Source organism: Verrucomicrobium sp. BvORR034 (assembly GCF_000739635.1).
Lineage (GTDB): Bacteria > Verrucomicrobiota > Verrucomicrobiia > Verrucomicrobiales > Verrucomicrobiaceae > Verrucomicrobium.
This window is the reverse complement of sequence record NZ_BATQ01000012.1, coordinates 1-57671: the sequence shown is the minus strand read 5'-3', so window position 1 is coordinate 57671 and position 57671 is coordinate 1. Positions and strand designations below refer to the sequence as shown.

The 57671-nt window shown below is 61.6% G+C and carries 47 protein-coding genes (1 of these 47 running past the window's edge); 22 read left to right on the top strand and 25 right to left on the bottom strand.

Annotated features, from left to right (window positions below):
- The 4 genes from BV034_RS02615 to BV034_RS02595 all read left to right on the top strand — a co-directional run.
- On the top strand, positions 1-228 hold the 3' portion of the coding sequence (locus tag BV034_RS02615) for a DUF2721 domain-containing protein (RefSeq protein ID WP_050023846.1). It extends 168 nt beyond the left edge of the window; 228 of the gene's 396 nt are visible here — the last part of the coding sequence; its start codon lies beyond the left edge, outside the window; the stop codon is at positions 226-228.
- Between the two features lie 585 nt (positions 229-813).
- Positions 814-1077, top strand: coding sequence for a hypothetical protein (locus BV034_RS02605; protein WP_050023842.1), 264 nt, complete (start codon positions 814-816; stop codon positions 1075-1077).
- Between the two features lie 99 nt (positions 1078-1176).
- Positions 1177-1782, top strand: coding sequence for an NAD(P)H-dependent oxidoreductase (locus BV034_RS02600; RefSeq protein WP_050023840.1), 606 nt, complete (start codon positions 1177-1179; stop codon positions 1780-1782).
- A gap of 15 nt (positions 1783-1797) precedes the next feature.
- The gene (locus BV034_RS02595) at positions 1798-3687 is read left to right on the top strand and encodes a monovalent cation:proton antiporter-2 (CPA2) family protein (RefSeq protein WP_050023838.1); all 1890 of its coding nucleotides are present in this window, start codon (positions 1798-1800) and stop codon (positions 3685-3687) included.
- A gap of 33 nt (positions 3688-3720) precedes the next feature.
- On the opposite strand, the gene BV034_RS02590 is transcribed toward BV034_RS02595, so the two are convergent.
- Both BV034_RS02590 and BV034_RS02585 read right to left on the bottom strand, forming a co-directional pair.
- Positions 3721-4320 carry a Maf family protein gene (locus BV034_RS02590; protein ID WP_050023836.1) on the bottom strand — a complete coding sequence of 200 codons (600 nt, stop codon included), beginning with the start codon at positions 4318-4320 and terminating at the stop codon, positions 3721-3723.
- Between the two features lie 16 nt (positions 4321-4336).
- Positions 4337-4558: a YgdI/YgdR family lipoprotein gene (locus tag BV034_RS02585; RefSeq protein ID WP_063767912.1), complete on the bottom strand. Its 222-nt coding sequence runs from the start codon at positions 4556-4558 to the stop codon at positions 4337-4339.
- 63 nt (positions 4559-4621) lie between these two features.
- On the opposite strand from BV034_RS02585, the gene BV034_RS02580 reads away from it, so the two are divergent.
- The gene (locus tag BV034_RS02580; RefSeq protein ID WP_050023832.1) at positions 4622-5230 is read left to right on the top strand and encodes a methyltransferase domain-containing protein; all 609 of its coding nucleotides are present in this window, start codon (positions 4622-4624) and stop codon (positions 5228-5230) included.
- A gap of 1 nt (position 5231) precedes the next feature.
- On the opposite strand, the gene BV034_RS02575 is transcribed toward BV034_RS02580, so the two are convergent.
- Both BV034_RS02575 and rnhC read right to left on the bottom strand, forming a co-directional pair.
- Positions 5232-5546: an HU family DNA-binding protein gene (locus BV034_RS02575; RefSeq protein ID WP_009958361.1), complete on the bottom strand. Its 315-nt coding sequence runs from the start codon at positions 5544-5546 to the stop codon at positions 5232-5234.
- Positions 5547-5658: 112 nt separating this feature from the next.
- A complete protein-coding gene (rnhC, locus tag BV034_RS02570; RefSeq protein WP_050023830.1) occupies positions 5659-6576 on the bottom strand; it encodes a ribonuclease HIII in 918 nt (305 codons plus the stop codon).
- Between the two features lie 91 nt (positions 6577-6667).
- Between rnhC and BV034_RS02565 the strand changes: the two genes are divergently transcribed.
- The 3 genes from BV034_RS02565 (at position 6668) to BV034_RS02555 (ending at position 9628) form a co-directional block, all read left to right on the top strand.
- Positions 6668-7699, top strand: a complete 1032-nt coding sequence (locus BV034_RS02565) for an A/G-specific adenine glycosylase (protein ID WP_050023828.1) — start codon at positions 6668-6670, stop codon at positions 7697-7699.
- 66 nt (positions 7700-7765) lie between these two features.
- Positions 7766-8992, top strand: a complete 1227-nt coding sequence (gene trpB / locus BV034_RS02560; RefSeq protein WP_050023826.1) for a tryptophan synthase subunit beta — start codon at positions 7766-7768, stop codon at positions 8990-8992.
- 36 nt (positions 8993-9028) lie between these two features.
- Entirely contained in the window at positions 9029-9628 is a 600-nt protein-coding gene (locus BV034_RS02555) for a hypothetical protein (protein WP_050023824.1), read from the top strand.
- 162 nt (positions 9629-9790) lie between these two features.
- Here BV034_RS02555 and BV034_RS02550 read toward each other — a convergent pair whose 3' ends face one another.
- The 3 genes from BV034_RS02550 to BV034_RS02535 all read right to left on the bottom strand — a co-directional run bounded on the left by BV034_RS02550 (position 9791) and on the right by BV034_RS02535 (position 17153).
- The gene (locus BV034_RS02550) at positions 9791-10699 is read right to left on the bottom strand and encodes a TraB/GumN family protein (protein ID WP_050023822.1); all 909 of its coding nucleotides are present in this window, start codon (positions 10697-10699) and stop codon (positions 9791-9793) included.
- 985 nt (positions 10700-11684) lie between these two features.
- Positions 11685-12185, bottom strand: coding sequence for a DUF3592 domain-containing protein (locus BV034_RS02540; protein ID WP_265592546.1), 501 nt, complete (start codon positions 12183-12185; stop codon positions 11685-11687).
- 444 nt (positions 12186-12629) lie between these two features.
- The gene (locus BV034_RS02535) at positions 12630-17153 is read right to left on the bottom strand and encodes a PVC-type heme-binding CxxCH protein (RefSeq protein ID WP_050023816.1); all 4524 of its coding nucleotides are present in this window, start codon (positions 17151-17153) and stop codon (positions 12630-12632) included.
- Between the two features lie 209 nt (positions 17154-17362).
- Between BV034_RS02535 and BV034_RS02530 the strand changes: the two genes are divergently transcribed.
- The gene (locus BV034_RS02530) at positions 17363-18058 is read left to right on the top strand and encodes a hypothetical protein (RefSeq protein ID WP_050023814.1); all 696 of its coding nucleotides are present in this window, start codon (positions 17363-17365) and stop codon (positions 18056-18058) included.
- Positions 18059-18504: 446 nt separating this feature from the next.
- Here the strand turns inward: BV034_RS02530 and BV034_RS02525 are convergent, their stop codons facing one another.
- From BV034_RS02525 to BV034_RS02495, 7 genes are all read right to left on the bottom strand, one after another.
- Complete coding sequence (locus BV034_RS02525; protein ID WP_050023812.1) at positions 18505-19275, bottom strand: SH3 domain-containing protein; 771 nt, start codon at positions 19273-19275, stop codon at positions 18505-18507.
- A 51-nt stretch (positions 19276-19326) separates the two neighbouring features.
- On the bottom strand, positions 19327-20211 hold the full coding sequence (locus tag BV034_RS02520; protein WP_050023811.1) for an SWIM zinc finger family protein: 885 nt from the start codon (positions 20209-20211) through the stop codon (positions 19327-19329).
- Positions 20212-20238: 27 nt separating this feature from the next.
- The gene (locus BV034_RS02515) at positions 20239-22989 is read right to left on the bottom strand and encodes a DEAD/DEAH box helicase (protein ID WP_050023809.1); all 2751 of its coding nucleotides are present in this window, start codon (positions 22987-22989) and stop codon (positions 20239-20241) included.
- Positions 22990-23092: 103 nt separating this feature from the next.
- Positions 23093-23830: a DUF1080 domain-containing protein gene (locus BV034_RS02510; protein WP_050023806.1), complete on the bottom strand. Its 738-nt coding sequence runs from the start codon at positions 23828-23830 to the stop codon at positions 23093-23095.
- A gap of 393 nt (positions 23831-24223) precedes the next feature.
- Positions 24224-24964 carry a Bax inhibitor-1/YccA family protein gene (locus BV034_RS02505; protein WP_050023804.1) on the bottom strand — a complete coding sequence of 247 codons (741 nt, stop codon included), beginning with the start codon at positions 24962-24964 and terminating at the stop codon, positions 24224-24226.
- Positions 24965-25043: 79 nt separating this feature from the next.
- Positions 25044-25679, bottom strand: a complete 636-nt coding sequence (locus tag BV034_RS02500) for a flavin reductase family protein (RefSeq protein ID WP_050023802.1) — start codon at positions 25677-25679, stop codon at positions 25044-25046.
- 27 nt (positions 25680-25706) lie between these two features.
- Entirely contained in the window at positions 25707-26798 is a 1092-nt protein-coding gene (locus BV034_RS02495) for a substrate-binding domain-containing protein (protein ID WP_081887532.1), read from the bottom strand.
- 124 nt (positions 26799-26922) lie between these two features.
- On the opposite strand from BV034_RS02495, the gene BV034_RS02490 reads away from it, so the two are divergent.
- From BV034_RS02490 to BV034_RS02480, 3 genes are read left to right on the top strand one after another with little or no spacing between them, the layout of a single operon-like run.
- Complete coding sequence (locus tag BV034_RS02490; RefSeq protein ID WP_050023798.1) at positions 26923-27705, top strand: SDR family oxidoreductase; 783 nt, start codon at positions 26923-26925, stop codon at positions 27703-27705.
- A gap of 24 nt (positions 27706-27729) precedes the next feature.
- Entirely contained in the window at positions 27730-28704 is a 975-nt protein-coding gene (locus BV034_RS02485; RefSeq protein ID WP_050023796.1) for an amidohydrolase family protein, read from the top strand.
- Positions 28682-29443, top strand: coding sequence for an SDR family NAD(P)-dependent oxidoreductase (locus tag BV034_RS02480; protein WP_050023794.1), 762 nt, complete (start codon positions 28682-28684; stop codon positions 29441-29443). The genes BV034_RS02485 and BV034_RS02480 overlap by 23 nt, the downstream gene beginning before the upstream one ends.
- Here the strand turns inward: BV034_RS02480 and BV034_RS02475 are convergent.
- Complete coding sequence (locus tag BV034_RS02475; protein ID WP_265592545.1) at positions 29415-30893, bottom strand: sodium/solute symporter; 1479 nt, start codon at positions 30891-30893, stop codon at positions 29415-29417. The genes BV034_RS02480 and BV034_RS02475 overlap by 29 nt on opposite strands.
- A gap of 110 nt (positions 30894-31003) precedes the next feature.
- Between BV034_RS02475 and BV034_RS02470 the strand changes: the two genes are divergently transcribed.
- The 4 genes from BV034_RS02470 to BV034_RS02455 are packed head-to-tail and all read left to right on the top strand — an operon-like array spanning position 31004 to position 33862.
- On the top strand, positions 31004-31795 hold the full coding sequence (locus BV034_RS02470) for an aldolase/citrate lyase family protein (RefSeq protein WP_050023791.1): 792 nt from the start codon (positions 31004-31006) through the stop codon (positions 31793-31795).
- Positions 31792-32307 carry a hypothetical protein gene (locus tag BV034_RS02465; RefSeq protein ID WP_050023789.1) on the top strand — a complete coding sequence of 172 codons (516 nt, stop codon included), beginning with the start codon at positions 31792-31794 and terminating at the stop codon, positions 32305-32307. The genes BV034_RS02470 and BV034_RS02465 overlap by 4 nt, the downstream gene beginning before the upstream one ends.
- Positions 32304-32876 carry a hypothetical protein gene (locus BV034_RS02460; protein WP_050023784.1) on the top strand — a complete coding sequence of 191 codons (573 nt, stop codon included), beginning with the start codon at positions 32304-32306 and terminating at the stop codon, positions 32874-32876. The genes BV034_RS02465 and BV034_RS02460 overlap by 4 nt, the downstream gene beginning before the upstream one ends.
- Positions 32873-33862, top strand: a complete 990-nt coding sequence (locus tag BV034_RS02455; RefSeq protein ID WP_050023782.1) for a kelch repeat-containing protein — start codon at positions 32873-32875, stop codon at positions 33860-33862. Before BV034_RS02460 ends, BV034_RS02455 begins: the two co-directional genes overlap by 4 nt.
- A 344-nt stretch (positions 33863-34206) precedes the next feature.
- Here BV034_RS02455 and BV034_RS02450 read toward each other — a convergent pair whose 3' ends face one another.
- Genes BV034_RS02450 through BV034_RS02435 form a run of 4 tightly spaced genes read right to left on the bottom strand, consistent with a single transcriptional unit; the run spans position 34207 to position 37791 of the window.
- Positions 34207-34986 (bottom strand): SDR family oxidoreductase, encoded by a 780-nt coding sequence (locus BV034_RS02450; protein WP_265592544.1) that lies wholly within the window; start codon positions 34984-34986, stop codon positions 34207-34209.
- A gap of 8 nt (positions 34987-34994) precedes the next feature.
- Positions 34995-35807: an aldolase/citrate lyase family protein gene (locus tag BV034_RS02445; protein ID WP_050023778.1), complete on the bottom strand. Its 813-nt coding sequence runs from the start codon at positions 35805-35807 to the stop codon at positions 34995-34997.
- A 26-nt stretch (positions 35808-35833) separates the two neighbouring features.
- Complete coding sequence (locus BV034_RS02440; protein ID WP_050023776.1) at positions 35834-36796, bottom strand: Gfo/Idh/MocA family oxidoreductase; 963 nt, start codon at positions 36794-36796, stop codon at positions 35834-35836.
- Positions 36793-37791 carry a Gfo/Idh/MocA family oxidoreductase gene (locus BV034_RS02435; RefSeq protein ID WP_050023774.1) on the bottom strand — a complete coding sequence of 333 codons (999 nt, stop codon included), beginning with the start codon at positions 37789-37791 and terminating at the stop codon, positions 36793-36795. The genes BV034_RS02440 and BV034_RS02435 overlap by 4 nt, the downstream gene beginning before the upstream one ends.
- Positions 37792-37993: 202 nt before the next feature.
- On the opposite strand from BV034_RS02435, the gene BV034_RS02430 reads away from it, so the two are divergent.
- The 4 genes from BV034_RS02430 (at position 37994) to BV034_RS02415 (ending at position 44283) form a co-directional block, all read left to right on the top strand.
- On the top strand, positions 37994-39151 hold the full coding sequence (locus BV034_RS02430; RefSeq protein ID WP_050023772.1) for a sialidase family protein: 1158 nt from the start codon (positions 37994-37996) through the stop codon (positions 39149-39151).
- A gap of 27 nt (positions 39152-39178) precedes the next feature.
- The gene (locus tag BV034_RS02425) at positions 39179-40366 is read left to right on the top strand and encodes a sialidase family protein (protein ID WP_265592543.1); all 1188 of its coding nucleotides are present in this window, start codon (positions 39179-39181) and stop codon (positions 40364-40366) included.
- 25 nt (positions 40367-40391) lie between these two features.
- On the top strand, positions 40392-41870 hold the full coding sequence (locus BV034_RS02420; protein ID WP_050023768.1) for a hypothetical protein: 1479 nt from the start codon (positions 40392-40394) through the stop codon (positions 41868-41870).
- A 100-nt stretch (positions 41871-41970) separates the two neighbouring features.
- Positions 41971-44283, top strand: coding sequence for a VCBS domain-containing protein (locus BV034_RS02415; RefSeq protein ID WP_050023766.1), 2313 nt, complete (start codon positions 41971-41973; stop codon positions 44281-44283).
- Between the two features lie 96 nt (positions 44284-44379).
- Here BV034_RS02415 and BV034_RS02410 read toward each other — a convergent pair whose 3' ends face one another.
- The 6 genes from BV034_RS02410 to BV034_RS02385 form a co-directional block, all read right to left on the bottom strand.
- Positions 44380-47004 (bottom strand): autotransporter-associated beta strand repeat-containing protein, encoded by a 2625-nt coding sequence (locus tag BV034_RS02410; protein ID WP_050023764.1) that lies wholly within the window; start codon positions 47002-47004, stop codon positions 44380-44382.
- 206 nt (positions 47005-47210) lie between these two features.
- Positions 47211-47858: a Verru_Chthon cassette protein D gene (vccD, locus tag BV034_RS02405; protein ID WP_265592542.1), complete on the bottom strand. Its 648-nt coding sequence runs from the start codon at positions 47856-47858 to the stop codon at positions 47211-47213.
- Between the two features lie 2 nt (positions 47859-47860).
- Complete coding sequence (gene vccC, locus BV034_RS02400) at positions 47861-48958, bottom strand: Verru_Chthon cassette protein C (protein WP_050023760.1); 1098 nt, start codon at positions 48956-48958, stop codon at positions 47861-47863.
- Between the two features lie 9 nt (positions 48959-48967).
- Positions 48968-49483: a Verru_Chthon cassette protein B gene (gene vccB, locus BV034_RS02395; RefSeq protein ID WP_265592541.1), complete on the bottom strand. Its 516-nt coding sequence runs from the start codon at positions 49481-49483 to the stop codon at positions 48968-48970.
- Positions 49484-49548: 65 nt separating this feature from the next.
- A complete protein-coding gene (gene vccA, locus BV034_RS02390; RefSeq protein WP_265592540.1) occupies positions 49549-53373 on the bottom strand; it encodes a Verru_Chthon cassette protein A in 3825 nt (1274 codons plus the stop codon).
- A gap of 37 nt (positions 53374-53410) precedes the next feature.
- The gene (locus tag BV034_RS02385) at positions 53411-54310 is read right to left on the bottom strand and encodes a glycoside hydrolase family 16 protein (RefSeq protein WP_050023754.1); all 900 of its coding nucleotides are present in this window, start codon (positions 54308-54310) and stop codon (positions 53411-53413) included.
- Between the two features lie 142 nt (positions 54311-54452).
- Between BV034_RS02385 and BV034_RS02380 the strand changes: the two genes are divergently transcribed.
- On the top strand, positions 54453-56573 hold the full coding sequence (locus BV034_RS02380; protein WP_265592539.1) for a histidine kinase: 2121 nt from the start codon (positions 54453-54455) through the stop codon (positions 56571-56573).
- Positions 56574-56585: 12 nt separating this feature from the next.
- Positions 56586-57233: a response regulator transcription factor gene (locus tag BV034_RS02375; RefSeq protein ID WP_050023750.1), complete on the top strand. Its 648-nt coding sequence runs from the start codon at positions 56586-56588 to the stop codon at positions 57231-57233.
- Positions 57234-57671 lie beyond the last annotated feature (438 nt).

Sequence of the window (57671 nt, the reverse complement as noted above, 5' to 3'; positions counted from 1 at the left end):
ATCAAGCTCATCCGCGACATGCAGTTCTTCGGAGTCCTCAGCATCCTGATTTGCACGGTGTGCATGCTCGTCCTCTTCTTCGGCTGGGACACCGCCGGCAAGATCCTCTTTGGGCTCAGTCTGTTGACCATGATCACCTCCCTTGTCCTCTCTTTGATTGAAATCCAGATGTCCGTGGGCGCACTGGATCACCAGTTGAAAGACCTGGAGAAGGGATGTGAGGAATAAGTTGTAGTTGACTCCACTTTAAATCTCTTTGCGCCATTCGCGAATTGCGAATAAACATGAGGTGTGACGCTTAAACCCCCAAGACGTGCTCGTCTCACTTAAGGTGGCTTCGTTGTCTGCAAACGTGACGTACGCGGCACTTGCCAGCTCTCTGGGCATGAGCGCGTCCGAAACACATGCAGCCGTCCGAAGAGCGCAGCAATGTCGTCTCCTCACCCGGGACAGTCATCCTGGACCAGTCTGGAGAAATTTGCATGACCTAATCGTTTACGCACTCCCGCTGGTCCTGCCGCTCGAACCCGGCCCCCCTGCCACGGGTATGCCAACTTCCTACGCGGCGGCACCGATTGCTGACCAGATTCTGATGGAGGATCAAGGGATGCCGCCCGTTTGGCCCTCACCTTACGGCACGGTCCGGGGAATCTCGATCATACCCCTCTACCCCTCTGCACCTCATGCAGCGACGATGGATCTCTGCTTGTATGAATGGCTCGCGATCACCGATGCTTTGCGGTCTCAGGAGCCCCGGGTCCATGAGCTGGCACGGAACCAGGTGGAACATAAAATTCGTGCCGCGTCGATCCGATGAAACTCACTCACGAAACCATTGCTGCGGCACTATCCCTAACCGCCCGGCTGTTTGAGCAGGTCGCGAAAACTCAAGGTGCCAAATTTGTGTTTTTGGGTGGAGCAGCAGTGCCGCTGTATCAAGATGTCATCTCCTTTGCAGGCTTTGCCATGACCAAAGACGTCGACATCCTGGCGTCAGTGATAAGCCCTAATAGCAAAGCAGAACTAGAAAAAGCCCTTTCCCAAGTGGGGTTGGCCACTTCTCTGCACACTCTCTGAGCTCTCCGTCTCATTGCAAGTCCCACCGGATCTGCTGAAATCGCGAGTGTCCCAGTTGATCCGGCTGGCGTAGCCTCCCTTCCTGCTGTCGCTCCCGTTATGAAACGCATCCTCCTCGTCCACGCGCATCCTGCCATTCGGAGGTCTCGCATCAACAAGGCGCTGCTGGCGGCGGCGCAGGGGGTGGAGGGCGTCACGGTGCATGATCTCTACGAAGAGTATCCGGACTTTCACATCCAGGTGGCGAGGGAGCAGGAACTGCTGCGGCAACATGACGGTGTGGTGTTTCAGCATCCCTTTTACTGGTACTCGACCCCCGCGATCTTGAAGCAGTGGGCGGATCTGGTGTTGCAGCACGGTTTTGCCTACGGGGAAAACGGCCGGGAACTGGAGGGCAAGTTCTGGATCCAGGCCATCTCCACCGGAGGCATGGCGGAGGCTTACTGTGCGGTGGGCTACAACCGCTTCTCCATCCGCCAATTGCTGGCTCCTCTAGAACAAACGGCCAGCCTCTGCCGCATGCAGTTTCTGCCGCCGTTTGTGGTTCACGGGACTTTTCAGCTCACAGAAGCTGAACTTCAACAGCACGCGGATCACTACCGTCACGTGCTGACCCATCTGTGCAGCGATGCCTTTGAACCTGGCAAGGTGCTGGCTCATGATTCGCTCAATCTTGCGGTCCCTCTTCCCCAGACGCGCTCCTGACTCCCGCCCACTGCCATGCATCTTGACTCCTTCCTGGCTCAGGCCTTCATCTATTTATGTGCGGCCGTCATCTCGGTGCCGATCGCCAAACGACTCGGGCTGGGCTCGGTGCTGGGCTACCTGCTGGCCGGGGTCTTGATCGGCCCGTTTGTGCTGAAGTTTGTGGGCCGGGAGGGGGGCGACGTGATGCACTTTGCCGAGTTCGGCGTGGTGATGATGCTCTTCGTCATCGGGCTCGAATTGAAGCCGCGCCTGCTCTGGCGATTGCGCGGGCCGATTTTGGGAATGGGCGGCGTGCAGGTGGCAGCCACGGCGTTGTTGATCGGGGCGGCGGCAATGGCTCTGGGCCTGCCGTGGAAACAGGGTCTGGCCCTCGGCATGATCCTGGCCATGTCTTCCACAGCCATCGTTCTGCAATCCCTGGCGGAGAAGGGCCAGATGAAGAGCGAGGCGGGTCGGGCCAGCTTTGCCGTGCTGCTTTTTCAGGACATCGCGGTCATCCCCATCCTGGCCATTCTCCCCTTGTTGGCCGTGGGTGGTGCGCCAGTGGCCATTGACCCCCACCATGGGGCTGCTGCGGACGTGGTCCCGGGCTGGCACCAGGCCTTGCTCACCGTCGGGGCCGTCGCCTTGATCGTCGGCGGCGGGCGCTTCCTCATCGGACCGCTCTTCCGTTTCGTGGCCAGCACGAAGCTGCGGGAGATCTTCACCGCCACGGCGCTGCTTTTGGTCATCGGCATCGCGCTGCTCATGCAGAGCGTGGGGTTGAGTCCGGCCCTGGGCACCTTTCTGGCGGGAGTGGTGCTGGCAGAAAGCGAGTTCCGCCATGAGCTGGAGTCCGACATCGAACCCTTCAAAGGACTGTTGTTGGGTATCTTCTTCATCGCGGTGGGTGCGGGAGTGGATTTCAGCCTCATCGCTTCTCAGCCGCTGATCATGATCCAGGCCGTGGCGGGTCTGCTGGGGTTGAAGATGCTCGTGCTCTTCATCGTGGCGCGGTTCTCCCGCATGCCGGGCACGGACACCAGTCTCTTCACGCTGGCACTCGCGCAGGGGGGTGAGTTCTGCTTCGTGCTGCTCTCCATGGCGGATGCCGGTCACATCCTGCCGACCTCCATCACGAAGCCGACAGTGGCCGTGGTGGCACTCTCCATGGCGATGACGCCGCTGATGTTGTTGCTGCATGAGAAGGTGCTCCTGCCGTGGTTGCTGAAAACCCAGCAGCAACGACCGATGGACGAGATCCCAGATGAGGAGAACGCGGTGCTGATCGCGGGATACGGCCGGTTCGGTCACATCGTGGGCCGTCTGCTGCGCGCGTACGGCATCGGGGCCACGGTGCTGGACATGGACTCTGACCAGGTGGACTTCCTCCGGCGCATGGGGCTGAAGCTCTTCTACGGCGACGCCTCCCGCCCCGACCTGCTGGAAAGCGCGGGCGCTGCCCGGGCCAAGCTGATCGTCATCGCCATCGATGACGAGGCCAAGGCGCTGCAGATCATCGACACCGTGCAGCATCACTATCCGCATCTGGCGATTCTGGCGCGCGCCTCGGGCCGCCTGCATGCCTATGAGATGGTGAAGCGCGGGATCGAGCACATCTACCGTGAGACACTGGGCAGCTCCCTGGACATGGCGGCGCAGACGCTGCGCACACTGGGCTATCCTGCCCATGAAGCGCTTCGGGCCACGCGCCTTTTCAAAGAGCTGGACGAACGCAGCCTGCGGTCCATGGCGGACGTCTGGTACGAGCACAAACTGGGGGCCGCCTATGTCAACGCCGCCCGCGACCAGATCGAGGAAATGGAGAAGCTCTTCTCAGCGGACATGAAGGGCCTCAGCAAACCGGACGGAGGCTGGGACACAGACTCCCTTCGTCGCGAAAACGAAAGGCCGGGAAGCTGACGTTGACGTTGGCTCCTCGTGGCCCCGCGTCACTCAATCAACAGAGGGATTCAGGAAACTGGCCAGCTCATCCTGCAAGCGCTCCATGGGAAGGCCTTTGACATTGGACCAGGAGCCTTCGACCCGCTCGATGATCATGGCGCTCTCGTCCTGTACGGCGTAGGCACCGGCCTTGTCGAGCGGCTGAATCTTCGAGTGATACTCGCGAATGACCTCCTCCGTGAGAAGCTTGAAGGTGACCTCGCTGATCACCGGGAAGGCATGCTCTACGGTGCCCCCTTTGGCCAGGACGGCCACGCCGGTGCAGACGCGATGCGTGCGCCCGCTGAGACGTCGCAGCATGGCGGCGGCGTCCTCCATGTCGCGCGGCTTGCCCAGAGGTTTGTCATCCAGATAGACGAGGGTGTCAGCGGCCACTACCACCGCGTCCGGCCTGGAGGCGGCGATCACCCGCCCCTTAAGCCGGGCGTTCTCCATGGTCAGAGCCTCACAGGTGAGGGACTCGTCATGCGCTTCCTCCACTTCAGGCACCAGCACTTCGAACACATAGCCTGCCTCCTCCATCAGCTCCACCCGGCGGGGTGAGCCTGAAGCAAGCACGAGCGGGGCACGGGGGCCAGGGTTTGCACTCATCGTCGGTACGGTGGGATCAGAGCTCCTGCATCATCAGGATCTCATCACTCCGAATGAGCGCGTCCCGGTCGTTCTGGCTGCGAAATTTGTAATATCCTGTCTTCTCGTTGAACTCCGGCCGACTGGCCGTGAGGTACTCACGTCCGTCCCGCAAGGTGATCTTGTACGGGGAGGAGCCACAACCGGACACGAGCAAAGTGCCGGCACACGTTAGGAGAACAACGAGGCGCGATTTCATGGGCTGACCTTGTTCCGATAAAACCATTCGCACGCCCCTGCAACATTGGATAGCGTGACTTGAATGTCGTGGAGATTTTTTCAACAGTTCTTAACCAATTGGCAGACCACCGGAGCGATCGCGCCCTCCTCGCCCGCACTGGCGAGACGCATCGTGGAATGCGCTCAGGTGGCAAAAGCCCGCTCCGTGCTGGAGCTCGGCCCAGGCACGGGGGCGTTCACCACAGCGATCGATGAGGTGCTGCCGGAAGGGGCCAGCTACCTGGGCCTGGAACTCAATCAGACTTTCGTGGACCAGTTGCGGCAGCAGCATCCGCGCATGCGTTTTGAGGCAGCCCCTTGCCAGGAGTTCGACTTTGCAGGGGATCTGGGACCGGACTGCTGCTTCGACAGCATCGTGAGCGGCCTGCCGTGGACCAACTTCCCCGCGAGTCTGCAAACGGCGATCCTCGATCACGTGCTGCCCAGACTGCGACCAGGCGGGGTGTTTGTCACCTTCGCCTACACGGGGTTCCACATGCTGCCGCAGGGGCAGCGATTCCGGGCACTGCTCAAGGAACGCTGTGTGGAGCTGCGGACCAGCTCCACGGTCTGGGGCAATCTGCCGCCCGCCTTCGTGTATGAGGCGGTGATGGTCTCCCGGCCAGAAGCTTCAACCCGGCCGGTGGGATGACTCAGTCCTCCGCCACGTTCGTGGGAGGCACCGCTCCCACCTGGGCTTTCATCTCCTTGCCAGGCTTGAACCGGACCACGGTACGCGGCGGGATCTGCATCTCCGAACCTGGCTTGTTGGGATTGCGACCAATCTTGGGCTTCGTCACCCGCACCTCAAAGGTGCCGAAACGACGAAGGGTGACTTCGTTGCCCTTCGCGAGCTCCTCAGTGATGAGGTCGAGGGCCTGTTGAAAGAGGTCGAAGGCCTGACTCTGCGTCAAACCCGTACGGTTGCTCAATTCTACCACCAGATCACGTTTGGTTACGGTTGACATAAGCCTGTAACAGGTTGCTTGGCTGATTTTCGAACGGCAGACAGGAACTTTTGCAGATCGCTGGTCGTGAGCAACTCATAAACCAGCTTTCCAAGGGTCTCCAGAGAAAATATCATGCAATTGCTGTAACTTCAATGGCGGTCTTGAAATGCATCTTTGCCACTTTTGGCAAAATATCGGCTCCGTGCTTGCGGATCAGCTCCGCTCCCGCCTGCTTTACCGCAGGAGATGCCCCCTTGGGCAGGACGATGCCGAGCCGGTCTCCCGCCTCCTTGAGCCAGCGCACAAATTTCTCCCGTGCGAAGATGGAGGCGGCCGCCACGGCCGGGTCACTCTCCGCCTTGGTGCGCTGCTGGAGGTCGATGGTTTTCCCTTTTTCCAGGAGGGCGCTCTGGAGCACCCGCGGATTGGCGAACTGGTCAGACAGAGCCATCGGGCAGTCGGGCACGCGCTCCAGCAGGTTCTCGATGACGCGGGCGTGCCCCCAGGCGAGGAGCCGGTTCAGGTTGCCAAACTTTGTGTACAGCTCGTTGTACTTCTCCGGGCCGATCACGATCACATCGTGCACCACCCGGGCCGCGCGCATGTCCCCGGCGATCGCTTCAATCCGGGCATCACTGCCAATGCGCTTGCTGTCCATCACCCCCATATCGCGCAGCTTCCGTGCCATGGATGCCTCGACGTAGGCACCCGCGATAACCAGAGGGCCGAAAAAATCGCCTTTGCCGCTTTCATCGATCCCGAGGTGGGGCTCGAACATTTCAGGCTGGTTCACCTCCTCGTACCCCAGCTCGGCGACCCCGAGCACTTCGGGTTCGAGGGTAAAAGTAATGAACTCCTCCACGCCCTTCCCCTGCGCGACGATCTTGGGCCCTTTTTCATACACGGCCACGTTCACCTTGGCCCCTTCCGCCGCGTACAGACAGTAGGGCTTCTCCAGGAACTTGAAGCCCTTCGCCTGAAGCACAGTCCTGAGCTTGGCAGCCTGGGATTCAGTGAGCGCTTTGGTGTAGGTGGTGAGGGCGGGCATGGAAGGTCTGGGCAAAAGACGTGAATCCATGCAGGTTAGACTTGAAATCCCACTCCGCATCCCGGTTTCTTCACGATTGATTTCCCCGCCTGTGAAAAACGTCCTTGAGCCCAATCCTGCAAAAATCGCCCATGCCCTGGAGGCCTGGTTTGCAGTCTCCGGCCGTGATTACCCCTGGCGGCAGACGACGGATCCCTACGCCATTCTAGTCTCAGAAATGATGCTGCAACAGACGCAGATCAGCACGGTGCTGGACCGGGGCTACTACGCCCGCTGGATGGAACGCTTCCCCAACACGGCGACTCTAGCGGTGGCAGATGAAGCCGAGGTACTGCGGGTCTGGGAAGGGCTGGGCTACTACCGGCGCGCCCGGTTCCTGCAGCAGATGGCGCAGCGGGTGGAAAGTGAACACGGCGGCGTGTTTCCAGCCACTTTGGAGGGCGTGCGGGCCCTGCCCGGAGTGGGCGACTACACGGCGGGGGCCGTGTGCAGCTTTGCCCACGATGCGGCGGCACCGATTGTGGACGGCAACGTGGCGCGGGTGCTTTCCCGCGTGTGGGACGACGCCACCCCGGTGGACAGCCGGGAGGGAATGGCGCGGCTCTGGAAGCGATCCCGGGCCCTGGTGGAGGCGGCCAAAAGCCCACGCGTGTTTAACAGTGCCCTCATGGAACTGGGCCAGACGATCTGCCGCGTGAGTGCGCCCAACTGCGGCTCGTGCCCGGTGCAACCGCACTGCCTGACCCGGGACCCCACGAGTCTTCCGGTGAAGAGCAAACAGACGGTGATCACAGCCGTGACCGAGCGCGTGTATTTCCAGATCGGCGTGGAAGGGGTGCTGCTTCAACAGGAGTCCGGAAAGCGCCGCACCGGGTTGTGGAAACTGCCCGAGCTCCCTGCCCTGCCGAAGCCACCTGCGGTACTGCACCGGTCCAAGTACACGATCACCCGGTACAAGGTGGATCTCTGGGTGCATGCCCCGCCAGAAAAGGCCGGGGCGGCCCCTCCAGAAGGCCTGCAATGGATCCCGCTGGCCAAGCTGGAAGCCCTGCCGATGCCCAGCCCCTATCGCAAGGCGCTCAATGCCGTGCTGGCCCAGCAGGACTTTCAGTTGAAGGCTTGAAGCGGAAGCATCAATGCAACAACCCTTTGAGCCGCGATGGAATTGCGATAGACTCACTTTCCCGCCATGACCCCTACCGCCCCCTCCCCCCTCGCCTCCATGCCTGATGCCCACGGCCACTTCGGTCCGTACGGCGGCATGTTTGTGCCGGAGACCTTGATGGCTGCCCTCCAGGAACTGACCGCGGAGTATGAGAAGGCCAAGAATGACCCGGCATTCCGCGCTGAGCTGGATCAACTGCTGACGGACTACGTGGGCCGTCCCACTCCCCTGTATTTCGCCAAGCGCTGGACCGAACAACTGGGCGGCGCCAAGATCTACCTGAAGCGGGAAGATCTGCTCCACACCGGCGCTCACAAGATCAACAACGCGATGGGTCAGATCCTTCTGGCCCAGCGTCTGGGCAAGACCCGTATCATCGCTGAAACGGGTGCGGGGCAGCACGGCGTGGCCACGGCCACCGTGGCGGCTCGTGCCGGGCTGAAGTGCGTGATTTACATGGGCCAGGTGGACATGGAGCGCCAGATGCTGAACGTGGCCCGCATGCGTTTCCTGGGTGCTGAAGTGGTACCCGTGACAGCCGGTCAGGCGACTCTGAAGGAAGCGGTCAATGAGGCCATGCGCGACTGGGTGACCAATGTACGGGACACCCACTACATCCTGGGAACGGCCTACGGTGCCCACCCCTACCCGATGATGGTGCGTGATTTCCACCGCGTCATTGGCTTGGAAGCCCGCCGCCAGATTCTGGAGCGCGAAGAGCGCCTGCCGGATCTCCTCATCGCGTGCGTGGGCGGTGGCAGCAATGCGATCGGCTTGTTCCACGCCTTTCTGGATGACAAAGAGGTAGGCATGGTCGGCGTGGAAGCCGGGGGCGAAGGCATCATCCCGGAGCGTCACGCCGCCCGATTCCAAGGCGGTCGCCTGGGAGTGCTTCAGGGAGCCAAGACCTGGTTGCTGGCCAACGAGGACGGCCAGATTCAGCTCACGCACTCGGTCAGCGCCGGTCTCGACTACGCCGCCGTGGGCCCTGAGCACGCCTATTTGCACGATCAAGGCCGGGCGGAATACACCTACGCCACCGATGACGAAGCGCTCAATGCCTTCCAATCACTGTCCAAGATCGAAGGGATCATTCCCGCGCTGGAGAGCTCTCACGCTCTGGCTCACGCCATGAAGGTGGCTCCGCAGATGGACAAGGACAAAATCATCATCGTGAACGTGAGCGGTCGTGGCGATAAAGACGTGGCTCAAGCGGCCCGTTTTGTCTGGGGTGAAACGTTAAAGTTCTAGCCTCGTTCAGTCCTCTCTGCCCCGTTTTTAGCTGCCATGTCCCAGTCTTTTCTTGATGATCCCAACCCCATCGCCGGGGACATGGCCGTATTGACCAACCTTCTCCAAGGTTCGGTGGCCCCTCATCTGCACCTGCCTCCCACCGGGGATCTGCGGGTGCTGAACCTGGCCTGCGGGCGATGCGATGAGGCAGAAACGCTGGTGAAATTTGGCCAGTCCCAGACGGCGGGGCAGGTCAATCTGGTGGGAGCGGACATCCGCATCCGCGAGATCCTGCAGGCACGGGAGAACCACGCTCATCTGCCAGCGGAGTTTCTGCTGGAGGACGCCACCAAGCTCCACCTGCACAAGCAGATGGGGGAGGATTTCAACATGGTCCTGCTACGCCACCAGAACTACTGGCATGGGCCGGAGCTGTGGAAGAAGATCTTCGAGCAGGGCCTAAGCAAGGTGGACGAGGAAGGACTCCTGGTCATCACCAGCTACTTTGACAAGGAGCATGAGCTGGCTCTGGGAGCTCTGCAAAATCTGGGGGCGGAGTTGGTGACCACCACGCACAATCCGCTGGCAAGGAAGCTCCTCACGCCCGGCAAACACGTGGACAAGCACGTGGCGGTGTTCCGCCGGAAGCGGTGAGGGAGGGTGAGCCTGTGTTGAAGCAGGTAGCTTCAGAGACTGGTTGTTCACGACGATGGTAGCAAAACCTTCTCGGTTCTTGCTTCCGCATCACCCAACATCCCCAAAGAGCCGGGACGGCTCTTCCACCTTGGCTCATCACTGGGCTGCGCTCGCTCCGATTTACGGAGTGGCAGCCACTTGGGTCACGACGCAGCCTTTTTCCTTGAGCAGGGCAATCACGCCGCCTTTGCCACCCAGGTGACCGGCACCGACGAGGATCATCACCTTCTCATCCCGCTCGAGGTACTTCAGGATGGGGGCCACCCAGGCCCTGTTGCGTTTGAGGAGGAACTCCTCCAGCAGTTCCGGATACTTGTCGGCGTCCCGGAACAGCAGTTCCTGAAGCTTGTCACTGTGCCCTTTGCGCCAGGCCACGATCAGCTCGTCGAAATCCTTGGGCAGGGTTTCTGATTCACCCAGAGTCTGCTCCAAAAGGTTCTCCTGAAGCTTCTCATTGAGCTTGGCAAAGATGCCGAGCTGAAACTCAACCGACTCCAGTCCTTCCCCCGGCTTCTGATCTGCCTTGGCCTTCTTTTCAAAGTAGGTGTCCACGCCGCGGGCGGGATCTGCCCCCAGGATCTGGTATTCGGTGGCGGCAATGGTGAGCGACAGGAACCAGGGGCGGAACTTCTTCACGACCGATTCCTGGAGACCTTTTTCCGTGGCCCACTTGCGCACCTTCTGCATGGTGGCAGCGCTGACATGGCGGCCCAACTCGTCGTCCCCGGCATACATGCCGAGCTGGCGCATGCGGCTGGCCACCTGGCTGTTTTCATCACTGCCAGGAGGAAGCTCAAACACGAGCTTGGAGCTGCCCGTGTAGGCCTGCTCAAAAACGGCCGGCAGCGGGTAGTCCGCCTTTCTCAGCAGGTGGATGGTGCCCGCCAGATAGACCTGCTTCCCGTCCTTTTCCACGCGCCACACGCTGGAGGGGCTGGCGGTATCTGGTTGGTTGCCAGAGGCTCCGCAGGCCACGGCGATGCAGCACAGGGCGAGGGATTGGAAGATGCGCTGGAGGACTTTTTTCAAGGGGGCACGGCGGGGGTTTTATCCGCCAGCTTGCAGTTAACCAGAGGCGGGAGCGTGCGCCAGTCTGAATTGCAGATTCTCCGGAGGGGGGAGAATGCCGTTCGGCAATGTAACGCGGTTGGATGCGGCGACTGAGCCGGACGGCACGTCCGGACTACGCTCGAAGCGACGCTGCCGGAATAGCCCGACGGTCTCCTCATCGAGAAGTAGATGTCTGGGGTGCTGGATTCCGTCCCGCCTCGCGGCCATGAAGGAGACCTTGAGCACTTGGCAGCACTCCACGGGAAAACATCGCATCCCGGGAAATATGTGCCTGCCAAGGACCCCTGGGGGTTGACCTGGAGGTGTTGATGGCGGTGGGGAGAAAGCGGATGCTGTCGGCTTTCCCACCGTCTTCTACGCCTCCACGTCGCTCGAATGTTTGGATGCCCGTCGCGAGGCCACCCAGACTGAGGCTCCATTGGAAGCAACACGTCAAGGCATTGGGGAGCGCAGTCAGCTCGACTGCCGTTCCCGACGGCTCGCCGGGAACTCAGGACCGGAGCGACAACGGGCGCCCTCTTCTTGTGCACGCCTCTCGAACGCAGCTACGGGCGTGCCGCACTTGCAGCAGGCGAGTCCCTATGTGGCAGAACGCTTCCCAAGCTTCCCTGTCACGAGGCTCCACGGGCAGTGGGGACCCCGCGCTTCCAGCGTGGTGCCTTCTGCATCCTGCGGAAGGCTCAGGATCGCCGTCGCCAGCAGCAACCTTCCCACCCCATGGCATCCACATGCACGCTACCGTAGTTCGGCTGTCCTCAGCTGTTCAGTCCGCCGGAGGCACGCATGCGCTGCGTCCTCAACGGTCAAATAACCGCAATGGCACCAGCCCTCCATCCCCTCCGCTCCCCTACCGGCTGAGGACAGCAGGACTACTCCCGCGATTCACGTCGCTGCCGCCATCGTCCATCTCCAGCCCTGCCTCGCCGCCGATTGCCAATCGGCGCTACGGGTTTGCTCGCTTGCGCACCACCGCAAACGCCAGGAAAGCCGCGCCCATTCCAAGCGCAACCAAACCTGCCCAAAGCGTAGCATCGCCGTCGTTGGCAGCACCCACCAGAATCGCATTCGCAGGGTCAGAGCGTTGATAGCGGACGAGCACCTCTGCCTGGGTGACTTTTTCTGCCTCGTTCATGTGCTCGAAATAATAAGCCCGATGGATGCTGAAACTCCTCTGCCAGACAGATCCCTCCGCCCGGTATGCGACTTCAAGATGGTATGCGTCCCTTCGCTTGGACCTGTGCTTCACCCAACCACGCAAAATGGTTCCTGAATTGGTGACACCAGAGAGTTCCACTTTCTGCCCTTGCCGCTTCATGATCAGCCCGCCAACGGCAAAAACGAAGCCGATCGCGAGAAAAATGATGCCCGCAGCTCTCGGCGACTTGGATAGCGATCTGAAGTCCATGGAGAAAACGTTTGTAGAAGGAGTCTTGCCGTAAGTCAAGATTGGGGGAAACGCCGCATCCAAGCTGCCCTTGAAGGCACACACAAAGCATTGGGGGAGCGCAGGCGGCTCGCCGGGAACTCAGGACAGGAGCGACAATTGGCGCCCTCTTCCTATGATGCGTGCGGACCGCCTGCGCTCTCCAAGCCTCCCTGTCACGAGGCTCCACGGTCAGTGGGGACCCCGCGCTTCCAGCGTGGTGCCTTCTGCATCCTGCGGAAGGCTCAGGATCGCTGTCGCCACCCGTATCCTTCCTGCCATATGACTCCCACAAGCGCCTCCCCGCTGCCGATTGCCAATCGGCGGCACAGCAGATTGCCAATCTGCGCTACGCTCCCCTCACCCGTCCACAAAACAAAAATGCCGGGCAGCAACGAAGCCGCCCGGCATGATCTTGATTGCTCAACCCTCTGCCCTCAACCGAGGTTCGATACCTACACAACCCTACTTCGCCGCTACCGGCGCCTTCAAGGAGGCCAGGTACTCCACGAGGTTCACCAGGTCTTCCTGGGAGAACATGGACTGCAGGCCGGAGGGCATCATGGTGTTCGGCAGCTTCTTGCGCTCGGCGATCTGCTGCTTGTTGAACGAGTTGGCCACGCCGCCCGGAAGGGCGAGCACGAGTTCGTCATTGGTCTCGCTGCGCACGATGCCCATGGCGATGGTGCCGTTCTTCAACGTGATCTGCCAGGTCTCAAAGCCCATGCTGACGCCAGCATTGGGATTGAGGATGGACTCGTAGATCACTTCCTTGCCCAGCTTGGAGCCGATCTCAGTCAGGCCCGGACCGAAGTCCGCCCCGATGTTGCCCACGCGGTGGCAAAGGGTGCAGGTGCTCTCCGCCTTGGCGTAAATGGCCTTGCCCTTCTCCACATCCCCTTTGACCTTCACCAGTTCCGCGATGGATGGCAGAGCCTTGCCACCGGCCGCAGTCGCGGCGGGGAAGGTCTTCGCCACACGATCGCTGATGCCGGGATACGCCACCATGCTCAGCGCAGTGCCGGCGTTGGCCTTGAGTTCCTCCGGGAACTTGCCGGATTCTGCCAGGGCCAGCAGGGCCTCAGCGCCCGCAGCACTCAGGGAGAGCGCCTTCACTGCCGCAGTGCGAACCGGAAGCTCGCGGGTGGCATTGGTCAGGATCTCAGTGAGCAGACTGATCGCCGCCTTGTCACCGCTGCCGCCCAGAAGAGCCACCACCGAGTCCGCTTTGGGCGAGGTGAGAGCGTTCGTGAGTTGGGTGCGTCCAGCCGGCGACTTCAGTAGCAGTTTGATGGCTTCCACCGCCAGCGGATTGTGAGGCTCGGCCAGAGCGGCATGCAGCACTTCCGCATCCTTCCCCGACAGGCCGAAACCCTGCACCACTTCAATGTACTCCGGAGTGCCTTTCGCGGACTCCAACACCTTGTCGAGCACGGACTTCACCTCCGGCTTCTCACGGAAGCTGGACTTGCCCAGGCGGTTCAAGACCTCACCTGCCACCAGCTTGCGATCCGTGGAGGTGGAGACCACTTTCACCAGGATGTTGCCTTTAACCTCGCTGTCCGGGAGGAAGTCCAGGGCACGCAGGTAGCGCGGAAGGTCGGCGTCATTGGCCTGCTTGTTGGTGAGCAGCCGGGCCAGGTAATCCAGTGCGGCGGTGCTGCGCACACGCCAGACGATGTCGCGACCGGCAGGCGTGTCCCACTTGTCTCCCACGGAGGCGAGCCAGGCAGAGAAGACGCGGTCTTCACGCCCGATGGAGCCAATACCGAGGGCCTCCAGGTACCAGCGGTCTTTGCCATCGTGCTTGGCAGCCAATGCCACCCAGCAATCGGCGAGCAGGTCCGGAGTCTTTACATCTTTGCCAGCTTCCTGTGAGGGCACGGGTTCGATGACTGTACGCAGCGTGACCGCATACTCACGCAGCACCTGTTTGTCCGCCTCTTTCTTGATGCGGGGCAGCAGATACGCGGGGAGGTCTTTCAGACCGGCGGTCAGGGTGTTGGTGGCGCTGGCCAGACGAAGTTCACGTACCGCGGTCACCCGGATGTCGGCATCCTTGTCCTCCAGGCCTTTCGCCACCCAGCTTTCGTACTGACCGGGCAGGCGCAGCAGCAGGTGGAAGGCACGGGCGCGGATCACTGCGTCGTCCGATTTCCAGAGCTTTTGCAGCGCATCTTCCGCCTTGGCACCCAGAGCTTGCAGTTTCACATAGGCCACATAGCGGGTGCTGTTGTTTGGGGACTTCAAAGCCTCCGCACAACCCGCAGCGCTGCTGAAATCCACCTTGGCGGGGACTTGATATGCATTGCCCTTCGGGGCCACGCGGTAGACCCGACCGCGGATCTTTTCCGCCACGTTGTCGCCCATGTTGTGGCCGCCCACACCCGGGTCATACCAGTCTGCCACAAAGAGGGAGCCATCGGGGGCGATGGCCACGTCCGCAGGGCGGTACCAGTTGTCGTCCGTGGTGAGGATGTCCACCATCTCGGCCGTGTAACCGGCGCCGACTTTTTTCACTGGATAGGCGCGCACCGTGCGGGGGCCCGCGTCGCAGTGAATGAGCTGGTTTTCAAAGGCCTTGCCCAACAGTTTGCCCTCATTGATGAGGATACCCGTGGGAGATCCACCTCCGGTCTGCAGCAGGTTCGGGATGGTGCCCGGGTCGTTCTGGTGCCAGTGCATCAGCGGCACCTCGGTCTCGATGTTGGTTCGAGGAGAGCGCCAGCCGGCGCCGGTGATCTCATCGGTGTAGCCGTAGCTGCCATAGTCCAAGATGGCATTGATGCGGACGCCCTTGTTGCCGTCGTCGTCATTGTCGGACTGCCACATGCCGCCGAAGGAGTCCACGCACACTTCATAGTTGTTGCGGAAGTTGTGACCGAGCGTCTCCACATTGGTGGCCTTGGCCGTGGCCAGATCGATGTCGCAACGGAAGATCATGCCCTGACGGTAAGGCTTGCCCTGGTCGGAGATGTCGTTGCCCAGATTGTCCTTCACCCGGGAGCCGTCAGGCCACTTGAGCTCGCGGCCCTCGTTTCCGAAATTGAAGTAGAATTTGCCATCAGGTCCAAAGACGATGGCGTGCGCATTGTGGTCGTGGTCAAAGTTCCCACCGACCATGAAGATCTTCTCGGCCTTCTCCGCCACGTCGTCGCCATCCGCGTCCGTCAGCAGCCAAATGTTGGGAGAGGCGCTCACGATGACCTTGGTGCCCTTGTCTTGGGGAAGCACGCAGATGCCCAGGGCGTTGGTGAGTTCGCGGCTCTGGTAGAATGTCTTCTCGCCAGCCACACCGTCGCCCTTCTGCTTGGTCAGGATGACCACACGGTCGCCAGCTTCACGCAGAATGCCCCAGGGCTTCATGCTGGAGCGGTAGTTCACAGATTCCACAGCCCACACGCGGCCCTGCGGATCGATGTCGAGGTTGGTCGGATTCTGGATCTGGGGCTCCACGGCGAAGAGCGTGGCCTCCAGGCCCTCGGGGGTCTTGAACCCGCGCATCTGATCGCGCGCATCTTCCACTCCGTACTGTTTCTCCGCCCCGCCGGATCCCTTGCTGGCCAGCATGGCCGCGGGCGGCTCGCTGGTGAACACGCGGGCCACCACCTTGTTCTGCCCGCCCTGTTTGGTCCCGCCTTCGTCAATACCAACCTTGCCCTCAAATGCGACCGTCCCTTCCGGGAGGTCGAAGGCGATGATTGAGTTCGAATGGGTGCCAAAGCCCTGCAGGGTCTGACCCGCCGGGGTGCTCTCCAGCCGCAGGTTGCCGCCGCTGGCATTGCGGTTGATCCCGATGTTTCCCCAGCCGGTGCTGGACTTCTTGATCTTCAGTTCTGTGAGCTTGGTGCGCTTGCCGTCCGCTCCCACCAGTGTGGGCTCCACCCAGTCGGTCCAGTCGGCTGCAATGCCGTCTGAACCTTCTGTCACCACCAGATACAGTTCCTTCGCGCCTTTCAGATCCGCCTTCACTTCGACCAAGCCATCCGCCTTGCCGATCTCGCGGCGAAAGAGCGCCTTGGGCTCCGCCGCGCTGGTGGCGGCGGGCTTGGCAGGTGCTGCGGCTGGCTTGGCTTCAGGCATTTTTTCCGGCAGGCCCTGTCCGGGCTTGGGGTCCAGATTGACCTTGAGATCCTCTTCCGTCACCTTGGACGCCACGCCCTCGGCGGGGACATCGATCTTGGCGCTCCAGAGGATGGCGTTGAGCACCAGCTTGCGCTGGTCGTCATTGCCCCAGCCCTTGTGGTAGTGACCGCCGGTGAAACCGAAGCCACGGCCGCCGCCATCCCGCTCTGCCGCCCAGGCGACGTGCTGCGGCTTTTTGTTGGCCACCTCTTCACGCACCGTCGGGTTACCGCTGTGCGGACCATCTGGGCGCTTCATCGTGGTGTCCGGCGGGATGTCGCTCAGCACCGGTGTCACACCCTTCAAGTTCGGGCGGAAGCGCATGTGGAAGTACCACTCGTCATTGGTGGTGAAGGGCTTCACCCCATTGGCCACCGGATGCTTGGGGAACTCCTTGAAGTTCGCGTCCCAGTGCGGGTTCACGCTCCAGTGGGTCTCGAAACAGCCGCCCATCCACTCGATGAACTCCTTGTTGCCCTTGTCCGTAGTCGGCTCCACTGCGTAGTGCAGCGCCACAAAGCCCGCGCCACGCTTCATCTCCTTGTCAAGCTGTTGAAGATGATCGCCTTGTAACGCCGGGTGCCCGCCTCCCCCATCCGAATAAATCAGGATGGTGTCCGCCTTGCCCAGCTCTTCGGAAGAAGGCCAGTCAGCATTCAGGTGCACCTTGATGTCAGCCTGCGTGCCTGCGTCTTTGAGGCACTTGGCCAGCAACTGTACGCCGGCATTATGTTCATGCTGACCGGGGCCGTGGGATTGCTTGCCAGCAATCAGGACGATCGTTTTCGATTTGCTGTCGGCGGCAAAGCCAGACGTCAGAGACGCCGTCAGTGCCACTCCCAGCCAGAAAGTGAGTTTTCTCATGCGATGGAATGGGTGAATGAAGAGCCTACCCCATACGCACAACGCGGGGCAAGATTATCAAGTCCGGCGCCGTGCTGATCGGAAAAGTAGGATGGAAAACGACCCCACGCCTTTGGCTCTGTAGAATCGGACAAATTCTGGGAGAAATCGGACTTGAGCCACGTTATGCCGCTCCGGCTCAATCGAGCCTGTGCAACCTACCCTTCAAGATGAAATCCTGCCTTCCCCTGCTCCTCGCCACCCTCACCGCCGCCTCCGCCCTGGCTCAGGACACTGGCACCTACGGCCGCACCATCTTCGCTGACGATTTCGCCAAGGACGGCTTTGGCAAACGTTGGGGTCATTACAAGAGCGGCAGCGTGGTGAAGGACGGCGTGCTTCAGGGCATCACGCCCGAGGGTTCCGACCACTCCGCCGTGGACAACGTGGTGATCGAGCCCGAGAAGGACCTCGAGGTGAACGTGAAGTTCCGCTACACGAGCGACAAGGCCAAGAGCTTCAACCTCTGGTTCGATGACAAGACCTTCAAGGGCTCGCACGCCGGCCACATCTGCAACGTCAACGTGAGCCCCACCGCGGTGAACATCGGCGATGCCAAGACCGGCAACTTCCGCAATGACATCTACGCCAAGAAAAAAGAACCCGGTGGCCTGAGCGCCGAGGACAAAGAGCTCCTCAAGAGCAAGAACAAGAGCTTGCCCGTGAAGCTGACGCTGCAGGACTGGCACACCCTGACCGCCCGCACCCAGGGCGATGAAATCGAAGTGCTGCTGGACGGCAAGTCTGTGGGCAAGTTCAAGTCCGAAGGCATCGCCCACGAAAGCAAAACCTTGATCAGTCTTACCACGAACCCTGTGGACGTTCAGTACGATGACTTCAGCATCAAGGGTGTGGCGAAGAAGTAGTTTCCCAACATGACAGCACCCATCATCGAATAGATGATGGGTGCTGCACAAGGCAGTGGTGGTGGCAAGAACGTGCGATGCAGCAAGCCCCGGGCGACCTTTTATTGGCGGAAACCGCCAGCGGCAAGCAACGCAAGGGGCCTACCGCTCCGCGGTAGAATTCACCCCCGACCGCCCATGGGTGAACCCTCCGGGTTCGAATGCAGGCGATGCGTCAGGCAGTCGGCATGGCGGCAGTCAAAACCTCAATTCTGAGTGCTTTGAGAACAGTGTAGCTTCTCCCGATGATCGCAGTATTCCCCAGAGAGGAGAACACACCACGCTACCTAATTCACGAATACGCATTGAACCCTCCGGGTTCGAATGCAGGCGGGTACGCCATCGAGCCCCCCCACCCTCATCTTGTTAATCTCTCAAAAATCTTGTTAATCCTGTCTGGGAAAGCATCACCCCGCCCACGGCAGCTCCGCAAATTCCATCTCCAGGTGCTTGGCTCGAACCCATCCGGTGAAGCCGCTTTCCGTGCGGATCAAATACCATTGATTGCCCCTGGCCTCGATGTCGTCGCCCGGTTTCGCCGATGACGGGTCCCAGAGCAGCACGCGGAACTTGCTGTCCTTGCGCGTATTGGCGAGCACCGTCTTGCCATCACGCTTCTGATACACGGGGAACGACGCCACCACCGTGCCTTCGATGCCGGAGGTCTGATCAATGCCCAAGGAGTAAAACTCCTGCGGCAGCAGCGTGAGCGAGAGATCCTTGCCGATGAGATACTTCTCTGTCTTCATCCAAAAACCCATCCAGCCCGTGGCGACAAGCGTGCCATTCCCCGGCACCTTCAGATCCCCCTGACCTTTGACCTTGCCCACCTGTTTGAGCTGGCCATTCACCATGGCAAAGAAGTAGCGGACGAGGTAGTCACTGTCCCCTTCCGCCGTGACTTCCAGAATTTTGGCCGGCTGATCTCCAAAAACCTGATGCGCCTCCAGCGCAACGGTAAAGCCAGTGAACTCCTTGCCCAGGGGGATCGACGTCTTGCCTGCCTTGAGCACAGCGGATTCAAAGTCGTACTCCGGGTTGGAGCGGGTCAGTTCCACAGTGTAAGTTTGAGACTGACCGTTGCCCGCGAGGTCAACGGTCAACTTCGGCGGAGGATCCACCGCAAACAGCGTCGGGGCCAAGACCAGACCGAGCCACGCGGGCAGAAGAGCTTTCATAAGACGATCAAAAAGAAGTGCGGAGCAGAGTGGGCTGAGTTGCCCACGTCCCTATGTCTTCTTCTTTTTGACCGCGCTCTTCTTTGTGACGGCTTTGTTTGCCTTCTTCGCCACTTTCTTGCTGACAGTTTTCCTGGCCACCACCTTTTTCGTGGAACGCGCTTGCACCGGAGGTGCCGCATCCAGTAGCCCATCAGGAATCTCCAGATTGCCCAAGTCGATGCCAAACACGTCGGACAGATCCGCCGCGCCGATCACTCCGTCTTGCGAAGCGCCATCCACCGCGGTAAGCGCCTGCACCGCATCCACCGCGCTGGTGCCGATGAGTTCCGCCGCATCCACACCACGCAGTTTGAAAAAGAGCGCGGGCTCATCATCCAGACGGCAACTCACCCCATAAAGGGTGGCAGCCGCGTGCTTGCAGAGGCCGGCGTAATCCGGGCAGGAACAGGTGATGACGATCTCCTTGGGCGCAGGAAACAGGCCCTGTTTGGGATCCGTCACTTGCTGCAGGATCTGGTCGCTCAGCTTGCCCCCCAGCAGTTCCACCAGCGAGCCAATGCCGCCGGTGCAGGTTTCCTTCAAACTCTGCCACCTGTTCTTCAAGAGCGGCTTGATCGTGATGCGCACCTCATAGAGATCCGAGCCCTGCACCGTGCTGGTGATCTCCCCCTGCTCAATGAGCAAGTCCATCACCGCCCCCTGCCGCAGATAGGTGCGCCCGCGAGGAAGACGGTTTGAGTAGTCGCTGTAAGCTTCCAGATTGCGATTCCAGGCCTTGCCCCAGAAGGTGATGCTCAGCCCCTGCTTGGCCTTCGGTACCACAGGTGCCAGGAGTTCGCCCTTCTTGCGGCGCTTCTCCACCTTGAGCTTCGTCCTCGCCTTGGCGGCGGCGCGATCTTCAAAGTCGTCGTAGCTGTAGGAGTACCAGGACATGAGCAAATGGGCAGTGGGAAAGGCAGGTTACTCAGCGCCAATAGCACGGAACTGCAGGAACTCGACGAGATCTTTATCGCTCATCTCGGTCAGGAGCTTCACGGCTCCATCGCCCTCGCCCCCGAGGATCTCGTTGGCCAGAGCGCGCTTCTCCCGGATGATGCCGTCGATCTTCTCTTCCAGCGTGCCCTGGCAGACAAACTTGTGCACCATGACGGCCTTGGTCTGGCCGATGCGGTAGGCGCGATCAGTCGCCTGGTCTTCCACGGCCGGATTCCACCAACGGTCGAAGTGAATCACATGACTGGCGGCCGTCAGGGTCAATCCTGTGCCGCCCGCCTTGACCGAGATGACAAAGAACGGCGGCCCGCCCGGGCTCTGAAACTCCTCCACCAGCTGGCCGCGCTTCCCCACCGCCGTGCCGCCATGCAGCACCAGGCCCGGCCTGCCAAAGACAGTGGCCAGGTAGTCCGCCACCGGCAGAGTCATTTCCTTAAACTGGGTGAACACGATCACCTTCTCCTGGCGGTCGGCAATGCCGGAGCAGAGCTCCTCGAGACGCTGAAACTTGCCGCTGTCCGCCGGCAGGTACCGACTGTCACCGCTCCACTGGGAGGGATGGTTGCAGATCTGCTTGAGCTTCATGAGCGCGGCCAGGATCACGCCCTGCCGCTGGATCTGATCTTCTGTATCCCCCAGCTCCCGGGCCAGCGCGGTCACCACCCGCTGATAGAGCTGGGCCTGCCGCTTGGTAAGCGAGCAGAAGGCAGTCATCTCCGTCTTGCGTGGGAGATCCGGCGCGATGGCGGGATCCGTCTTCACCCGGCGCAGGATGAAGGGACGCACCAGCTTGCGCAACGGAGCGTAGCCGCTCCCCGCCTTCGACATCTGCCGTGCCCGGGCGGCAAAGGAGCCCGCAGAACCGAGCAGACCCGGGTTCAGGAAATCAAAGAGGCTCCAGAGATCGCCCAGACGGTTTTCCACCGGGGTGCCGGTGAGGGCGATGCGCAGGGTGCCTTGAAGCTTCTTCACCGTGCGGGCCTGGGAGGACCCGGCGTTCTTGATGGCCTGGGCCTCGTCCAGCACGGCGAGGTCCCAGTTGATTTCATTAAACCCCGTCAGCTTGCCCAGCGTGGTGTAGGTGGTGAGGAACACGCCGCCGTCCTTCATGGCAGGATGTTCTCCAGACTCCACCTTCGCCAGCTCCCCGGCGCTCAATGAGGAGCGATGTGCAATGACCACCGGCACGGCAGGTGCGAACTTCTTGAACTCACGTTCCCAGTTGGCCAGCAGGGAGGCGGGTGCCACCACGAGGCTGGGCGTGAGGGGCTGCCCGGCCTTGCTGCGAGCCTCCCGCCGCCGCAACACCAGTGCGATGAGTTGCAGCGTCTTTCCCAGGCCCATGTCATCCGCCAGACAGGCTCCACAGCCAAGACGGCCCATAAAGTCCAGCCAGTCCAGCCCCCGCTGCTGGTAGTGACGGAGGGTGGCCTTCAGTCCTGATGGCGGACGGCTGCCCGCTCCCTCTGCTTCAGCCCGCATGCCGGCGAGCAGGTTGCGGAGGGCATCACCCGCCATGAAATTGACCAGTCCACCGGTGTCATCCAGGGTGACACCGTCCGCGGCTGCCGCACCGCCCTGCCAGCCCGCCAGCCAGCGCAATCCTTCGTGGAAGGGCACGCCATCGCGGTTGGCCGCCTCGGCACGATGCCAGTGATTCAACGCCTGCTGAAGCCGCTCACGATCGGGCTCGATCCACTTCCCCCGCAAGGAAATAAGCGGGGCATCACTGGCGAGGATCTTGTCGATCTCCTCCCGCGTCAAGGGCTCGCCGCCGAGGGCCACATTCACATTGAAGCTCAGCAACACCTGCGCCCCCACCGTGCTCTGTTTGTCTCCCGCATCCAGGGTGACCTGAACCTGCGGTGAAGGCGGGCGACGCCCCTGCCACCAGTCCGGCACCTTCACAAGCAGGCCGCTCTCTTCAAACACCGGGATCTCCTGGAGAAAGGCGAAGGCCTCCGCCGGCTCCCACGCCAGGGCCTGAAACACGCGCTTGGAAGCAATGAGCTGCTGCACGAGCGAGCTGCGTTTGGAGGCGGCGTTGAGCGGCTCCAGCAGCGTCTGCAGAGCACTGCGATCATTTCGCCCTGCACTGTCCTGCAAGGCGCGGGCCAGCGGCAGGTGCTGTGGCTCGCTGCGGGCATTCACCCGATGAGTGTAGGTGGCAATGAAGGCGAAGGGACGCTGGGGATCACGTTTGTTCTCCGCCAGATGCAGGGTGACCCGGCCAACCATCCGCCACACGGGGTGCAACTCGCGCAAGACGGCCTCCACATCATTGCCCGCTGCGACGATGTGCGCCGCCAGCGTGCCGTGCAGATCCTGCCACAAGGCGGCCAGACAGGCAGGGGTGAGGTACTCCATGCCCTGCACAGGCGGAGCCTCCTGGATCCACTGGTCCAAAATGGGTTGAGCGGGCAGCTGCACCGGGGTCTGCCAGGCCCCCTCACGCAGCCCGGGCACCTGACAAAACTGCATGACGAATTCCCGTACCAGATGCCGCCACCAGGCGAGGTCGGCAGGCAGATCACCGTCCGCCATCTCGCCAGCGAGGTGCAAAAGGGCGGCTGTAGCACTGCCTTCGTCCGCGTGGGTCGCCCGAAGTGCCTTCTCAAGCTTGGCAGACACCTCCTCGGTGGCCGCGAGCCCCTCTGGCGTCAAAACCAGAACGCCTTCGGGCGTGAGATGAAACAAGGGCGGGAGCTCGGCAGACATGCGACTGGTCGGGAGACAAAGAAAGAGCCCGCTCTCGCACTTCCCAAAGGGATGCGCAAGGCGGGCTCTAAGGAGAGATGGAGAATCTCAGATCCGGGTCAGACTACTGCTTGAGGATCAGGTCTTTGAACTGGACGATCATGGGAGGACCGGCATGGATCTGAAGGGCCAGGATACCCTCCTTGGGAGCATTGGCGGCGTCTTCATCCGTCACGTCCACGGTCTGCTTGCCGTTGATGAAGTGTTGGAGGTGGTTGCCTTTGGCCACGATCTTGTACTCGTTCCAGTCTTCGCTCTTGATAGAGGCCTGGATCTCTTTGCTGTCACCTACAGTGCCGGTGGCTTCCACCGCGAAGTCCTTGCTCTTGGCGTCGGCGGGATTCTTGGCCTGGGACTTGATCACTGTCTTCTGGCCACGTTGAGCGAGGATGCCACGGCCTTTTTCTTCATAGAGGATGCCGCTGTAGGTCGTGCCAGCCTCGAAGTCGGCCTGGTAGCCGCTCACCACGGGACCAAAGGCACCGGGGGCCAGCTCCTTGCTGCGATACTGCACACCGCTGTTCCCGGCGACGATGCGGTATTTGAAAGTGAGTTCGAAATCACCCACCTTGCCGTCCTTATAGACCAGGAAGGTGTTGTGGCTGAGCGGGCTCTTCTTGGGATCGCTCTCCGAAGCCGGGGTCTGGCCCGTGATGGTCCCGTCCTTGACCGACCAGAGGTCCTTGTTCCCCTCCCATCCGGTCAGGTCCTTGCCATTGAAGATGGCCTTGCCTTCCTCCGCCGAGGCAGAGTGAAGCGTGAGTGCAGCGGCGACGAGGGAATAGAGAAATGCGCGTTTCATGAGTGCAGCTAAACGGAGACTTCGTCTGCTTTCCAGCATAGAGGATGGAAAAGTTTGTCCCGTTTTCGCGGGAGGCAGATGAAAGTCCTGACCCGGGACTCTGATGACATCAACATGCGCATGCAAAGGGACGTCGCTGGCATCCACTCCGGGATGCAATACGCATTTTGACCTTCCGGAGGTGTCAGTCGCTATGCTCCTTCAACCATCCGGCTAATGGCTTTGATGCCTCCGGCATCGGATCGCCCGGACTGGGACACGATCAGATTGTCAAAATCAACACCCCAACTTCCCGATGAGATTCCGGGATCGGTCACGAGACATAAAGAGGGCGCTGACCCGCGCCAGCGCCCCCACTTTTGACTTTTTACTCTCAACTTTTTACTGCTCTACCTAATCCTTCCTGCTCGCCAATTTCGCCAGCAACCGCAGGATCTCCACGTACAGCCAGATCAGGGTGACCAGCAGGCCAAAGGCGGCATACCACTCCATGTACTTGGGGGCACCGTGCTCCACGCCCTGCTCGATGAAGTCAAAGTCGAGGACGAGGTTGAGGGCGGCGATCACCACCACGAAGACGCTGAAGCCAATGCCAATCAGTCCACTGCCGTGGATGTAGGGGATCTGAATGCCAAAGAAACCCAGCGCCAGGGTGATGACGTACACCAAGGCAATGCCCCCAGTGGCAGCGAAGATGCCGAGCTTGAAGTTCTCCGTGGCCTTGATGAGGCGCAAGGAATACGCAGCCAAGAGAGCCAGGAGCACTCCGATGGTGAGCAGCACCGCCTGGAGCACAATGCCCTGAAACTGGAGGGCGTACATGGCGGACAGTGCCCCCACGAAGAGCCCTTCGGCCACGGCGTAGAGGGAGCCAGTGATGGCAGCCCACTCCTTTTTGAAAACGGTGATGAGGCACAACACCAAGCCCGCGATGGCACCGCCGATCATCCAGGGCATGGCCGCTGGAGGATTGGTCATGCCAATATTGTAGGTGTAGCAGGCGGTGCTGAAGACGATTGCAAGGAACAAGGCGGTCTTGTTCACCGTGCCTTGGAGCGTCATGCGACGCTCGGAGGCCCCGGCGCGCAACTCGGTAAAGGTGGATTCTGAAAGTGCGGGATTCGAGGTTCTCATGGGCTCGAGGATGGGTTGGGGGATGAAACGATGGCCAGCCCTGCTGAATCGAAGGGGCTGTTTCTCCAGAGATTGTACTTTAAGGGGCAGGGCGACGCATGACAAACAACGATTCGGGTAAAACGCGTCCATAGGACGCACCGCCCAAACGCGAGACATAATCCACTGCCCCCGGCTGGATCTCGGAAGGATCAGACGTCATTAGCCCCTGGGCGACGTGAAACATGACCACCTCACCGATGATGTAGTTCGCCGCATCCGGCCCGCTGCCGTGGTGCACCACGGTGTGCAGCTTGCACTCCATGGCGAAGGGGGCCTCCTGCACGCGGGGCGGCTTGACCTTGAGCGAAGGCACCGCTGTGAAGCCGCTGTCTGGCCACTCACTCACCCCATAGGGCACCGGGCGGGAAGTGGCCACCATGCCCTGCGTCATCTCTCCAGAAACGGTGTGGATGACGTATTCGCCTGTCGCATGGATGTTGCGCAGCGTGTCCTTGAAGGAGCCATCATCCTTGGTGCAGGGGGAAAAACACACGCTCACTGGATTGGAGCCGGCCCCCATGAAAAAGGAGAACGGGGCGAGATTGGGGACACCGTCGGCAGACAACGTGGAGACAAAGGCGATGGGGCGGGGCGCGACCGCGTGAATGAGCAGGTCGTAGGGATCGAAACCCAGGTCAGGGGCCTTGGGGTCAAATGCGTGATGGGTGTTCATGAACGGGAAGGGATACGAGTTCGAGGACTAGACGGTGCCTCCGGGGAGAAATTTGGGGGTGAGCCGGATGGCACGCACGGGCTCCCGACCGTGCTCTGCCAGCCGACGCACCGCACTGGAGACCCGCCGGGTGAACTGGCTGAGGCTGGTGGCATAGCGGGCGACAGGAGGCACGGCATGCTCAAGGAAAGCGTCGTCATCACGGGAAATCACGGCCACATCCTCGGGGATCCGTTTGCCCTTTCGCATGAGGTGCATCATGACGGTGACCACATGCAGCCCCCTCGCCACAATGAAGGCGGTGGGAGGATGGGGGCCGCTCATGGCTCTGTCGATGAGCTTGCACAAATGTGGCGCGGTGCCGTCGTGCCGGATGACGGCGGGTGCGGCGGCAGGCTCCGCGGCCATGGCCTCCAGGAAGCCCTTCTCGCTGTCCGCATCGCCACCGAAGGCTCCTTTGGGCAGAACCAGCGCGATGCTCCGATGCCCCTTGCGCCTCAACAGGCCGCCTGCATGCCGGCAGGTGGCGCGGAAGTCAGAGTCAATCGAGGGCAGCGCGATCTCCGGTGAGCTGGACCCCACCACCAGACAGGGCAGCTTGCGGCGCACAAACCACTGCTGGATGGGAACCTTGGACCCAAAGATCACCCAGGCCGCTGCCGGCACGCGGTTCACGAGTGCATCCAGCGACCGGTCCGGATGCTCCGTGTAGCTGGCCGGACTGATGTGCAGCTCAAAACCAAACCCGGCGCTATTGAGGCTGGCGCGCAGGTCGTCCACCAGGCACATGGAGGTTGGGGCCATCTCCAGCAAGGGACGGGAGGAGATGGCGGCAATGAGACGGGACGGCCCCACCTCCGTCACGGCCGACACCCCGGCACAGATGAGGCGACGCTGGCGGGCTGATGCCGTGACCCAGCCGTCCGCCTCCAGCACCTCCAGCGCCGCCCTCAGGGTGGGTCGGCTCACCTGAAGCTGGGCGCAGAGATCCCTCTCCCCCGGCAGATATCCCTGCCAGTGCCCTGAGCGCACCCCCTCCTTCAGGCTGTGCACAGTCTGGGTTGTAAGAGAGTACCGCTGGGGCAGCGCCAGTTGCGATGACGGGTCAGGAGACGACATCTGGTCAGGGGAAGTGACCAGGAGCCTACGCTTGTTCGCCCGCAGGCCGCAAGCCAAAATCCCCAACCGGCCTGACTGACACGTCGGCCCCCCAATCCTCTTCCCTCACCACCTCCAGAGAAACATGCACGCCCCGTTGTTTCATCTTCATCAGCGGGACATCTGGGTGTTTGGCGGCGCAGGCTATCTGGGCCGACCTGTGGTGACGCAGCTCGTGGAGATGGGCGCACGCGTGTTGTGCGTGGATCTGGAAGACCGGGCCGCCCAGGCAGTGACCGAGACGGGCTGGACGGAGCAGGTCACCCCGGCCTCGCTGAATGTGAACGATGTGGCGGAGTCCGCAGGGTTCGTGAAGTTACAACTAGCCACGCGAGGCACGCCCCATGGCCTGGTGGTGATGACATTCCAGTCCAGCGCTCGCCGACTCGATGAGCTCAGCGCGGCGGAGTTCGATGCGGCCAACCACGGCAATCTCACCGCCACCTTCTGCCTGGCCCAACCAGTCGGAGCCGCCATGGCCCGCCAGGGACGCGGCAGCATGGTCCTCTTCTCCAGCATGTACGGCACGGTGTCGCCCGATCCGAGAGTGTACAAGGAGCCGATGACGCCCAATCCGATCGAGTACGGCGTAGGCAAGGCCGGGGTGCAGCAGATGGCCCGCTACTTCGGCGTGCATCACGGCCCTCATGGCGTGCGCTGCAACTCCATCTCGCCAGGGCCTTTCCCAAATCCAAAAGTTCAGGTGGATCATCCGGACTTTGTCAGCCGGCTGTCATCCCGAGTCCCCATGGGCCGGGTGGGCCACGCCTCGGAAATCGCCGGTGCGGTGGTCTTTCTCCTCAGCGATGCCGCCAGCTTCATCACCGGCCAGAACCTCGCCGTGGACGGCGGCTGGACAGCCTGGTGACGCACGAACCCTACATTCCCCCTCATGCTCATCGACTGCCACAACCACGTCGGCGCGGACCTGCTCTTCTATCTGCACGGTGACTTTCCCTACGCCCAGCAGCTGGTGGCCATGATCCAGGAGGGCGGCGCACTGGGGGTCACGCATTGGGTGGTGTTTCCGTTTGTTTCCTATGCCGCCATGGATGCCACCCGGTTTCGCGCCGGGGAGGTGGGCTTTGGCTCCGGCGGACTGGAGAAGGTGCCCTACGCCTTCGAGAACCGCCGCCTGCTGGAGGAGTGCCACCGGTTGTTTCCTGAAGAAGGGCGCAAGACGCTGCCCTTCGTGATGGTGGACCCCCTGCGTGAGACCACCGCCCAGGCGTCTGAGCTGCGCCAGCTCAGGGGGCAGTATCGCTTCCACGGGATCAAGATCCAAAGCACCATCATCCAGGCCGACATCAAACGGCTCGCGCATGAAGGGAAGGTCTTCCTGGAACTGGCGCGGGAGTGGGATGTCCCCTTTCTCATTCACAGCAGCGTCGCGGAGAGTGATCTCTGGGCCCAGGCCTCTGACATCCTGGATCTCGCGGAGGCGAGCCCCGACGTCCGCTTCTGTCTGGCGCACTCCTGCCGTTATGACCGCGAGTGCCTGGACCGTGTGAACGAGCTGCCCAACACGTGGTTCGACTGCTCGGCGCACTGCATCCACTGCGTGGGGGCGGTGGATGATCTGCCGTACATTGCTCCACGGTCGCGCCGGTTTGACAGCGACTATACCCGGCCTGATCGCGTGATCGCGGATCTGGCGGCGGCGTATCCCACCAAATTCCTTTGGGGCAGTGACTCCCCCTTCTACAGCTATGCCGCCGAGATCAATCACCAGATCGTGAAGCTCATCAGCACCTATGAAAAGGAGGTGACCGCGCTGAAAGCAAGCCCGCCCGAGGTGGTGACGCGCATTGCCTCGACGAACACCCTCGCGTACCTGAAGCTGCATGATGAAAGCATTCTCTCTTGAGGGACGGTCCGCCCTGGTCACAGGGTCTTCGCAAGGCATCGGGTTCGCGGTCGCACAAGGCCTGGCCGAAGCCGGGGCACGGGTGATCTATCACGGCCATCAGCCACGCCCGGACGTCATCCCTGATCCGGAGGCCTATCTCATCGCCGACCTCACGCAGGATACGGCAGCGGAGCAATTGATGATGGATGCCATCGCGGAAGATGCCGCAGTGGATCTGCTGGTGTGCAACGCCGGCAGTTTCTTCGACCTGCCGGTTTTGGAAATGACCCGAGAGCGCTGGGACCGCACCTTGGCGCTCAACCTGACCTCCACCTTCTTCCTGGCCCAGGCCTTCGCCCGCCAGCTCGTGGCGGCAGGCAGGCCGGGAAACATCGTCATCACTTCTAGCACCAACGGCTTTCAAGGGGAGGTCAACTCCTGCGCCTATGACGCCAGTAAAGGGGCGCTGCTCATGCTCATCCGCTCTCTGGCCGTCTCCCTGGCCCCTCACGGCATCCGGGTAAATGGCATTGCGCCGGGACTGATCCGCACCCCGCTCACCCAGGAGTGGATGGTGCCGCAAGCGAAAGAACTGCTCACACACTATGAGAACAAGATCCTGCTCGGACACGTGGGCGCGCCCGAGGACTGCGCCGGTGCGGTGGTCTTCCTCTGTTCCGAGGCCGCCCGCTACATCACCGGCGAAGTCATCGTGGTGGACGGCGGACTCACCGTGGCACAGATCGGGAAGGCGTGAGCAGGCCAACCAGCATGGTCACGACGCAGCCGATCATGCTATACCACAGGAACGAGATCGGCACCGGATCACCGCCACCCGGAGGAACAGTCTTGTAGAACATCAGACCGATCGGCGCGAGGAACCCGGCCACGCAACCCAGGATGGCCCCACGGCTGTCCACCCTGCGGCTGAAGATGCCCAGCAGGAACAACCCCAGCATGGGACCGCCCACGAGACCAATGATACTGTTCACCGATTCCACCAGATTGCTCTTCATCGAAGCAATACCGAAGGCGAGCCCCGTGACCAGCACTCCGTAAAACATCGTGAACAGCTTGGCCCGAAGCAGCAGGGCTTTCTCGCTCAACAGGCCGGGCTTGGTGAGCGTCTGGTAGAAGTCACACATCGTGGCGGACGTGAGAGAATTCACTCCGGCAGACACCGTGGACATGCTGGCTGCAAAGATGGCCGCGATCAGCAGGCCGGGCAGTCCACCCGGCAACTGCGTGATCACGAAGTAAGGCAGGATCTGGTCCGCCCGGTTGATCTGCCCAGTGATCAGCGGGTCGCCCGCGCTGTGATAGAACGCATAAAGCACGAGCCCAGTACCATAGAAGAGCACCAGCACCGGGAGGATCATCCAGAGCTTGATCCAGAGAGATCGCTGCGCTTCCCGCAGGCTGGTGGCAGTGAGATAACGCTGCACGGAGACCTGGTCAGTGGCCATCTGCACCAGGTTCAGGAAAGCACCACCGATGATGACTCCCCACAGGGTGACCCGCTCCCGGGGATCGAAGGAGAGGCTGACGTCAAGCTTGCCGTTGCTGTGAGCGATGTCCCACACCCCGGCAAGGCCTCCAGGGATCTTTCCCAACGCCACGAGCACGATGATCAACTGGCCGCCAAAAAGCACGCCCAGCTGCATGATGTCCGTCCAGATCACGGCGCGCATGCCGCCCATCATGGTGTAAATGGTGGAAACGACGCCGGTGCAGATGATGGTGAACCAGAGCGGCATGCCCGTCACCTCCTTCAACGCCAGGGCAGGTGCGTAAGTGGCCGCCGCCAGCCAGAGGGATACTCGCAGGATAAACAGGCCCGATGCCACCAGACGAAGCGAAAGGGAGAACCGCTCTTGAAGAAAATGATAAGCCGTGAAGTAACGGCTGTTGTAGAAGTGCGGCAGGATCCAGATGCAGGTGAACGGTGTGGCAATGAAGAAGGACAGCAGCACCAGGGAGAAGGCAATGCCGTTGGTGTACACTTCACTGGGCCCTGCCAGATAGCTGATGCCCGAGAACAGCGCGGCAAGAATGGTCATGGCGACCACGAAGCGATTCATATGCGCCCCGGCCAGGAAGTACTCCTTCAGCGATTTTTCGCCCCGGGAAAACCACATGCCGATGAACACAGACGCCGCGAGATAGACGGCGAAGATACCATAGTCGAGCAAAGTAAATCGTGCCATGCGCGGGATACTACGGGGATGGTTTGTGCAGACTTTCTGCATGATCATAAATGTATAATTTTCTGCAACAAGCCTCATCTCAACTTTCACGTTATTCATCCTCCATAGTCATGATCACGACATCCAAACTGCTTGCAAAGATCCGCAACGGCGGAGTGGCCCGCGTCTGCTCCACCGGCTCTCCGGTTATTTATTTCCCAGCACTCGCCGCCCGCTTCGGCTACGACGCCGTGTGGATGGATGCGGAGCATCGTGCCTGGGAGGCGGGGCACATTCGCGAGATGATCCTGCGGCATCATCATGCTGGCATCGACTGCATCTTCCGGCCTTCGTTGTGCGGAAAGGCCGCCCTGTCGCGCTATCTTGAAGACGGTGCGGCGGGGTTGATGATTCCTCATGTGAACACTCCAGAACAAGCCCGCGAACTGGTGATGCATACGAAGTTCCCACCTCTGGGAGATCGCGGGCTTGATGGCTCTGGACTGGACGCAGGTTTCTGGATCCACAAGCCGGATGACTATCCGGCACGCGCCAATCGGGAGACTGCGCTCATCGTGCAGATTGAAACACCTCTCGCCATCAGCCATGTTGAAGCCACCGCCGCCGTGGAGGGTGTGGATCTGCTCTTTCTCGGACCGGGGGATCTGTCATTGCGCCTGGGTTGCAAACCGTCCGTGCAAGATCCGATACTGCATGAAGCCGTGGCGGCCCTAGCCACCGCCTGTCGCAAGCAGGGCAAGCCCTGGGGCATGCCAGTCGGCAGCATGGAAGATGCCCGCACCATCGTGGAAATGGGTGCCCAGCTGGTGGCGATGGGCAGTGAGTTCTTTGGCATCTACCGCGAACTGGAAGCGTGCTCACTCAAGCTTGATGAACTGCTGGGGAAAGGAGATCCGTCATGAACGAAGAGCCTCCGGTCGCACTGCCGTATCGCGACACCAAACCTCAAGGGGCCGCCGACTTCTACCTGGCCATCAATGCCACCTTCCGTTTCATCTTGAACCGGCTGGGACAGGAAGGGCTGCGCCGTTACTGGTCGGACATGGGCCACCGCTACTTTGCCCCGGTTTCAAAACAATGGCAGACGCACGGAGCGGCGGGCATCGCCCAATACTGGCAGGCCTTCTACGATGCCGAACCTGGCCGTGAGGTGAGCGTGACCCGGGATGACCGCGAAGTCCGGCTGGACGTGAAGGTGTGCCCGGCCATCGCACACCTGCGCCAGCAGAAGAGGGAGATTGTGCCCTGCTTTTGCGAGCATTGCCATTTTGTGAGTGAAGCCATGGCGGCACCTGCTGGTTTCACCGTGCGGGTTCAAGGGGGCAACGGGAGCTGCACGCAGCGGTTTCTGCCCGCTGACGCGATCACGCCACCCCAGAACCTGGAAGACATCACCCGCGCCTCCCTGTCATGATTGGCTGTTACGACTTCTGCGGTCACTACGAATGGACCTTCGCCTGGCTGGAGGCGGAAGGTGGACACAATCTGGTTCGCCAGTATTGGGAGGAAGGCATTTCCCGGGATTCCCAACAGCATGCACGGGAGCTGATCCTTTCGCAGGGTTTCGCCGGCATGCGAACCTATTGGGGCCATACGCTCGATCATGAAGCAGCGGGATATGCCATTCATGCCAATGAAGAAGTGTTCCGCATCGACATGCATGCCTGCCCCTCCAAAGGTTTTCTCATACGCAATGGATTGGTGCAGTACCGGGACTATTGTGATCACTGCATGGGATGGATCGGCCCGGTGATGCAAGACGCCGGTTTCGTCATCGACCATGAGCACAACCACTGCGGTCAATGCTGGTGGGAGATCCGCCGTGAAGAGAGCACCGCAGGACCCTCTGAAGCGGGCCGACTCGCCGGGGAAGCCGATGTGCGCCTCCACCCAGGTTGGAATGAGCAAGCCAGTCCCCATGATCGCTACCACCAGGCCACGGACCCTGACGACAAATGCCCTCCTCAACCTCCTTCGTCATGAAACCTCTCTGCCACCTTCTTACCACCCTCATCATGATCGCTCTCGCAAGCATGCAGCCCGCTTCTGCGGAGACCTGGGAATCCATGGCGCCGCTTCCCGAACCCAATGCCGGATTCGCTGCAGGATGGGTGAACGGAAAACTGGTCATCGCGGGCGGGACCAACTGGCCGGAAGGCGTGAAGCGCTGGCTGGACAAGACCTGGGTCTATGATCCCGGATTGAACCAATGGACGCCTGGCCCCTCTCTGCCACGGCCCCTGGCCTATGGCACATGGGGAAGCGATGGCCAGCGCCTCTGGATTGTCGGCGGTGCCGATGGCAAGCAAGCTCGCAATGAGATGCTGATGCTGACCAAGGACGACAGGTGGAAGCAAGTTGGCACCCTGAACCAGAAGGTCGCCTTTGCCGGTGGAGCGTTTGTGGAAGGCAAGTTGTGGGCCTATGGCGGCACGCCAGATCCGGACGACTGGCAGCAGGTGACAACGGCGCTGAGCTCTGTCTCCACGAGCGGCAAGGCTTCCGAGGAAAGCCCTCTGCGCCGGGAATGCGTGGGGATCGGCCTGCCTGCTGTGGTGGGATTGGGCGGGAAACTCTATGCCTTCACGGGAGCCTGGATGTCAGCGGAGCACGGCCAGGTGCAGAACTCCGCGGAAGCGGTGGCATATGATGTCGCCTCCAAGACATGGACGAAGCTGGCTCCCTATCCCGTCAGTGCCCGCGGCGTCGCCGCCGTGGCTTTGGATGATCAGCATGTCTATCTTGCGGGTGGCTACGGCACCGATGAACAAGGGTTTCTGGATGCAGCGTGGATCTACGACGTGCGGACCCAGCAGTATCGCAAGGCGTTGACGTTGCCCATCAAGGCGCTGGTGTGTCTGGTGAAGGGAGGGGATACCGTGTACGCCCTGGGTGGCGAGGACCAAAAGAAGCATCGCAGCGCCGCGTGTTTCCGGATTCCGGTAGCGGCGTTGTTGAAGGAGGAGTGAATGGGATTCCACCCTTGAATCAGGCGCTTTCCACGAACCCGGAGGGTTCACCATGAGTAGCCACGGGTCGACCGAGCGTAGCGAAGGCTACCCGTGGATAGACGTCCGCACCCGCTACCACGGAGTGGTAGGCCCATCGCGGCACCCACTCCTGACACCTTCCCGCAATATTATGCCCACTGTAACTTGGACATTCGGGCCTACCGCTCCGCGGTAGAATTTGCCCATTCGCCTACCATGGGTTGCACTCGCTACGCTCATTTCACCCATGGCTATTCATGGTGAACCCTCCGGGTTCGATAAATTTGCGTCCCAAATCTCTCATCCACCCACGATCCTTCCCGTCACTTCGCCGTGTACCCGCCATCCACCGGCAAATTCACGCCTGTCACATACCTGGACGCGTCACTTAACAAAAACACCACCGCTCCGCCCAGGTCACTGTCATCCGCCATGCGGTTCAACATGGTGTGCTCGCTGTACCGCTTCACAAACGACTCGGGCTGGTGATTGAAAAAACCGCCGGGTGACACACAATTCACGCGCACATCACGCGGCCCATACAACGCGGCGTAGAACCGCGTGAGATTCAACATTCCGCCTTTGTGGAAGAAATAGTCAGGCGGCATGTCGCCGATGGCCGTGCCTTCATACAACTCATAGCTGGGGCCGATCATCCCTTGGATGGAGCCGATGTTGACCACGCTGCCTCGCCCGGCCTCGGCCATGGCGGCACCGAAGACCCGGTGCATGAGCATCAATCCGGTGGCATTTACCCGCATGGAGTCCTCCCACTGGGCCACGGTCCCCTGAGCGCCCTTCATGGGTCGAAGCACAGCATTGTTCACCAGCCCGTGCAAAGCCCCGTGTTCGGACTGAACTCGCTGGTGCAACCCGTTGATGGACGCCTCATCGCCCTGATCAAGAAACTCCGCCTGCACACTCGCGCCGGCAGCGCGCTCTTCCTCTGCCACCACACGAAGCTTTTCCACATCCCGCGAAGCCAGGATCAACGTGGCTCCGGCCCCGGCAAGAACCCGTACCAGACCGCGGCCGAACAGACCGGCACCCCCGGTGAGCAGGACCACCTTGCCCTCCAGACTGAAGTTGTTGAGTGTGCTCATATTGCCGGTCATTTATCGCTGGAGTTGTACACGGCGGCAGGGGCGACCGCAGGTGTGCCCAAGTAGTCCGACACCAGTTGATTGAAGGCACTGCCCAGGCAAAGGACATCCGCCCCCAGATTGAAGATGCGCCAGCCCTCCTCTTCAAGTTCACGTCGGGGGCCGATCATGCCGGGCATCATAAGGTGTTTTCCATGCTGACGGCCCGCCGCAGCCACCCGCTTCCGGGCCGCGACCACCTCCGGATCATGAATCTGCCCCGCCTTCCCGATCAGGTGGCTGAAGTCGCCCGGCCCGAAGAGCAGGACATCATACCCCGGCACCGCGGCAATTTCCTCGACCTGAGCCAGGGCCTCAGGAGACTCGATCTGGAAGATCAGGATCTTCTCCGTATTGCTGTGGTGCAGGTACTCCTTGATGGGGACCTGACAAAAGCCGCCGTCGATATTGCCCCCATCAATGGGACGTCTGCCCAGCGGCTGGAAGCGAGTCATCTCCACCAGCTTGCGTGCCTCTTCCGCCGTGGTGACATGCGGCACCATGATGGCCGTGGCATCCAATTCGAACGCCTTCACATAGTCACTGTAGCTCCCCTTACTGACCCGCACGATGCTGTCGAGGTCATGCAGGCGGGCGGCCCGCACCTGGTGCTCCAGGTTCGACCAGTCGTTGGGCACATGCTCATTGCAGATCCACACACCGGAGGCTCCGGAAAGGCCCGCCATCTCGATCACGCGGGGGTCGTTGAGGTTGAGCTTCAGCGTGCACGGATTGGCACCGTTGCGAAGTTCCCTGAGAATGCGGCTGGGACGGAGGATCATGGGGTGGCGGTATGAGGAGTCAAAAATCAGGCAAGGGTTTCCTGCAGAATGCTGGCGAGCGAAATAGTCTGCCCACCCCGCTCCCGGCTGCGGCGGCCGGCGACGAGAATGGCCATCAGCTCCACCGTCTGGCTGAAATGGAACGGCGGCTGGCCGGTCTGCAGCATCTGGATGAAGGCCACGAGTTGCGCACGGAAGGCGTTGTAGTAGTCCCGGCAGAGAAAGGGCATCTGGGCTCCGGTGCCATAGAGATGAACGGAGCCAAAACTCCCCACCGCATCCTGCACCGCCCCGAGCGTCACCGGCACCCCGCTGCGATGCGTGAGATGCACGATGTCCGAGCCCTGCCTGTGCTGGGTCTGCACCGTCTCGAAGCCCGGTCCCAGCAGAGGATAGACGGCTTCCAACGCATGAATGCCATACCGCTCCCAGCTCTTGCAGGTGAAGCTGGTGATCCAGCGCAGCTCCCCCAGTTGCTGGCGCTGCTCCGCGCTCAGCTGGAGTTCGGGGGCATAACGCATGCCGCTGCTGCTGAGCAGGACGGCCCCGGCGCGCTGCCATTGCACAAACTGCCGCAAGTCTGCCAGATTCGTCGCCAGCGGCTTGTCCACAAATACGGGCAGCCCTGCTTCGACAAATGAAGCCACCCGCCCCACATGATCGTCCCCGTCATCTGTGGCGATGATCACCGCATCCACTTGGCCAATGACGTCTTCCGGCCGGGAAACCACGTGCTCGATGAGGCTCGCAGCGGCCACCTTTGGAGCATCGGCGGGTTGATCCGTCCAGACATGCGTCACACGGGCACCTGGGATGCCGATGCTGGCGAAGTCCTGCCTGCCCAGATAGTCCAGGATGGTGGGATAGGGGCACTGCGCCATCGCGGTGGGATCGTAGCCATTGATGATGGCACTCCAGGAGTAGGGGTGGCCATTGCCCTCGATCATGCCCAGCATGGCCAGACGCAGAGGTGGTTTCGGGATCGTCATGAAGCTTGCGAGATGGTCACCGGCACGCCTTCCGCCATGGATTGCAACGCCGCCCGGTTGAAGCGCAGGGTTTGCACGGCCTCTTCAAAGCTGCAGAGCGGAGAGGGCCGGCCTTCCATACCATCCAGAAAGGCCTGCGCCTGCCGGATGAAAAGCTCATCCCGCTCCAGAGGAGGCACCGTGTGCCACGTCCAGTCTGCGCTACCCCGTTGCAGGGTTCCCCAACGTTGACGGTGGCCCTCAATTGCGAGGCTGCCCTCTGTGCCATGCAGGAGGATGAAGGTTTCATTGGGGGCTTGAAACTGGTTCATGGCATAACTCACCATGGCCATGCCGTGGCGTGCGGCCACATTCACCGTGTCCTCCACCGTCACGCCTTCCAGCATCTGGTGGCTGCCATCGCAATACACCTGGGTGCAGGGGCCGATGAGCCACTCCATGGCATTCACCAGATGAGTCAGCGCATCCTGCACTGCGCCACCGCCCTGCTCATGCCGGGCATAGTAGATTTCTCGATAAGCGGGCCGGAAGGTGGGGAAGTGCTGCCCCGCAGTCACCGTGGCATGCAGCACAGTGCCCAGGCTGCCTGTCGCGACATAGTCCCGCGCTGCGGACACCCAGGGCATCAGGTGATACACATAAGCCACCGCCACGTGGTGGGGATGCTGCGCCAGAGCGGCACGTGCGGCAGGCACTTCAGCCAGATCCACCGCCAGCGGCTTCTCCACCAGCACGTGCAGACCATGCTCCAGCAAGACCTGCAGCATGGGCAGATGCAAGGGAGCTGGCGTGCAGATCACGGCTGCATCCCATCCGCCAGTGGTGAGCGCCTCCTCCAGCGTGGAGTGACACGACACACCGTAGCGCTCCTGCATCGCCTGGCGGAGCTCTTCGCGGGTCTCCACCGCCGCAACCGCGCAGCGCCCTGTGCTTAGGAAACAGCGCAGGTGCCGTTCCCCAATGCTGCCGCAGCCGATGATGAGTATGGATGGCATGTGAGGCGACCACTCAATGCCCGGGGCACATAGGGGTAAAGAGGATTCCCCTGGTCAGGCGAAGTGACCAGGATGATGTGATGGTGAGGCCGACAAACCCGTTGCCTACTGCCCGTAGTCCTCGCCGCGCTCCTTCTGCGCCCGGAATGCTCTGAGCCAAACCTCCGGCGCTCCCACCCCACCCCACTCGCCCTCAAGTCTCATGCTTGCACGTCCCCTTGCTCATCCCCTTCGCACCGGTCTGTCCTCGCTTCTGGCAGCGATCCTCACGGCCGCCACCCTGGCAAGTCCCGCCATGGGCGCGGCGGAAAACGTGGTGGTGCGCGACGTGGAACCCAACAAGGAACTGCCGAGGCATTCCGAGGGCTCCTTCGCCACCCTGGCCTCCGGCCGCATCATCTTTTACTACACCCAGTTCTACGGAGGCGCCGCCGATGAAAGCCCGGCCCGCATCGTGGGCATTCACTCCGACGACGACGGGCGGACCTGGAGCCAGCCCGTGACCATCGTGGAAAACAACGCCGGCAAGAACGTCATGAGCGTGAGCCTGCTGCGCCTGGCCAGCGGCAAGCTCGCCTTCTTCTACTGCCTGAAAAACAGCTGGCAGGACTGCCGCCCGCAAATGTGCGTGTCCTCGGACGACGGAGCCACCTGGTCCGCTCCGAAAAACATGCTGGAGGCCCCGGGCTACTTCGTGCTCAACAATGACCGTGTCATCCAGACCAAGGCGGGCCGTCTCATCGTGCCGCTCGGATTTCATCGCTCCCGCAACACCGATCCACATTCCTCCAAGTCCTTCGACGCCCGGGCCATCACGATGTGGCTGTATTCCGATGACGAAGGCACAACCTGGCACGAGGCCGCCAACTGGTGGGCCATCCCGGTCCGCAGCGGCAGCGGGCTGCAGGAGCCCGGCGTGGTGGAACTGGCGGATGGCAGCCTGTTTTCCTGGAGCCGCACCGACCAGGGGGCCCAATACGGATTCACCTCCAAGGATGGAGGAAAGAACTGGACCGCACCCGAACCTACCGCCCTGAAGTCCCCCACCTCCCCGGCCAGCATCAAGACCCTGCCGGGCACCACCGATCTGCTGGCCATCTTCAACGACCACTCCGGAAAGTTCCCCTTCCCGCAGGGAAAACGCACCCCGCTGGTGGCCGCCATCTCCAGTGACAGCGGCAAGACCTGGCCCCAGGTGAAGCTCCTGGAGGACAATCCCGACGGCTGGTACTGCTACAATGCCATCCACTTCACCAAGGATGCCGTCCTGCTTGGCTATTGCGCCGGTGACAAGACCGTAGGCGGCTTGAACCGCCTGCGCATCCGTCGCATCACGGTGGACTGGCTCCGCCAACCCTGATTCCTCCTTCTTCCCCCTCCTCACACTATGAACCCGACCCCAATGCCCTCCTTCTCCCGCCGCCACTTCCTGGCCACCACCGCCAGCCTGTCCGCCAGCACTCTCCTGAAAGCAGAGGAGCCGACGAAACCGGCCGCCACCGCTGGCGGCATCAACATCACCGAAACCAAGGTTATTTCCCAACAGCCCGAGTTCTACCACGGCTGGCCTACCGTGGGACGCCGCGCCAACGGGGAGCTCTGGGTGGTATGGTCCGGTGGACGCGAGGAGCACGTCTGCCCGTTCGGCCAGGTGGTGGCCATGTCCTCCAAGGACGATGGCGCAACCTGGACCCGGGCCCGGGTGCTGCTGGATGGGGCCATCGATGACCGCGATGCCGGCGTGCTGGAGACGGCCAAGGGCACGCTCATTGTCACCACCTTCACCTCGCTAGCGTATGAACCGGGTCTGGCCAAGGCGGAGAAGGCCGGGAACTGGCCTGCGGAAAAGCTGGCCCTCTGGAAGGCCACCCGCGATCAACTCACACCCGAGCAACGCAAAGCGGGCCTGGGCGAGTGGTGCCTGCGCTCCACCGATGGCGGCATCACCTGGTCCACGCCCATCAAGACCATCGTGAACAGCCCCCACGGCCCCACCCAGCTCAAAGATGGCCGCCTGCTCTATGCTGGCAAACAGCTCTGGTCAGAGGACAAGAAGATCGGCGTCTGCGAGTCCAAGGACGACGGGCTGACCTGGCAGTGGCTCTCCGAGATTCCCGCCCGCGAAGGCGATGCTGTGCCCAATGGCTACCACGAACTGCATGCGATCGAGGCAGCGAATGGCACCATCATCGTGCAGATCCGCAATCACAACAAACAACACGCAGGCGAAACGTTGCAAACAGAGTCCAGTGATGGCGGAAAGACCTGGAGCACCCCTCACTCCATCGGCGTCTGGGGATTGCCCTCCCATCTTCTGAAGCTGCGCGATGGCCGACTCCTCATGACCTACGGACATCGCCGCAAACCCTTCGGCAATCAGGTGCGCATCAGCAAGGACAACGGCAAGACCTGGGGCGAAGCCAGCATCCTCTCTGGAGACGGCATCGGCGGTGACCTAGGCTACCCGAGCACCGTGGAGCTTGGCGACGGCTCTTTCCTCTCAGTCTGGTACGAGTCGATGAAAGAACCCAAGAAGGCGGTCCTGCGTCAGGCCAAGTGGACTTTGCAAGGCTAATTCCGCACCTCCCTCTCCCTCGGATATGAAGATCACCTCTCTCCTCTGCGCGCTGGGCCTGGCATCCTCCCTGTTGGCCTCCACCCCCACGGTGCCAGACATCGGTTCGCGTCGCGAGTTGTTTGTGGATCGCTTCCTGGTCGAGACCATGAAGGGCGTGAACCTTCAACTTCATCATCCCCATGATGAGGGCGAGGTGCTCCGCTTCGACCAGCCTTGGGAGGGGCAGTTCGCAGGCTACTGCACCGTGATTCATGAAGGGGGCAAGTACAACCTCTACTACCGGGGCAAGGAGGGAGGCACCGATGGCAGCCGGGAAGTCACCTGCTATGCCACAAGCGATGACGGACAGAAGTGGGTGAAGCCCAAACTGGGGCTGCATGAGGTGGGCGGCTCCCGCGACAACAACGTGATTCTCACGGACCGCGGCATCACCCACAACTTCAGCCCTTTTCTGGACACGCGACCGGGAGTGCCCGCGGCGGAGAGGTTCAAGGCGCTGGGCGGGATTATTGGAAATAATGCCTCCACCGGCGGCCTTCACGCCTACGCGTCGGAGGACGGCATCCACTGGAAGAACCTCTACAACCGCCCTGTGGTGACGAAGGGAGCCTTCGACTCCCAGAATGTCGCGTTCTGGTCACCCCTGGAGAACTGCTACGTATGCGTCATGCGTATTTTCACGAAGGGCACGGTCAATGACAAGGAGTGGCGGCCCACCGGACTGCGCTCCATGTCCCGAAGCACCTCCCAGGACTTCGTTAACTGGACTGATCCGGTGCCCATGAAGTTCCTGCCCGCTCAGGAGCACCACCTCTACACCAGCCAGACGCACCCTTATTTCCGCGCACCTCATCTCTATGTGGCCACCGCGGCCCGCTTCCTGTCCAAAAAAGCCGCCATCAGTGATGAGGAGGCCGCGGGACTTAAGGTGGAGCCCTCCTACTACAAGTCCGCCAAGGACGTCTCCGACAGTGTGCTGCTCACCTCCCGCGACGGTGAAACCTACGACCAGACCTTCCGTGAGGGATTCATCCGGCCGGGCACCCGCCTTTCGGAGTGGGTCTCCCGCACCGGCTACCCTGCCCTGAACGTGGTGCAAACGGGACCGGAGGAAATGTCGGTGTATGCCAACCAGGACTATGCGCAGCCTACCGCCCATCTGCGCCGCTACAGCCTGCGTCTGGATGGCTTCGCGTCCCTGCATGCGCCCTATGAAGGAGGCGAGATGGTGACACGCCCCTTCATTTTTTCCGGCACCCGGCTGATCCTCAACTTCGCCACGTCTGCAGCGGGATCCGTACAGGTGGAGATACAAGATGCAGGAGGCCAGCCTATTCCGAATTATTTGCTGGTTGAAAACAAAGAACTTATTGGCAATTCTCTGGAGAGAGAAGTGCACTGGAAGTCCGGATCGAATGTCTCTTCACTCGCGGGCAAGCCTGTTCGTTTGCGCTTCGTGCTGAAGGACGCCGACGTCTTTGCCTTGCAGTTCAAGCCTTGAGACGCGTTCCAGATTCTCGAACCTGGCATCTAAAATTAATGCCCGACAGCGAAATTGATACCACCCTCCGATAAGTTCCTCTTAGACTGGGAGTTCGAACATGAACTTCTGGCCATTCAAAAAAAAGCAAAAGCCTGCCCCGGCCACCACCCCCTCGATCAGCCCCGCGAAATTGGATGAGAGCGGAGCCCATGGTCCCGCTCCCGTCGCTTCACCTCCTGAAGCCGCCGGATCTGACAGTGCCGCAGACGCCACCCCCGTCGCCCCCAGCACCCCACCGCCTCTGCCGCCAGCCGCGGCTCCGGCCGTGGCAGAAGACGTCGTCGAAAAAGCGACGAGTGAAGCCCCCGCAGCTGAGACCAAGCCCGAGGTGGCCGAAGCCATCGAAGCTGAAGTGCCCGCGAACGCCGAGGGTGCATCAGTGCCCGCCAGTGCCCCAGAACCTCCTGCCGCTGACATAAGCGCGGAAGCCGAACCTGCTCCGACAACCTCCCGGCGCGCCTTCAAGCCTCCCGTCCTGGCTCCGGAACCTCCCAACTACACGCCTCCGCCCCTGCCTCCGGTTTCTGTGGAGCCGCCCAAGTTCTCCCCTCCTCTGGCTCCAGATCCGCCAAAGCCGTTGGTCCTGGAGAACGTGATCCCGCCATCCACCTTGCCTGAGGAGAGTCCGGCATCGGCACCCGCCGCAACCGCCCCCACCGAGGCCGTCGCAGAGAAGGCAGCACTGACGCCGCCTCTCATTCCTACGGAGGCCCCCGCCGCCGCGGCGCCAGACGCCCCAGACATCGTCACCCCTCCTCTCCCAGCCTTCCCCGCGGTGGAAGAGCCGGCTGTAGAGGCACCGCCTACGCCAGAAGCTGCCGCGGATGAGCCACCTCCCCCCGCGGAGTCAAAACCAGAACTCGTCACTGAAGAAAGCGCGGCAACAGCTCCTACCTTCCGCACCACGGGGCATGTCGCTGGATTCATCCTGCATGGCGATGGCACCTGGTCCTTCGATGCCACCCATGTGGCGTATCAACACCTGAATGCAGGCGATCCCCCTGTCATCCTGAGCATCCCGGTGCTGGCGACGCACGCCATGGCGGCCCATGGCCCCACCCAGCATCTGGTGATCTCCGTACAGGGCACCCTTTCCGGCCCTATGATCGGTGCTGTGACCCAGGTCTTCACCTATGAGGGCGACCGGCGCGTGACCGGCCAGATCGTGCCCGCAGATCGTGCAGCGACCGGGGGCGCGCTTCAGTATTCCGCCGCAGTGGATGTGCCCGGCCTGATCATCAACGAGGATGGTAGTTATCTCCTTGATCCCACCGACGCGGCCTATCAACATTTGCAGCCCGGTGAGCGCCAGATCTATGCCATCCCGGTCACGGCAGTCACCGCCGACGGCCAGTCTGATGTGCGTGAGCTGGTGGTGGGCATTACCGGACGGGACGACGGCGCGGTGGCGGCCGGCATTGCCGCCCACAGCATGCCCCATGGCAGCTGTGTGCTGCATGATCGCATTCAACAGGGGCCCGGAAGCCCTGCGCATCTCTCCTATCGCACCTCCAGCCTCGTGCCGGGCTTCTCCTTGCGCCCCGACGGAGCGTGGTCTTTTGACTCCGCGCACCCCTTCTACACGGACGTTCATGAAGGAGCGGTGCGTATCATCACGGTACCCGTGACCGCGGTGGATGACCACGGCAACACGCACGACACCAAGGCGATCAGCATCACCTTGCACGGCACCAGCGGCCTGCCCCTGCTCAGCGCCATGGTGGTGAGCGGCATGGACGGCGGCTCATTCGTTCAGGGATCTCTGGGTGTTCATCCCGATGCTGCGGCGGGGCTTTTCCAATTCTCCTACATTGGCGAACTCCCCGCAGGCTTTCAGCTCGGCGTGGACGGCACCTGGAGCTTCCACGCCAGCCCCGAGCTCTACGGCTACCTCGACGCGGGCCACACGGAGGTGGTGGTCGCCCAGGTGCATGGAGAGGATGGTCAGGGTCACATCGAAGGCTCCATGGTCGCCATCACTGTGCACGGCACACCCGGCGATCCCTCCGTGGGGGCCGTCACCATCTCCACCCATCAAGCGCTGCCGGAGTACGATGACCCTTCCCTGGGTACCGAGACGCCAGATGCCGGGACAGATTCATTCGGCCTCCTTTTTGATGACGCTCTGCTTCCGGGAGCCGCTCAGGAGCCTGGAAGCTACGGAGACTTCCTCGGAGAGACTGAGCATCAAGCTACGGAGAGCGCCGAGTCCGCGACGGCTTCTGGTGAACCAACGGAAGGCCTTCTTCTCGACCAGCCCGAACCGTCCGCAGAAGAGCCGCAGTATGATCCTGCGGAGGTGCAGCAGGCCCTGCAAAGCCTGGGATACGGACATCTGGTGGATCCTGCACCAGGTGCCAGTCAGTCTTAGGAAACAACCCCGCCCCCGCCCCGTCCCTGACGGAACAGGTCCTCTCCAGAAGTTCCGATCAGCCGGATGCCGCAACAGGCATCCGGCTTTGGAAATCTAACGTCGGCGACGGCGGAAGCAGCCCAGCCCGCCCAGGAGGAGCAGCATGGCCCGGCCGGGCTCCGGCACCGCGGCCACCGTGATGTAGCCACCAGAGAGGAAGCTGGACTCGTCAAAAGTGTAGGCGCTGCCCAGCCCCGTGAAGCTGCTGTCGTAGTTGAGTGAAACGCTGCGATCTCCGACCAAAGCGGTAACTGCGGACCAGTCCACCAGGTAGAACTTCGCACCCACCGCGAAGGTCTGGGACCCAGCGAGGTTGCTGAGCGTGATGTTTCCCAAATCACCCGAGAACGCTCCGTTGAAACTGAGATAGTCCGCAGAAGCCGTATCAAGACCGCTGCTGCCGCTGGTGCTGAAGAGGTCCATGAGAATGCTACCGTCATTCACCAGGGTGGACCCAAAGACCAGCTGCTGCCCGGCTGCGCCATCGCCCACCTTCAGGCTGACCCCTGACGTGATCATCACCGCTCCTGAGCCCAGGGCGTTCGCATGATTGGCTGTCAGCATGCCGCCAGAAACCCTGGTGCCGCCCGTGTAGGTGTTGGCTCCGCTGAGCTTCAGGTTGCCGGTTCCCTGCTTGTCCAGACCCCCGGTGCCCGTGCCGGAGATAACATCATCAATGGCGGTGGTGAATCCGTTGGTGTCAAACTTGGTCGCCGTGGCCGTGCTGAGCACCAGGGCAAGGTTGTCGGAGAAGTCGGCCAGGTTCGCGGAAAGTTTCATCGTCCCGCCGGAGAGGTTGATCCGCCCCTCCTCCACGTTTTGCACAAATTTCTGCTGGGTCACCACCGTACCACCCGCGCCCACGGTGATCTCTCCCGCCACGTTACTGCTGACACTCACCACCCCGCGACCCACGGCGACGTCACCCGTGCCTTGGAAGCGCAGTTCTCCCGTGCCGGAGACGGAAACCAGGGATCCCGTGGAGCCGTCGAATCCAATCGACACACTCGACCCTGTGTAGGTGAAGATGCCTCCAGTGATCAACAACCGGCCATGGAAGCCGCCATTGCCCGTCACACTGAGAGCACCACTCTGGGCCCAGGTGCCTGCGGTCATGCTCAACAGTGCGCCGCGCCCCAAGCTCAAAGAGCCTGCATTGGTCACGTTGGCGGCCGAACTCAGGGTAAGGTTGACGCTGGCAGCCGTCGCCACTGAGATGCTCTTGCCCGCGATGGTGTTGATGACTGCCCCGCTGGCGAAGTTCAGGGTTGAGGTCGTGCTCGCATTGAGCAGATAGCCGCCTGTCGCAGCGCTCTGGTCGCCTTTCACCGTCAGGATGCCGCCGCTCACGGTGGTCAGCCCCGTGTAGGAGTTGGCTCCTGCAATCGTCCAATCGTTGTTGCCAGATTTGGTCACACTGGTGGTGCCGCTGCCATTCACAATCGCTCCTTGGAACTCGTTCTGCACGCCAGCGGCACTGGTGCCGCCCAGCGTCAGCGTCTTGGCACCCGCACCGGTTGCAGTGGAGTCTGCCGTGAACTTCAATGCGCCCGCGCCATTGGCCTCCACCGTCACCACCGATCCCGCCGTGCCGCTGAGATTGAGGGACCGGTTGGTGGAGTGGCCGCCCACCTCCGTGCCAGAATACCGCAGTGTCACTGCCGCCGCCGCGTTCCCGGCGTTGATGATGGTCCCCTGCCCCAAGGCACTTGCGGTGCCAGAATCCGCCACCGAGTTGAACTCAAGCGTCCCAGCATTCAGAGTGACGGTGCCGGAGAAGGTATTCACCCCCTTGAGCGACTTTACGGCTGCGCCTCCGAAGGTGAAGTTGTCATTGCCGTTGATCACCCCTTCCAGCACTAGGTCCGCCGTGCTGGCATTGATTCCAAAGATGATGGCAGTCCCACTCGTGAAGTTCCAGTTCCCGGTCAGCGTCAGGGTGCCTGAGCCATTCTGGTTGAAGGCGTAGCTGCTACCCCCGTTGTTCCAGGTCCAGCTACGGTTCGAGGAGGCGGCTCCGCCGGTGTAGTTGAGCGATCCGAAACTGACCCCGTCGTTGACCGTGATCGAGGAACCCGCTCCCAGAGCGCTGGCCACCCCGGCATCCGCGATGGACGTAAAGTTGCCGCCCCGCCGGTTGAAGGTCACACTGCCCGTGAAATCGTTGGCGTTGTTGTTGAGGTTCACCGTCCCCGTACCGCCTCCCAGGATGACCCCTGCGTTGCCCGTGATCTTGGCGTCGATGTTCCAGACACCCGTCGTCGAAGTGTTTCCGAAAGTGCGGGTGGCCCCGTTCAGATCCAGAATGAGTGAGTTCGCGATGGTGACCGTGGTGTCCACGCCCGTGCCGCTGGCCTGTAGGTTGCCATTGAGCGTGATGATGCGCGTGCCGCCGCTGCCAGCGAGGGTCGTGCCAGCGCCGGTGGTGTCGATCTGGAGATTGATGCTGGTGGTGATGTTTGCATCAAAGAGCAACGAGGCCGGAGGCGCTACCGTGGTGAAGGCACCGTTGATGGAGCCCCCCGTCCAGTTGTTGACGTCATTGTAGACGCCGTTTCCTGCCGCGCCGCTCCATTGCGCATGGGCAGGCTTCAAGGAGCCAAACAGGGCGAATGCGGAGAGGGCCAGCAGGCCGGCACGAAACACGGGTACGGTGCGGAGTCGAAGGGGATGGGTCATGGCGGTTGATCGTTTGACTTGAGCTGACTTTCCTTGAACCCCATTCAGCCTGACACATCTGCTCCACGGCAGTCGGAATTGCCAGCAACGCCCTGTAGCGAGTATTCGCTACACCCGGGTGCGACCACGGCAGTTCATAGGCACAACCTCACCTTCCACCACCCGCTTACGGGCGATGTGGGAAAGGGGACATGGGGGTGTGATCTTCAGTCCGGCCGGAGCATGCGCACGCTGCCGTTCACGGGGTCCACCATCAGGGTGATGAAGTTGGGCGGCAGGGCATCCCCTGCGAGGTCGGATTCCTGCGCCAGGGTCAGGCTCCAATGACCGCTGCCCCCCAGGTTGGTCGAGCCGTCCGGCTGAAACTGAAAGGTTGAAACCTTGAGCGTTGAGCCAGGCACGGCGCGGGCAAGTTTGAAGTCCGGGGGAGGATCCGCTCCGGCTCCAGCATTGTAAGTGGGGTTCAAAAGAGAGGACCAAGAAGCCTCCGCGGTGCCGGTGGCGATGATGACGCCATCCTCAAAGAGGGTCATCGGCTGAAAGGGGGAGCCCCCAACCCAAAGCTGGGCAGCCCGATACCCCGACGCAGAGCCAGGTGCCTGGGCATCCGCATAGGAGAAGAAGCGCACCTCCACCGGTTTGTTGAGCCGGATGGCCGTCATGCGCGCCAGGTTGATCTGGTTGGCAAGGTTGGAGGCTGCAGAGCCGAGGCGGTTGCTCTGGATGACCTGGTTGGCCACCGGAGCCACCAAGCCCAGCAAAAGGGAGATGATTACCATCACCATGAGCAGTTCCATCAATGTGAAACCACAACTGCGGCGGGCAAAGGGGAGGGTGGTGCGAGAGGAGGGCATGATCAGCGGGTGGTGCTCCATTTGGCAGAGCGGATGGAGACCGTGGTGGTGAAGACCTGGTGATCCAGCTTCAACGAGGACAGGCGTGCGGTGAGAGCAAGCAGATCGGCTTCGTGTTTGGTTGCCTCCTTAAACCAGGCGGCATCCACGAGCTCCGCCGTGGAGCCGCCTCCCCTTTCGTAGCGGGATGCAGAAGCCTCATCCAGAGCCACCATGGTCACCTGCAGGGTGGGAGGAAGCTGGTGCCGGGAGAGAGAAGCGACCGGGGACGCCGGATCGGAAAGAAACCGGCGCGAGTCGTAGGAGTAGTCAGGAGCGATGTCGTAATCCTTCGCGCTGCTGGAGCCCGATGGCACCGGACTGCGCGGGCTGAACACCAGTGCAATGATGTTCTCGGCCAGCGGACGGCTTTGCAACAGCGCAGGTGTGATGCCGGTGTCTCGTACCAGTTCTGGATTGTTGTACCAGGCGGTGGTGGCGGCAAAAGGAGCCGTGGTCATGCCCTTGAATCCGGAGGGCGCTCCCCCAGGCGGTGCGTACACCTGAAACCGCTCGGTGGGCTGGCGGAACTCCATCAACCGGCAGCGGCGGCGTGCATTGAGCCGGGTGCCCAGGAATGACGGCTTTGTGCCCAGCAAGGTGTCCTCCTCAAAGCTGAGATAGAATCCCCAGGCGTTCAGGCTGCTGTTGAGTTCACGGTAGGCAGTGTCGTCAGCAACGCCCATCGGAGCCTGAAAAAAGACCGCATGTCCCAGCTTGGGTCCCAGGCCGGACTGATTGAGCAGCGTGGCTGACGGACCGCAGATGAAATGCAGCTCCGACTGCCTCACATACCGGGTGGGGGCGTTAGGGTCGTTGTAGTCCCAATAGGGGTTGAGGGTTGCCTGGCTGAGCCGGCGGGTGATGGACTCAAATGCCACCCGGGCTTCACGGAACTGCTCCACCCGGGACTGCGCCCCCGTGTACACCCGCTGCGTCACGGCCAGGGTGTTGACCAGCAAGGTCATGATGAGGCTCAACACCGTGATGCTGAGCAGCACCTCCACCAGGGTGAAGGCGGCCCTGCGGAAACTGAAGGGAGATGGCGATGCTGGGTTCATGGCAACTACTTACCGGCTGGTCTTGGCCGCCAACGTGCATACCTGGCGATGTTTGCGGGCATTGGTGAAGCGATCTGCACTGGAGGCTGGCTGGTCGGTGATGCAAATACGCACCTGCCGGAGGTAGTCGCTGGGGGACGCCGTCGTGGCAGGCAGTGCTGGCGGAGTGCTGGACACCGCGATCCGGGCCGTGAACACTGTCCAGTCAGGGGCCGCACCTCCGGGGGCGTGAAGCTCGTTCCCCTGTGCGTCGAAGTAGCAGAGACTTCCGTCATAGCTGGCGAGATTGGCCGTGTCCGACCAGTCGCTGCCCTGCAGCTTGGCCAGCACCTCCTGGGCGATGCGGGACTCTACGGTGTCATTGACGGAGTTGCGCAGCATCTCCATGCCACCGGGCATGGTGGAGACGACGGACAACACACCAAAGGACACGATGGCCATGGCGAGGGTCACTTCCACCAGGCTGAAGCCGCCGCCGCTTCGCGGGGACACAAGACTTGAGGTCGGGGGGAGTTTGGGTGTCATGCGTGACAGCCACGAGCGAGGGATACGGTCGATTTCCGGATCGCGAGGTGTTTGGAGGTGGGGGTTCATGGAGAGAACTGTCGGCGTTGAACAATGCGGTACTGGTAGTATTGATCGAGAGTCTCCTCGTTGTCCGCGGTGCCATTGGCGTTCAGGTCATTGGGCGAGGCGAAGTCAGGCAGTTCCGGATCGTTCGGATCCACATAGCGCTCGATCAGGCAGGAGCCGCGATACTCGCTGCCCACGAGGTCGAGATCTTCATCCCACTCCGCAGGATTGCCTGCGCGACTCTTCTTGAGGGACTGGACTCGCAGATGGATGTTGTAGGTGTTCGACCGCGTGGTGAGGCGGGGGTAGAGCTGGTTATAGGGAGCCTCACGCAGATTGTCACCAGTGAGGCGATGACTCCCCCACCAGGTCTCCATGGTGCTGTAGATGGCAGCCGGGTAGGAGGGAGGTCCCGCGTTCGTCCTGGGCACGAGGGAGATGGTGCAGATCTCGGATGCGGAGCGGAAGATGTCTCCAGACGCGAAGCGGTTCTCAAACCCCTTGAGAGTACCGTTGAGGTGATCGGGATCAATCTCCAGCCGGTAGTTCGCTGCGTAGGTGGTGCCGGTTTGAGCCTTGTAGTTTGCCACCTCTGTATCCGGAATGGCCGTCATGCTGGTGCCCTTGAACAGGGCATGAAGGGCGGTGCGACGCTTCACATGCCGGAAGGGCATGATCTCGTAATTCATGTTGATCTTGCCGGCCGTGGAGAAGGGCTCACTGATGGCATAGGGCTCCACAATGGGCATCCAGAAGAGGTCCAGCCACAAGTGGTCTTGCGGGAAGCGCAGACCATAGTGCTGGGTGCCCGCCGCAGGTTGCGGGGTGAAAAGCAGTGTCTGCCAGGGTTCCGGCTTGCCTGCTGTTTTGCCATTCACCCCGGTGGGCAGGGAGCCGAACATCACTGCGGAGGCAATCTGCCGGTTGGGCGAGTACGTGATGTTGTCCGTCTCCGCCGCCTGGCTTCCGTTGGCCCCGTCTGAAAAACTCGCCACGTATCCGAGCGAAAGCCCACGGCTAAAGTAGCCACGATTGGTGGCCCCTTCGTCCGCCTTGTTCACATAGGGCCCGTCCTCCTGGAGGTCATGGCCCGTGTCCCAGTCCCCCGGGGCGTCATACTGGTTCTTCGCGCCGTTGAGAGAGGCAGGCACAAAAGGCACGGCCGACTCCGGATAGGCCAGGCCTTCCACCAGTCGGCCGCCCGTTTCCGCATTCTTGAAATACTGGGTCCAGTCCTTGCGGAACTGGCCGCGTGTGGGATCGAACCCCACCCGCAGGCTTGCTCCGTTGTAGCTGGGATGCGGCGCATAGTAGTCCTTGTCCGCCACATCCACCGTGGACCGCATGGCCACCAGCCGCATGTCGCCGCGTGCTTTGTCACCCGGGTTGACCGTTATTCCATAAACCGTGTCTCCAGGGTACACGAGGTTGTTCATCAGAACCTGTGCCGTGTTCACCCGGGCCGTGCCCACGGGCACGGGCAGGCTGGCATTAAACCGTTCCCGGTAGTTCAAGGTGAAGATTTTCACGTTATCAGGGTCCGGGACCTTCCCGGCATCGTTCACCGCCCCCACCCGCTTCGGCACTGGCAGAGTCTGGTTGGGGAAGTAGATCTTCAGCGTCTGGATGTTCGTCCCATCCATCAGGTTCACCTTCACGGTGGCCGTGCCACCCGCGAACGAGAAGGTGGTTTTCCCCGCCACATTGACATCCCCCACGGAAGCCCACACATCGAACTGGTGATTCCCCGTGCCCGCACTGATGAGGTCGCCGCCAAAGCCGGAACGATACTTGAAGAACTGGCCCGCCGGAGATGGCAGGGCAGTCTTGTTCGCCAGCCAGGAGTCCGTGGTGTAGTAACCTTCGTTGAAGTTGATGTTGAGCAGGCCCGTGTTGCCCGCCACATCAGACATCTGCAACGAGGCATCATCCGCCTTGAACCCCTTGATATCCGAGACCTGGAGCTGGTACTTCTGATTGAAGGCGGACTGACCAGGACTGATGCAGTAAGGCTGGATGATCAACCGTGCCCTCATGGCGAGCGTTTTGATGTCACTGGCATTCGTGCTATCCACCCGCGTGGGGTAAAAGATGAGGGCAGCCTGGGCGACGGTGAAGAAGCGCCCCATGCCGGCGGTATTGTTGATCTTGATGGGGGCGATCACCCCGAAGTCGTAGTAATAGGGAGAATAGGAGTAGTGGGGCACCAGGTTCTTCTGAGGAGTGGAGATGGCGTTCACCAGGCTCCTCGTATAGTCGAAGCACTCCGTCAGGATCTGGTCGCGATCATTGGGATACTTGGTGTTGAAGGATCCGCCAAAGCCGGGAATCTCGCGATTGGTCAGTCTTTGAAGATAGCTGTACAGCACCTGATTGCGCGGCACCTGGGCCCAGTCGGCGGTGGCGCTGGCTGAGCTGGGGCTGGAGGGATTGTCAGCGACCAGATGGGTGACCTGCCTCCGCTGGAAGGCATAGGAATAACCGGCGGCCTGGTCCGCGGGATAGGTGGCAGGCAGTGCCTTGTCCTTGCCCAGGCTTGTGCAAAAGGCGATGAGCTTGTCATACGCATTGCGGGCGGTCGTGCTCCCGGCGGACTGGACCGTCTGCAGGGGCCAGAGACTGATGCGAGGGGTGTTGAACAGGGTCACCTCCGGCGCACGGCTCTGCGCGGTGAGGAAGAACTGGGTCTTGGCCAGCACCTCGGGGTTCAATCGCGCGCTGGTGACCTCTCGCCGCCCATTGGCAAGCGCAGCACTCTTGAAGAGATACTCATCGACCGTGGCATAGAGGCGGTCCTGATCCTTGGTGATGACCATCGCGCCGGTAGGCGTGCGTGTGCCATCCAGCGAGCCGCCGGTGGCCACTCGAGGGGCGAGATCGTAGTAGAGACCATACTGGGAGGTCCCGTCTGTGGTGTTGCCGGTGGTCGATCCGCCGCCTGAGGTGAAGTACTTTCCAAGAACCACACTGAGGCTCGTGGTTGCCGGGTGGCCAGGGTAGCGCTGGAATTCATTGCGCGCCGGCAGATAGTTGCCCAGACGGCGCTCCGCCACGGTGTTGGCCCGCGGAATGTCCCAAAAGACACCTTCACTCGCAGTGTTGATATTCACCTTGGAGGATTCATCATCCGTCCAGAACGCTAGGCGCCCCACCACGGGATTGTCAGCGCTTGCCCCCGTGACCGTTACTTTGGAATCCGAGCCCGCTACCGCTGTGGCTGCCGCCACCGTCCCGTCACGGAGCAGGTAGAGCCACTTCACGGGCATGACGGGCTCACTCCCACCAGTGCCGGGAGCGTTGACCACCTCATAGCCCTCCACCTCCCCCACCGCAGGAGGCTCAAGGACGGGGTAGTGTTTGCGCCCCTGCACCTCCACCGGTTCATTCAAGTCGGTGTACAGGGCCCGCTGCGTGGACCAGTTGGCAGGCGGCACCTCTGCATTGGCCTCGGATGCGCCAAAGATGGCGACCCGCATCTGGTCCGATGAGTAGAGCTTGTAGGCGGCGCTCAATGGGGTGCGTCCATTGGCGGCACCGCCATTGCTGCCGTACACCCGGATCATGCCAGGTTGCGAGGCCCAGGTTTTTGGATTGGCGGGATCGGCGTTCAAGGTCTCCGTGGCCTGGCGGATCTGACCAATGACCAGATTGATCGCCGAGTCTGAGAGCATGCGGGAGCGATTGCCTTCTGCGTAACCTGATGACGCCTGGCGCTCCGTGGTGACCAGTGAAAGGAAACCCACCACCAACACCGTGATGAGGACGAGCACCATCAACACCATGATCAACGCGATCCCTCGGCGAGACGCTTTTTTCCAGGGGGCAGGGCATGATGGCTGCATAGGCTGGGAGGGTGAAATTACCGTGCCATGGTAGGGGTTATTCTCGGGACGCGATGTAGCGAGAATTCGCCACAAGGGATGGAGCGCCCACCCGCGAGGCCGGCCCTCCGACCGCTGCCGCAGCCCTCATCCGGTAAACCCTGACATAGTCCACCATCATGCTTTCGGGCAGGCGGCTGCGATCCAGCCGCGGCGCCTCCCAATCGGCACACAGCAGGCTGAGAATGGCATACTGGGGCTGCCGCGAGACACCTGACCGGGTGCGGAAGACCTCATGCTCATCAATGAAGAAGACATACTCGTCCGGAGTCCACTCCACAGCATACACGTGAAAATCGTCACTGAGGCTGCGGCCGCCCTTCAGCACGGGCGTCAGATCCAGCGGGCCCCCATCGTGCAGGTGCTGCCCAGCCTCCCCGGGCCAGTACACGTTGGAAGCTGCGCCTCCATCTTTGCGACCCGCGCCGAACCATTCAATGATGTCGATCTCCGCCCCCGTTAGACGTGGGTTGTTTCCAGCATCCTTTTCCCGCCGCTCCGGCTGCAGCCAGAAGGCACCGTGATGCCCCTCCATGGCGTGAAATTTGATCCGTGCCTCCCAGCGTCCATAAGTCTGGGAGAACTTGCCTTGAGACCCGATCATGCCCGTGTGAATGACGCCGTCCTTTTCCGTGGTCGTGAGCAGCAGATGACCGGCACCATCCAGGGAGACATTCTCCGCACTGATCATGGCGCTCTCCCTCAGACCGGGAGCGCGCACGGCCCACTTGGTGGCATCCAGCACCTGGCTGTCGAATTCATCCTGCCAGACCAGCGTCCAGGGTGAAACAGGATCTTCCGGCTGTGCATTCTCTGCCACCTGATCATGAAGGGACAGACCTGCGGCACTGACCAGCAACACCCCGCCGAGAGCCCAGCCCCATCCGGCGACCAGCATGTTCCGTTTTGATTCATGAATAGGCTGACAGACAACTGAAGACATCGTCACCAAGCGTAGGGTGCAGGGGCGGTCACGTCTTGTGACGAGAACTCGCTACAGGGCCACACGAGGGGTGACGGCCGGCAACGCCTGTGCCATCATGATCCACATCACCGTGATGCGTCGCCTCCCGTCAGCCTCCCGCTTCTCCTGCATTCGCCAGGGTGTGGCACTCTGTCTGGCCGTCGGTCTTGTCGGTCTGCCTATGTGCCTGCCTGCGGCCAAAGTGACGCTGAGGGCGGTGGAGACCTCGACCCACACCAGTCCCGCTCAACTGGCCAAATCAGTGGATGGCATCGAGGCTGGACTTGAAGGCTGGGCGGTGCCCGGACAGACAGACCGTGTGCACTCCGCTATCTTTGCCTGCGAGAGCGTTCAGCCCGCTGGGCGGTTGCGCATCTGGCTCTCTTTTCTCTCCGGGCATACGGACTCGGCTTTTCGTGTCTTCAGTCTCTCGGTCACGCGTGATGCCACACCTTCCCTTTCCGGGCGATGGGAGAAGGTGGCCCCCACGTGGTACAACTCCACGGAAGGGGAGATTGTCCGCGATGACGGCCGGCTCCAGGTGACCGGGGTGCTGCAAACACCGGTGTATCTCGTGGAAACACCGCTTCTTCCTCCGGGAATCACGGGTCTGCGGCTGGATGTGTACCCCGGCCAGGGCGTGGCTGGCGAGTCCGTACTCACCGAGATCCGCGCCGAGCGCAAGGAGGTCAGCACCACCAACATCGCCCTGGGGTGCCCCGTAATTTCATCGCACTCACTGGGATCTGGGCAGCGTCCGGAGCACCTCGTTGACGGACTCTCTGGCACCATGGCGCATCCGCCCGCCCCGGACCTGGGTGACACTTTCTACTTTCAGCTCGACCTGCGCCGCGTGGCCAGGCTGGATCACATCTCCCTCCGCAACCGGGCAGATGGGCGTGCCACGGAGCGGCTTTCCAAAATCCTCCTCCAGCTCTACGATCAAGTCCCCGGACCAGGGGTGGAGCCGGTATGGACGGCGGTGCATCGCGGTGACGGCACTTACCCGGAACCTGGGCAGACAGATGTGGTGCGCGCCGTGGTGGGCAAGGGTGAGTTCCGGGGTCGCTATCTTCGCCTCTCCAGCCAGAGCTCTGTCGCCTTCTCCCCGCAGTTGGCCGAGGTGGAGGTCTATGAATCCCTCGTCTCACCCGGCGTGGATGTCACCGCGGGCAATGACAAACTGCCGCCTGGAAGTTCATTCAACATTCCAGCGGGTGCCCCCTGGCTCAGCTTCGTCATCAAGAACCCCACATTGCCTGGAAATTTGATCCTCGGCCGACGCTGGCGCATCGCCGGGGTGAGCAATGAATGGCTGCCGGTGCCGAACTCGGGCGTGGTGGAGTCCCGCGCGCTGCCACCAGGCAAGTACCTCTTCCAGGCGAGCCTGCGACACACGGATCTCGAATGGAATGACATTGAACTTTCCGTGCCTCTCATGGTGCCTCTGCCTCTCTGGCAACGGCCGCTGGTGCGAGTCCTTGCACTTTTGCTGAGCGTGGCATTGGCAAGTCTCGTAGCATGGCGCATTGCCCGTCGGCGCATGGCGATGAAGGTGGCCGAGCTGGAGCAGCGCCAGGAGCTGGACAATGAGCGTGCCCGCATCGCCCGGGACATGCATGATGTGGTGGGATCACGCCTCACCCAGCTCATGGTCATGCACGAAATCTTCGCTGCGGAACATCCCCTGCCGGGAGATGCCGGTCAAAAGCTGCAGCAACTGGGTGACACCGCCCGGGCCGCCATCTCTGAACTGGATGAAGCCGTGTGGGCGGTGAACCCGCGCAACGACACCCTGCCCAGCCTGGCCAACTATCTCTGCCACATCGCCAGCGAATACCTGGCACCTTTGGGCATCACTCTCCGCCAGGATGTCCCGGCTGAGTGGCCGGACATCCCCGTGAAATCTCATCACCGGCATGAACTGTTGCTCGCCTTCAAAGAGGCCCTGCAGAATGTGGCCAAGCACGCCCACGCTACCCAGGTGACCATCATCCTTCGCTACCATGAGCCTGACTTCCTGGTTCGCCTGGAAGACAACGGCCGCGGTTTGCCTGAGATGCAGACAGGGGCCGGGAAAGACGGTCTCCAGAACATGACGTCTCGCCTGGCCGCCATTGGCGGCAATTGCCGCGTGCAATCCCGTCCGGAGGGAGGCACCATGGTGATCTTGCAAGTGCCCCTCCGCCACCCCTGACTCCTCCCGACCATGCCTGTGCACATTGCGATGATCGAAGATGACCTGCCGTTCGCGCAGACGCTGCAGCGCTACTTCAGCCTGGGCTCGGAGGTCCGCTGTGAGGCCCACTACACCACCGGTGAGGCCGCCCTCCAGCAGTTGCCAGAGCTGACTCCCGATCTGGTGCTGGTGGACATCAACCTGCCCCACATGAGCGGCATCGAGTTTGTCTCCCGGATCAAGGAGACAACTCCCGGACTGCTCTGCCTCATGCTCACCATGTATGAGGAGAGCCCGCTCATCTTCGATGCCCTGAAGGCCGGAGCCTGTGGTTATCTCCTGAAGCGCACCCCACCCCGGGAGATCGTGGCCGGCATCGTACAAGCCCAGGCCGGCGGCTCGCCCATGTCTCCCCAGGTGGCGCGACAGGTGGTCAGCTTCTTCCACCGCGGCACGGACGCCCCCACCACCGCCCCGCCGGATCCAGAAATGAACGTGCTGGCGGACCGGGAGCGCGAGGTGCTGGATCTGCTTTCCAAGGGATTTCTCTACAAGGAAATCGCCGACCAGCTCGGCATCTCCACTCATACGGTGAACAGCCACATCCGCCGGATCTATGAAAAACTCCACGTGCGCTCCCGCGCCCAGGCGGTGGCGAAGTATCGCGGCCTGACGTGAGATTTAAGGGGGCCGGGGCTGGGGCTTGTTTGAAGTTGTGATTCGGGCCTGAAGGGCCCAAAGTCCAGCCCCTGGTACAGACATCCCCCTTTGGGTTGCGGCCTGAATGGGCGCGTGCTGTTGGATGAGCATGCACCTTGAGGTGGCGGCCATCTCTCGTGCCCCTACAGGGCACAGCTCTTGCGCGTCACCGATACCCAAGACGTTGCCCTGGGCTGGTATGATTCCGGACCTTTGGCCCTCAGTTACCCGATGGCATCGCCACATTCCATATTTACAGAGAACCCGACAAACAAAACCGTTGGCTGGAGCAATACGGCCGAGGACACCTCAGCAAGAGGAGAAGCTACCACGACCAAAGTGGAGAGTTCTCGCGCACCAGCAGCCGGTCGGGAGGGCCAACGGCCCGGCACCATACCAGCCTGGGGCAACGCCCCA

What these genes read in the sequence shown, in the direction of transcription:
- BV034_RS02605 (WP_050023842.1), top strand. Translation starts at nt 814, where the DNA reads ATGAAACTCACTCACGAAACCATTGCTGCGGCACTATCCCTAACCGCC.
- BV034_RS02600 (WP_050023840.1), top strand. Translation starts at nt 1,177, where the DNA reads ATGAAACGCATCCTCCTCGTCCACGCGCATCCTGCCATTCGGAGGTCT.
- BV034_RS02595 (WP_050023838.1), top strand. Translation starts at nt 1,798, where the DNA reads ATGCATCTTGACTCCTTCCTGGCTCAGGCCTTCATCTATTTATGTGCG.
- BV034_RS02590 (WP_050023836.1), bottom strand. Translation starts at nt 4,320, where the DNA reads ATGAGTGCAAACCCTGGCCCCCGTGCCCCGCTCGTGCTTGCTTCAGGC.
- BV034_RS02585 (WP_063767912.1), bottom strand. Translation starts at nt 4,558, where the DNA reads ATGAAATCGCGCCTCGTTGTTCTCCTAACGTGTGCCGGCACTTTGCTC.
- BV034_RS02580 (WP_050023832.1), top strand. Translation starts at nt 4,622, where the DNA reads ATGTCGTGGAGATTTTTTCAACAGTTCTTAACCAATTGGCAGACCACC.
- BV034_RS02575 (WP_009958361.1), bottom strand. Translation starts at nt 5,546, where the DNA reads ATGTCAACCGTAACCAAACGTGATCTGGTGGTAGAATTGAGCAACCGT.
- rnhC (WP_050023830.1), bottom strand. Translation starts at nt 6,576, where the DNA reads ATGCCCGCCCTCACCACCTACACCAAAGCGCTCACTGAATCCCAGGCT.
- trpB (WP_050023826.1), top strand. Translation starts at nt 7,766, where the DNA reads ATGACCCCTACCGCCCCCTCCCCCCTCGCCTCCATGCCTGATGCCCAC.
- BV034_RS02555 (WP_050023824.1), top strand. Translation starts at nt 9,029, where the DNA reads ATGTCCCAGTCTTTTCTTGATGATCCCAACCCCATCGCCGGGGACATG.
- BV034_RS02535 (WP_050023816.1), bottom strand. Translation starts at nt 17,153, where the DNA reads ATGAGAAAACTCACTTTCTGGCTGGGAGTGGCACTGACGGCGTCTCTG.
- BV034_RS02530 (WP_050023814.1), top strand. Translation starts at nt 17,363, where the DNA reads ATGAAATCCTGCCTTCCCCTGCTCCTCGCCACCCTCACCGCCGCCTCC.
- BV034_RS02525 (WP_050023812.1), bottom strand. Translation starts at nt 19,275, where the DNA reads ATGAAAGCTCTTCTGCCCGCGTGGCTCGGTCTGGTCTTGGCCCCGACG.
- BV034_RS02520 (WP_050023811.1), bottom strand. Translation starts at nt 20,211, where the DNA reads ATGTCCTGGTACTCCTACAGCTACGACGACTTTGAAGATCGCGCCGCC.
- BV034_RS02515 (WP_050023809.1), bottom strand. Translation starts at nt 22,989, where the DNA reads ATGTCTGCCGAGCTCCCGCCCTTGTTTCATCTCACGCCCGAAGGCGTT.
- BV034_RS02510 (WP_050023806.1), bottom strand. Translation starts at nt 23,830, where the DNA reads ATGAAACGCGCATTTCTCTATTCCCTCGTCGCCGCTGCACTCACGCTT.
- BV034_RS02505 (WP_050023804.1), bottom strand. Translation starts at nt 24,964, where the DNA reads ATGAGAACCTCGAATCCCGCACTTTCAGAATCCACCTTTACCGAGTTG.
- BV034_RS02500 (WP_050023802.1), bottom strand. Translation starts at nt 25,679, where the DNA reads ATGAACACCCATCACGCATTTGACCCCAAGGCCCCTGACCTGGGTTTC.
- BV034_RS02495 (WP_081887532.1), bottom strand. Translation starts at nt 26,798, where the DNA reads ATGTCGTCTCCTGACCCGTCATCGCAACTGGCGCTGCCCCAGCGGTAC.
- BV034_RS02490 (WP_050023798.1), top strand. Translation starts at nt 26,923, where the DNA reads ATGCACGCCCCGTTGTTTCATCTTCATCAGCGGGACATCTGGGTGTTT.
- BV034_RS02485 (WP_050023796.1), top strand. Translation starts at nt 27,730, where the DNA reads ATGCTCATCGACTGCCACAACCACGTCGGCGCGGACCTGCTCTTCTAT.
- BV034_RS02480 (WP_050023794.1), top strand. Translation starts at nt 28,682, where the DNA reads ATGATGAAAGCATTCTCTCTTGAGGGACGGTCCGCCCTGGTCACAGGG.
- BV034_RS02475 (WP_265592545.1), bottom strand. Translation starts at nt 30,893, where the DNA reads ATGGCACGATTTACTTTGCTCGACTATGGTATCTTCGCCGTCTATCTC.
- BV034_RS02470 (WP_050023791.1), top strand. Translation starts at nt 31,004, where the DNA reads ATGATCACGACATCCAAACTGCTTGCAAAGATCCGCAACGGCGGAGTG.
- BV034_RS02465 (WP_050023789.1), top strand. Translation starts at nt 31,792, where the DNA reads ATGAACGAAGAGCCTCCGGTCGCACTGCCGTATCGCGACACCAAACCT.
- BV034_RS02460 (WP_050023784.1), top strand. Translation starts at nt 32,304, where the DNA reads ATGATTGGCTGTTACGACTTCTGCGGTCACTACGAATGGACCTTCGCC.
- BV034_RS02455 (WP_050023782.1), top strand. Translation starts at nt 32,873, where the DNA reads ATGAAACCTCTCTGCCACCTTCTTACCACCCTCATCATGATCGCTCTC.
- BV034_RS02450 (WP_265592544.1), bottom strand. Translation starts at nt 34,986, where the DNA reads ATGAGCACACTCAACAACTTCAGTCTGGAGGGCAAGGTGGTCCTGCTC.
- BV034_RS02445 (WP_050023778.1), bottom strand. Translation starts at nt 35,807, where the DNA reads ATGATCCTCCGTCCCAGCCGCATTCTCAGGGAACTTCGCAACGGTGCC.
- BV034_RS02440 (WP_050023776.1), bottom strand. Translation starts at nt 36,796, where the DNA reads ATGACGATCCCGAAACCACCTCTGCGTCTGGCCATGCTGGGCATGATC.
- BV034_RS02435 (WP_050023774.1), bottom strand. Translation starts at nt 37,791, where the DNA reads ATGCCATCCATACTCATCATCGGCTGCGGCAGCATTGGGGAACGGCAC.
- BV034_RS02430 (WP_050023772.1), top strand. Translation starts at nt 37,994, where the DNA reads ATGCTTGCACGTCCCCTTGCTCATCCCCTTCGCACCGGTCTGTCCTCG.
- BV034_RS02425 (WP_265592543.1), top strand. Translation starts at nt 39,179, where the DNA reads ATGAACCCGACCCCAATGCCCTCCTTCTCCCGCCGCCACTTCCTGGCC.
- BV034_RS02420 (WP_050023768.1), top strand. Translation starts at nt 40,392, where the DNA reads ATGAAGATCACCTCTCTCCTCTGCGCGCTGGGCCTGGCATCCTCCCTG.
- BV034_RS02415 (WP_050023766.1), top strand. Translation starts at nt 41,971, where the DNA reads ATGAACTTCTGGCCATTCAAAAAAAAGCAAAAGCCTGCCCCGGCCACC.
- BV034_RS02410 (WP_050023764.1), bottom strand. Translation starts at nt 47,004, where the DNA reads ATGACCCATCCCCTTCGACTCCGCACCGTACCCGTGTTTCGTGCCGGC.
- vccD (WP_265592542.1), bottom strand. Translation starts at nt 47,858, where the DNA reads ATGCCCTCCTCTCGCACCACCCTCCCCTTTGCCCGCCGCAGTTGTGGT.
- vccC (WP_050023760.1), bottom strand. Translation starts at nt 48,958, where the DNA reads ATGAACCCAGCATCGCCATCTCCCTTCAGTTTCCGCAGGGCCGCCTTC.
- vccB (WP_265592541.1), bottom strand. Translation starts at nt 49,483, where the DNA reads ATGACACCCAAACTCCCCCCGACCTCAAGTCTTGTGTCCCCGCGAAGC.
- vccA (WP_265592540.1), bottom strand. Translation starts at nt 53,373, where the DNA reads ATGCAGCCATCATGCCCTGCCCCCTGGAAAAAAGCGTCTCGCCGAGGG.
- BV034_RS02385 (WP_050023754.1), bottom strand. Translation starts at nt 54,310, where the DNA reads ATGCTGGTCGCCGGATGGGGCTGGGCTCTCGGCGGGGTGTTGCTGGTC.
- BV034_RS02380 (WP_265592539.1), top strand. Translation starts at nt 54,453, where the DNA reads ATGATCCACATCACCGTGATGCGTCGCCTCCCGTCAGCCTCCCGCTTC.
- BV034_RS02375 (WP_050023750.1), top strand. Translation starts at nt 56,586, where the DNA reads ATGCCTGTGCACATTGCGATGATCGAAGATGACCTGCCGTTCGCGCAG.